Consider the following 57,671-nt stretch of genomic DNA (forward strand, 5'->3'; position numbering starts at 1 on the left):
GCTGTACCGCGGATTCGGCCTGCCCGAGGCCGCCCTGGTCATCGAGGCGGTCGGCGGCCGGGCGCCGGTGGGCGTGGCCAGCTCCGCGCTGGGCGCGACAAGGCCCGACGCGCGCAGCTGGGCCACCGTCTACACCGACGACGAGGCCGCCGCGGATGGCGTGCACGTCGTGCGCGAGCACCGGGACGGCAGCCGCACCACGGTCGTCGGCGCACCGGAGGCGACGATGCCCGCGGTGGTCGCCGCGCTGGTCCGGTCCGGTGTGGAGGTGGTCGAGATCTGCGGCGGCACGCCACTGACCACCGCCGCCCGCGTGGCCGCGGCGACCGGCGGCGACGCGGTGGTCGGCCTCGTCAGCTGGCCGTTCGAGTCGATCGAGGACGCGGCCGCGTTCAAGGCAGCGTTCGAGGCGCGCACCCGGTGAGGCACCTCGGGTGACGCGCGCGCCCGCGATCCCGGCGTGACCTTTCGGGGTCGGGGCGGGTGGGATCTCCGCGGCGTGAGCTTGGCGACCGCGGAGGGTGAGGCCGCGGGAGCAACGGTCCGGACCACGGCGGACATCGCGGTAGCCCGGATCTGCTTCGAACTAGTTGGCGGTGGCGGTGGCTAGGCCGCGGCGGCCGGGGTAGGGGATCAGGTTGTCGGGCTCGAGCGCGGACGACGTGCCGTACCGGTCGTCGGTCGCGGACAGCGACGGGCTGGACTCGCCGTGCAGGTAGCGGCCGTACGAGAGCATGCCCTCGACAAGCAGCCGCACGTCCTGCTGCGGGCGCACCACGAAGCGCAGAAACTGGCTGGTCATGCCGAGCTTGTTGCCGCACTCGCGGACGAACAGGCCGTGCCGGGACAGCAGGTAGTCGCGCAGGTCCACGCCGCTCCACCCGGGCGGGAGCTTGACCAGCAGGAAGTTGCCCTGCGAGGGGAAGACGGTCAGGCCGGGCACGCGGGCCAGCTCGTCGGCCATCGCGTACCTGTCGCGGGCGAGCAGGCGCAGGCTCTCCCGGTACTCGGTCTCGTAGTCCTGGATCATGTGGACGACCGTCTCGGCGAGGGAGTTCAGGTTCCACTTCGGGAGGATCTTTGCGATCTTGCCGGCGATCTGCGGGTTGGCCACCAGGTAGCCGAAGCGGATGCCGTGCAGGCCGAAGTTCTTGCCGAGGCTCTTGAGCACCACCACGTTCGGGCGGATGGCCGCGTCCGGCGCGATCGACGGCTGCCGCTCGGCCTCGACGAAGTCGATGAACGACTCGTCCACCACCACGAGGTCGAGGTCGGTGAGCGCGTCGACGAAGCGCAGCACCTCGCGGCGGGGCAGGAAGCCGCCGTCGGGGTTGTTGGGGTTGCAGATCACCGCCACGCGGGAGCCGCGGCTGCGGATGAACGCGACGTACTCCTCCAGGTCCAGCGCGTACCCGTCGGCCTCCTGCAGGGGAAACATGTCGACCCGCTTGCCGGTCTCCAGCGGCTGGTCGGTCCAGCGGCCGAACGTCGGGATCGGGATCGCGATGCTCTCCTTGACCATGAGGTGGTCGAGCCAGGTGATCAGCTCGGTGGAGCCGTTGGCCATCGCGACCGTCTTCTGGTGCAGGCCGAGCACGCTGCACAGCTTGTTCGTGATCTCGGCGGAGTCGCTCGGGTAGTACTTGAGGATCGACTCAAGGTTCTGCGCCAGCGCGGCGAACATGTCCGGCGTGGGGAAGTACGGGTTGCACGGGATGCAGAAGTCGACGATCGGTGTGCCATCTCCCATGCTGCGGCTGAGCGCGAAGACCGACGGGCTGTGAGCCCCGGTGCGCAGCAGACCAAGGTCGACGTTTCCGTGTCGCACGGTGCCTCCATGTGTGGGGTGTCGTGGGCGGTACGGCCCGCTCCACGACGAAGTTCGATCCCACAGAAAGGCTTAAGACGAAACTAACTACTCTCCGAGGCGGGGACGAACCGGACAACTGCCTCGCGCGGGCCTGTCGACAGCGTGCCGAGCGCGGCCCCGAAGACGGCGAACGGGAGTGCCAGCGCCGGCACCGCGGTGAGCATCCACCCGATGGCCTCGTGCAGCTGCACGCCGGCCGCGCCGTAGATGCCGTCGCCGTCGATGGGGTGCACGCCGGCCCGCCAGTAGCGGAACGTCTCGACCAGGTACACGCCGAAGCCCAGTAAGCACGTCGCCACCAACGCCCAGACCGCGGCCTGCAGCCCGGCCCAGAACGAGCGGTCGGCCAGCGTCACGAAGAACGCGGTCAGGAAGAGGGCGGTCACCGGGACGGTGAGCAGGTACAGGCCGATGATCTGGCCCGCGGCGATGTCGTTGAGATGCGCGTTGAGCGCGAGGCCGGCGGCGGTCGCCACGCCGACGGCCAGGCCCGCGCGGCGGGCGCGGCGGCTGGTGGTCAGCGCGCGTGGCGGGGCGAGTGACAGCCACAGGCCGGCGGCGAGGGCGACCGCGAGGGTGACCGCGGCGTGGCGGTCCAGCACGACGGTCGCCTCGGTGCGCAGGTAGTAGGCGGTCAGGGCCACGGCCGCGACCACGCCGGCCAGTCCGGCGGCCGCGATGGGCAGGCCCGGCGCGGGGCGGCGCGGCCGGCTCGCCCGCGAGACGGCCACCGTGGCCAGGACACCGACAAGCCCGGCGAACGTCACCGCGAACACCCGCAGCTCAGGCAGCGTGCGAGCGGTCGCCAGCCCGCTGCCGGCCGCGACCGCGACGGACAGCGCCGCGACGATGGCCACCAGGGCGCGGTGCCCGCGCGGCGGGAACACGGCGGCGCGGGTGCACCCGAGCGCGAACCGCCACCGCTCCCGGCGGCGCCGCACGTGGGCGAGCTCGGCGGTCATCGCCACGCCCCAGTCGCGGCGGTCGGCCGGCAGCGTCGCGACCGCGGTGGCCAGCAGCCGCGCCGGCAGGTCCAGGCCGGCGAACCGGACGGCGAGCCGCCACCGCCAGGCGACCCAGACCAGCGCACCGGCCAGCGCGGCCGGGGAGGCGAGGATGGCGCTTTCCACGAGGTACGGCCGGAGCGCCTCCTCCGGCGCTCGCGGACTGGACAGGCCGAGCAGCAGCACGTATCCCACGTCGACGGCGGCGAACACCAGCAGCGTGCCGACCCACAGCCCTCGGGACCCGGTCATGCGCTAACTCTATATAGCAAGAGTTAGTCCGGCAAGAGGTTGGTTTCCCGGGCCGCCACGCGGCGGGCGGACCGGAAACCCTTAACTGGAGAGCGCGAACGCGAGCGCGGCCGTCGCGGTGAAGTCGATCGCCGGCTCGGAGCTGGGCCAGGCGCGCACGTCGTCGAGGTAGCGGGCGTCCGGCCGGTCGTACGCGGCGAACCGGTTGACGCCGTCCGCCGGGCACGCGTTGGCGCCGTCCGGGATGCCGATGTACTCGAAGTTCTCCGCCCCGTTCGGACCGTTCACCACGGCGCCGCGGGGGAGCCCGGCCAGGTTGGCGACCTGGTGCTGCGGACACTGCGGGTACGTGGTGCCGGCGCCGATCATCAGCGACGTGCCCCACGCGTTGGCGCCGAGCGCGAAGTTGCGCTGCCGGGTGCCGAACGCGTCGTACTCGTGCGAGCCGGTCAGGCCGCGGTAGAGGTGTGCCGTGGCCGCGAAGCCGAAGCTGCGGGTCGCCGCGTCGAACTGGGTCACGTCGACCGCGTGGCCGAAGGGGTGCGCGGCCGCGGCCGAGACACCGCTGTCGAGCTGGCGGCGCAGGTCGGCGACGAGCTCGCCGGCGAGGGCGTCGCCGCGCAGCAGCGGTACGAGGTCGGCGTGGGCGAGCGCGCTCGTGTCGTACAGGTTGAGCGTGTCCCACGGCTGCGTGTCCAGGTACGCGCGGGCCCAGCCGGCCGCCTCGCGCACCCACCGGCCGCCGCGCGGGTCGCCGAGCGCGCGGGCGGCCAGCGCGAGCTGCGTCGCGCCGAGCTCCATGTCGTCCTGCCAGGAGTCCTCGGGGTAGTAGGCGTGCGGGAACGCGGTCACCAGCTCGCCGACGTCGGTGGTCTGCGCCTGGCCGTACAGGGACGCGCCCTCGGCCAGCCAGCGCCGCGCCGCCGCCTTGTCGCCCCGCTCGGCGGCCAGCTGTGCGGCCAGGGCGAACGCCGCCGACACCCGGCCGGCCAGGTTGGGGCTCACCTTCGCGCCGGGCTCGCCGGCCGGAAAGACGGGGCGGTACTTGATGAACTGGTATTCGTCGCCCGGACCGGTGTCGAGCGCGTCGTCGGCCTCGGGTAGCCGCCACACGTCGTGGTCGCCGAGGAAGCCGAACTCCTCGCTGCCGGTGCCGATGCCGACCTGCACGTACAGCGTGCGGCCGTCCCACATCTTGTCCAGCCAGCGCAGCCCGAACGCGGTCTCGCCGCGCAGCGTGGGTGGACCGCCCGTCTCCCGCTGGACGTAGAGCAGCTGGGCGAGCGCGTACGCCGAGGCGTGGGTGAACTTCACGAAGTCGCCGGCGTCGAACCAGCCGCCCTCCACGTCCACCGGCCCGGCGCCGGCCCGCGGCCGCAGCGGCGCCGCCGGCACGTCACCGCCGTCGCCGGAGAAGACCGGTGGCTCGTACACGGTGGCGCGGCGGTCGGTCAGGTGTGACGGCTTGCGGTCCAGCTCGCCGGGGATCACGTCGGCGCCGTCCCGCTGCACCTGGAAGAAGTTGACCGTGTCGGCGAGCAGCGGGGAGAAGAGCCGCTCCGGGCTGTCCACGCGGAACGCCGGCGACACTATGTCTGCCGCGCTCCGTCGCTCGTCGCTCGTCCGCCGTTGTGGTCCATGCCCGTAGCCTCGCGACTCCCGCTCTGCCCGCAGGACGCCGGAGACGCGCAGCCGGTAGGTGCCCGGGGTGCGGACCGGGGACAGGTCGATCGGGTGCACCGCGCCGTACGTCGCGCTCCAGCCGCCGGTGCTGGCCCCGATCTGTCCGCTGTGGACGGTGCGGCCGCGCTGGTCGACCACGGCGAAGCGGGCGCCGTCGGCGGGTGCGGCGGTCATCAGGTATGCCCGCTTGGCCTCGCCGCTCGCGTATCCGACCTGGTCGACCCGGACCAGCCCGGCGGCTCCGGCCGCGGCCAGCCCGGCGGCTCCGGCCGCGGCCAGCCCGGCGGCTCCGGCCGCGGCCGGCCCGGCGGTGACGGCCGCCGGGCCGGTGACGAGCGTGCCCGCGAGGAGGGCGATGCTGAGCAGAGACCGGCGCATGGCTCACTCCCGGCAGATAAAGGTAAGTTAGGTTACCTGTCTAATGTATGACGGGCACCTCCGTCAATGCCTTCAGCAGATCGGCGAGTACCGCGAGCCCGTCCTGGCTGAGCACCGACTCGGGGTGGAACTGCACGCCCGCGAACGCCGGCCCGCGCAGCGCGTGCACCGCGCCGTCGGCCGGGTCGCGGGCCAGTTCGACCGGACCATAGGGCGTGGTCAGCGCCCCGACCGCCGACACCGCCGTGAACGTGGAGTAGAAGCCGACCCGCCGCACCCGGCCGAAGAGGTCCACCTCGCGCTGCAGGCCCTGGTACGGCGCGTCCCGCCGGTGCAGGTCCAGCCCGAGCAGCCCGCACAGCAACTGGTGGCCGAGGCAGACCGCGAGCAGCGGCCGCCCGCCGCGCAGCCGCGCGGTGATCACCTGGCGCATCGCGCGCATCTTGGCGTCGTCGGGGGAGCCGGGATCGCCGGGACCGGGACCGGCCACGACGAGGTCGAACTCGTCCAGCGAGCCGGGCTCGGTCCACGGGCGCAGCGTGACGTCGTGTCCCAACCACCGCATCTGGTGGGCCAGCATGCCGGTGAACGTGTCCTCGGCGTCCACGATCAGCGCCCGCGGCGCCGTCGCCGGTATCGCCACCGGCCCCCGCTCGTCCAGCCAGAAGCGGGCCAGCCCGGCGTTTCGCGCGGCCAGCGCGGCGCGCACGTCGGGGTCGGCGGACAGCTGTACCACCGACTCGCCCGCGGGCCGGTGCGCCGCTGCCGGCCGCAGCCCCAGCGCGGCGAGCACCCCGGCGGCCTTGGTGTGCGTCTCGGCGACCTCGCCGGCGGCGGTCGAGTGGCGCACCAGCGTGGCGCCCACCGGCACCCGCAGCAGCCCGTCCGGGGTGATCTCCGCGGTCCGGATCAGGATGGGCGCGTCGAGCGTCTGCCGGCCCTCGGCGTCGTGGCCGAGCAGCGCGAGCACGCCCGCGTAGTACCGCCGCCCGCGCCCCTCGTGGCGGGCGATCACCCGGAACGCGTTCTCGATCGGGCTGCCGGTGACCGTCGGCGCGAACATCGTCTCGCGCAGCACCTCCCGCACGTCCCGCGAACCCCGCCCGGCCAGCAGGTACTCGGTGTGGGTCAGGTGCGCCATCTCCTTGAGGTACGGGCCGACGACCTGGCCGCCGTGGTCGGCGACGGTGGCCATCATCTTGAGCTCCTCGTCGAGCACCATGTACAGCTCGTCGACCTCTTTCGGGTCGGCCAGGAACTCGAGCACCGCCTCGCGCTCGGCCGGCCCGTCCGGGTGGCGGAACGTGCCGCTGATCGGGTTCATCATGACCAGGCCGTCCTCGACGCTCACGTGCCGCTCGGGGGTGGCGCCGACCAGCGTGCGGGTGCCGGTGTGCACGAGGAACGTCCAGTAGGCGCCCCGCTCCCGTTCCAGCAGCCGCCGGAACGCGGCCAGCGCGGCCCGCAGCGGGTCGTCGACCTGCGCGGTGAACGTGCGGTGGATGACGAAGTTGGCCCCCTCGCCGTGGCCGATCTCGTCGCGCAGCACGGCACCGACCGTCTCGGCGTACTCCTCGTCGGAGATGTCGAACCGCCCGTCGCGGGCCGCCTCCGGCGTGTCCGGCAGCAGCGCGAGCGCGGCGGCGAGCGGCACCTCACCGTACGAGCGGATCTCCAGGCACTCCAGGGGGGCGCCGTCGTCGACGCAGGCGAAGCCGCGTTCGGTGATCTGCCGGTACGGCACCAGCGCGAGCGTCGCGGGTCCGGTGCGCTCCCGCGGCATGGGGATGTCGGCGAGCCGGTCGGCGGTGGTCAGGTCGCCGGTGAAGACCTCGATATGCGCCGCGCCCTCGCGACGCAGGAGCGCGAAAGGGCGTTGTTGGGTGGGATCGAGCAGGGTCAGAAGATCCATCGGTACATTCCTTCGGGCCGGGGGCCACCTCGGGCGGACAACCGGTGCGTCGGAATGCTCAAGCTTTCTGACATCACGCCGTGGCCGCCTTGTCGGCGGCCGCGTGGGTGGTGAGCTACGCGCGGGTGGACGGGCCGCCAGGTTGGCGGCGCCACCAGGAATTGAGGCGCGCGAGCATGTGCCAGAGGTTATCCGACCGCGGCCGTTCGCTCAATGACCGCGGTCGAACGGCGCGGTTCAGCCGGAGCCGAGCAGCCAGGGGAAAAAGGTCTGTACCGCTGCGAGCAGGATCGGCAGCAGCACGAGGATCAGGAACGACGAGGACGCGGTGCGCAGCCGCAGCGGCCGGATGTTGGCGGTGCGGCACCGCTCGATCTCGGCGACGTACGGCGCGGTGGCCTCGACGTCCTCGAGGATGTCGATCTTTCGCCGCTCGATGGCGCGGACCAGGTCGTCGATCCGGTCCTCCTTCGCGGTCGCCTCGGCCTTACGGAACACGATCGGCGGCACCAGGATGAAGATCGGGACCACCACGATGTACAGCACGACGAGGAAGCCCACCCACGGGAAGTTGTCCAGGCCCAGCACCGCCAGGGTGATGGTGAGGGTGAGGCCGAGCAGCGTTGTCGCGAGCAGCACGGTGCGGAAGACGCGGCCCAGCGGGGTCCAGCCGTACCGGCCGTCGCGGTTGAGCCAGTCGGCGCTGGGCCGGCAGACGAAGCGCAGCCCGATGGTCAGGTAGATCGTGACCAGGCCGACGACGTGGTACTGGAGGATCACGAAGATCGCGAAGACCGCGTACATCCAGTAGAGGAAGTAGCCGGCGAGGTGGCTTTCACCGGCCCACCAGTTCCCGTACGCCTCGGCGAGCCACTGCTCGCGCTGCACCCCGCTGAGGTCGCGCGGGGCGACCGTGATGAACAGGCCGTGCTTCTCTCCCTGGATCAGCAGCCCGGACAGGAAGAACGCGAGCACCAGCTCGGTGAGGAAGATGACCGAGCGCACCGCGCGCATCCGCTCGTTGACGGTGCGCAGCAGGGTGGGCAGGGCGGTCTCGACGGTGCAGCCCCGGATGATCCGGTCGATGCCCATGACGCGGGACAGCCCGTTGAGGCCGAACGTGCGCCGGGGGTCGAGCTCCGGCGCGTCCTCCGGTCCGGTGTGTACCTCCTTCTTCGGCACGAGCACCCCGTTGCGGACCAGCTTGCCCAGGCAGACCGACATCAGCTGCCACTGCCGGTGCAGCAGGACCGTGCCGGAGATGACGGACAGCAGCAACAGCCAGCTCGCGACGTCGCGGACGAGCGGAAACTCCGGCGACGACGCGGGAGCGCCGCCCAGCCCGGTGATCCGCGCGACGTCGTCGGCCAGCTGGAAGTCGTTGGCGTCGCCGAGGGTGCGCTGCGCCAGGTTCACCGCGATGAGCGGCGCGACCGCGAGCAGGCCGACAAGCCACAGCTTGTAGGTCGGTGTATTTCTTCTTCGCTTGAACAGGTGATTGGCGTAGAACGGATCAAAGTCCTTGGCGATCTCCTGGCTCCTCATCTCTTCCCCAGATGCGGATAAGCGCGGTCAGCTCGGTCGGTTTTTCGATCATCGGCCAATGGCCGCAGTCGGCTATCTCGTGCTCCCGCACGACATTTGCCGTGCGGCGCATCTCGTCGATATCGGAGCGGGTGATCAGCCGGTCCTTGGCGCCCCAGATCAGGTCGACCGGCTGGGGGACGGACGACATGATGCGCGGATAGTCGATCATCCGTGCGTCAAGGAGGATGCGCAGCACCGCGCAGCTGCCGGCACCTTCGAGCGCGGCGTCGAGCTGGACCGGGTCGAGGCGTCCCGGGTGCGCCACGAACGGCCACAACGACAGCGTCCGCAGCATCGCGTTGTGCGCGACAAGCCGGCGCAGGGAGTCCGGCATCGGCACCATCCCGGTCAGGAACTGCGCCGTCACCGCCAGCCCCAGCCGCGGCGCCCGCACGCCGACGCCGGGGTGCTGGGCGATCCGCGCGGCCCGGAAGAGCGTGCCGCTGGTCAGGATCAGGCGCGTGAAGTGCGGCGCCGCGCGGGCGGCGAGCAGGCCCGCCACGGTGCTGCCGATCGAGTGGGACACGAGCACGCAGCGCTCCAGCTCGTACGCCTCGCAGAAGAATGCGAGCTCCTCCGAGGCGGCGTCGACGTGAAACCGGCGGCCCCTGCTCTCGCCGAATCCGACAATGTCGACCGCGATCGAATGCGACGTCGTGGCCAAGGCCCGCTGCACCTGCCCCCATTGCTGGCGTGAACCACCGAGCCCGTGCAACAGCAGAAAGGAAGTGCCGGCACCGCGATGCCGCGATCCTTCCTCCGAAAAGTGGATCGTGCCGCGGTGATATGTGTAGACGGTCACGGCTGTTTCCTTCGCCGCCCGGCGGTGGGCACAAATATAAATCGGAAGCGGTCATTTTTGTACCGCCGAACGGCCGCGTCATTCCGTCGCCGCCCCGTGGCCGGCCGAGGGCTGGGTTACGGTGGGCGGCGATGAGCATCCTGGCGCTGGACCTTGGCACCTCGTCGGTTCGCGGGCTCGTGCTGGACGACAAGGCGGCGCCCCTGCCGGGTGCCCTGGCCCGCCGGTCCGTTGAGGTGGCGGTCGACGACAGCGGCGCGGCGACCCTCGACGCGGGGGCGTACCTGGCGGCGCTCGTCGACTGCATAGACGAGCTGGACGCGGCCGGCCGGCTCGACGGGGTGCGGCTGGTGGCCGAGTCCGCCCAGTGGCACTCGGCGGTACCGCTGGACAAGGCCGGCGCTCCGCTCGGCCCGCTGGTCACCTGGCTCGACACCCGCCCCACGCCGCCGCCGGGCGCCACCGGACCGGCCGACCCGGACGCGTTCCACCACCGCACGGGCACGTGGTGGCACCGCTTCTACTGGACGGTGAAGCTGCCGTGGCTGCGGGCGGGCTGCGGGCCGGGGCTGTCCCGGTTCTGCGGGCTGCCCGAGTTCGTGCTCGGCGCGCTGCTGACCGAGGCGCCGATGTCGGTGTCGCAGGCGTCCGGTACCGGCATGCTCGACCTGGCCCGCCTCGACTGGGACGAGGAGGCGCTCGCGGTCGCCGGCGTGAGCCGGGCCGACCTGCCGCCGCTGGCGCCGGCCGGCTGGCACGGCCGCCTGCGCCCGGAGTACGCGCGCCGCTGGCCGGCCCTCGCAGACGCACCCTGGGCCGCGCCGACCGGCGACGGGGCCGCGTCGAACGTCGGCACCGGCTGTTTCGAGCCGAGCCGCGCGGCGGTCACCGTCGGCACATCGGCCGCGGTGCGGCTGGTACAGCCGGTGGCGCCGGGCGCGCCGCTGCCCCCGCTGCCGGGCAGCGTGTGGCGGTACCGCGTGGACCACGAGCGGATCGTGACCGGAGCCGCGTACTCGGCCGGCGGCAACCTCTTCGCGTGGGCCCGCAAGACGTTCCAGCTTCCCGAGGGTGACGCGCTGGACCGCGAGCTGGCCGCGATCACGCCCGGAAAGGGTGAGGTGCGGGCCGATCCTCGGCTGGGCGGCGACCGGCCGCCGGGCACCGCGCCGTCCGGGTCGGGTGCCCTGTCCGGGCTCGCCTTCTCCACCACACCGGTCGAGATCTTCGCCGGCCTGATGGACGGGGTGTGCGCGATGATCGCCCGTGACCTCGCCGTGCTGGAGTCCACTGTGGACGGTACCACCGAGGTGGTGCTCGGCGGCGGAGCGGTCGCCGCCCAACCCTGGTGGCGCCGTGCGTTCCAGGCGGCCCTGGCGCCGCGGACCACGCGGCACGTGGACAACCCCGAGGTGGGCGCGACCGGCGCCGCGCTGCTGGCTGCGGGTCTCGTCCCGACCGGCCCCGCCGCTCGCTGAGCCGGACGGCATCGTCCGGATGGAGGAGGGCCCCTCGGCGGTACCGGCAAGATCCGGTCCTCCGCTGTATTCTTCGTGAACTTGTCGCAGGTCGCGGCGTTGACACCGTCCGCGCGCCTGATTGGATGGACTCCGCTCCTCGGCAGGCCGGGTACGAGGTAAAGGGGGAGGCGTGGTCGCTGCTGCCCCGGAACCGTCGGACCGGACGGTTCCGCGCCATCGACGGCGACTCGATGTCCGGGTTATCCCACATCGACGGCGTTCACGCCTGCGTGTCCGGGACTGGCGCATGCGCACCAAGCTCGCGACGGTCCTCGTCATCCCTTCGCTGGCCTTCATGGTCGTCGCCGGTGTGCAGACCGGCGCGCTGATCGGCCAGGCGACGGTGCTCGACGAGTTCGCTGACCAGGTGGCGCTCGGTCAGCAGATCACCACGCTGGTGCACGACCTGCAGAGCGAGCGCGACCGCACCGCCGGCAATCTGGCCGCGCTGCAGGCCAAGAAGACCACCGCGGGCCAGGCCACAGCCGACATCCGGCAGTACTACGTGGCGGTCGACCGCTCCGTCGCCGACTTCCGCGACACCGCCGAGCCGCTCGCCGGTGGTGACGCGGCCTGGCGCGTGGCGTACAACCGGGCCCGCGACGCGGTCGACGACCTGCCCACCTTGCGCGGTGCGGCGGCCAGCGGAGCGGTCAGCACGGACACCGTGATCGGTAACTACACCCGCACGATCGACTCGCTGCTCACGTTGCTCGCCCAGCCCTCACCCGGCGTCGAGCGCCCCGAGCTGACCGAGATGGTCCTGCGGTACGTCGAGATCGCCCGGATCAAGGAGGTCGGCTCGCGCCTGCGCGCCCGCCTCTTCGCGGCAGCCAGCGCCGGGGCGTACGGCCCGACCGACCTTGTCGAGCTCACCGACCTGCGGGCCCAGCAGCTCACCGCGCTCGCCGACTTCCGGGTCGCGGCCACCAACGCGCAGATCCTGCGGTACGAGCGCGCGGCAGCCGACCCCAAGTTCGGCGCCGCGGTCGCGATGGAGCAGACCACGATCGCGACCGGCAGCGGCGAGGCGAAGGTGCTCGAGCCGTTCCGCTGGTGGTCGCTGAGCCAGGACCGGCACGACCTGCTCCGCCAGGTCGAGTCCGACGTGCTCGCCGACGCGGTCAACGAGGCCGGCGCGCGCAGCACCGACCAGCTGCAGCGCACGCTGCTGGTCGCCGGCTCGGTGCTGGCCGTGCTGCTGATCGCGTTGATCATTTCGGTGCTCATCGGCCGGTCCGTGGCCCGCTCGCTGCGCGACCTGCGCCGCCACGCGCTGCACGTCGCCCAGGACGAGCTGCCGGACGCGATCGAGCGGCTGCGCGCCGTCGGGCACGGCATGCCCAGGATCGAAGTGCCGCCCATGGTCGTGCGCTCGATGGACGAGGTGGGTGAGGTCGCCGAGGCGTTCGTCGCGGTGCACCGCAGCGCCGTCGACCTCGCCGTCGAGCAGGCGGTCATGCGGCGCAACGTCAACGCGATGTTCGTCAACCTCGCCCGCCGCAGCCAGGTGCTCGTCGAGCGGCAGCTGGAGCTGCTGGACGAGCTGGAGCGCGACGAGGGCGACCCGGACCAGCTGGCCAACCTGTTCAAGCTCGACCACCTCGCCGCGCGTATGCGGCGTAACGACGAGAGCCTGCTGGTGCTGGCCGGTACCGAGTCCAGCCGCCGCTGGAACGAGCCGGTGGCGCTCTCCGCCGTGGCCCTGGCGGCCGCCGCCGAGATCGAGCAGTACCCGCGGGTGCGGCACGAGTCCGTCGACAACCTGTACGTGATCGGCCACGCGGTCGCCGACGTCGTGCACCTGCTGGCCGAGCTGCTGGAAAACGCGACGAACTTCTCCGCCCCGTTCACCCAGGTCAAGATGGCCACCCGCTCGTCCAGCGGGCGCACCGCGACCATCGAGATCATCGATGAGGGTCTGGGCATGAGCGAGGCGGCGATGGACGAGGCCAACACGCTGCTCGCCGAGCCGCCCGCCGCCGACGTCGCGGCCTCGGAGCGGATGGGCCTGTTCGTGGTCAGCCACCTTGCGGCGCGGCACTCGATCCGGGTGCGGTTGGTCGCCGCCGAGCGGGGCGTCATCGCCACCGTGTGGCTGCCGCCGAGCCTGCTGGCACCCGCCCCGCCGGCCCGCGCGCTGCCCGAGCCCGCGGCTCGGCCGGTGCTGGCGTCGGTCGCGGCGGCCGTGCCCGACTCGGTCAGCCGCGAGCTGCGCCTGGCCGCCACGCCGGCGAGCCTGGCCGGGGCTTCGGTGTGGCAGCCGACGCAGGCACTTCCGGCGTTGCCGGCCGCCGAGGTGGGCGCTGTGAGCCGTGTGCGGCGCGCGCCGACCCGGGCCGAAGACGTGCTGAAGTCCGTGGGCGCCACGGCGACCGAGACCGGCAGCACGTGGTGGTCCCGGCAGGGCGGCGGCCGGCCCGGCGGGGTCAACGGCGGCCCCGCGAGCGTGCCGCCGGCGGCGACCGGGCCGGGTGGGCCCACCCCGCCGACCGTCCCGGTCACGGGTGGCACGATGGCTAACGGCCTCCCGTTGCGGGTACCCATGGCACAGCTTCCGGATGTCGGTGAGGCGCCGCGGCCGGCGGCGCACATACCGACCGCCCGGGTGGAGCCGGACCCCGAGGCAGTGGGCAGCATGCTTTCCAGGTACTACAGCGGTGTCCGCCGGGCCGAGGCGGAGGACAGTGGCGACGACAGGCGAACGATCAACCAGGAGGCGAAACAAACGTGAGTGAGCTCAGTCAAGATGCGCGTGATCTGAGCTGGCTGGTCAGTGCGTTCGCCGATCGCACTCCGGGCGTCGCCCACGCGATCGTCGTCTCTTCCGACGGGCTGCTCGTCGCGGTCTCCGACCACCTGCCCCGCGACCACGCCGACAAGCTGGCCGCCGTGACCTCCGGTCTGATGAGCATCACGACCGGCGCGGCCCAGATGTTCGACAACGACGTGGTCAAGCAGACCGTGGTGGAGCTGGGCCGGGGCTACTTCCTGGTGATGGCGATCCGGGACGGCTCGATCCTGGCCACGCTCGCCGCGGGCGACGCCGACATCGGCGTGGTGGGCTACGAGATGGCGCGGCTGGCCAAGCAGGCCGGGGAGATGCTGACCCCAGCGCTGCGCGCCGAGCTGCAGCAGGCGCTGCCCCGCTAGCACCGGGTCTCCACCCGCGCTCCATCGCCGCCCCTTACCCTCGGGTAGAGGTCTGAGAGGGGATGGTGTCGTGGCGCGTCGTCTGTTCACGTCCGAGTCGGTCACGGAGGGCCACCCGGACAAGATCGCTGACCAGATCAGCGACGGGGTCCTGGATGCCCTGCTCGCCCAGGACCCGCGCAGCCGGGTTGCGGTCGAGACGCTGATCACGACCGGTCAGGTGCACGTGGCCGGTGAGGTCACCACCAAGGCCTATGCGGACATCCCGACGATTGTGCGGGAGACGATCCTGGGGATCGGGTACGACTCGTCGAAGAAGGGTTTCGACGGTGCGTCCTGTGGTGTGAGCATCAGCATCGGTTCGCAGTCGCCGGACATCGCGCAGGGTGTGGACAACGCGTTCGAGCTGCGGGCCGAGGGCTCGGAGAGCGCGTTGGACGCGCAGGGTGCCGGTGACCAGGGCATGATGTTCGGCTTCGCGTGCTCGGAGACGCCGGAGCTGATGCCGTTGCCGATCGCTTTGGCGCACCGGCTGGCGCGGCGGCTGTCGGCGGCGCGCAAGGACGGCACGATTCCCTACCTGCGGCCGGACGGCAAGACCCAGGTGACGATCGAGTACGACGGGCTGCGCCCGGTCCGCCTCGACACCGTCGTCGTGTCGTCGCAGCACGCTACCGACATCTCGCTGGAGTCGCTGCTGACCCCGGACGTGCGCGACCACGTGATCGCCCCCGAGCTGCGGAGCCTGGGGCTGGAAACCTCCGGCTACCGCCTCCTCGTCAACCCGACCGGCCGGTTCGAGATCGGTGGTCCGATGGGTGACGCGGGTCTGACCGGCCGGAAGATCATCGTGGACACCTACGGCGGGTACGCGCGGCATGGTGGTGGCGCGTTCTCGGGTAAGGACCCGTCGAAGGTGGACCGGTCGGCGGCGTACGCGATGCGGTGGGTGGCCAAGAACGTGGTGGCGGCCGGTCTGGCGGAGCGGTGCGAGACCCAGGTGGCGTACGCGATCGGCAAGGCGCAGCCGGTGAGCCTGTTCGTGGAGACGTTCGGCACCGAGTCGGTCCCGGTGGAGCGGATCGAGAAGGCGATCGGCGAGGTGTTCGACCTGCGTCCGGCCGCGATCATCCGCGACCTTGACCTGCTGCGCCCGATCTACCGGCAGACCGCGGCGTACGGGCACTTCGGCCGCGAGCTGCCCGACCTGACCTGGGAGCGCACCGACCGCGCCGACGACCTCAAGGCCGCCGTCACCACCTGAGTCCCGGTCGGCTATACGGGCAGTTCGAGGCAGGTGCCGCAGAAGCCACCCGGCGGCGGTGGCGGCGGCTCGACCGACCAGTCGTCGAAGAAGACCGGCTTGTACACCAGCGGGTCGGTGGTCGGGATCGGCTCCATCGTGGCGTCCCCGTCCTGTGGAAACGTCACGCGTACACAGGCGACGCGTTCACTGACGGAGCGCATGGCGCAGACTCCCACCTCGCTGCCGCTCGGCATCGTCCGGAAGACGCCGGAAAACGGGGTGGATCCCGCGGCCTGGTAGGGCAGCAACGAATGGCGGTACGCCTGCGGGAAGCTGTCCCGCGGGTGGAAGGCGACCAGCGTGAAGACCGATTTGGGGTCGGCCGGCGCGCACTTCGTGATCTGGCCGTGCAGCGCGGTCTGCCCGTCGGCGCTCGTCTCGATCGCGGTGAACCGCCCGGTCGCACAGGGCGCCGTGACCCAGTAGGTGCGGGCCTGGGCCGGCGTGACCGTGGCGAGCGTGGGCGCCAGCGCTGCGGTGAGTGCCGCGGCGGCGCCGATCGCTCGTCGCGCGAGGCGGTATGACACGGGATCTCCTCAGGTGGTGGTAGCGCCGGGGGCGCCGTAACGCGGTGGTTGGGGTGCGGCACCGGCCGCGCCGAGCAGCAGCGCGAGCTGAAACCTGTTTTCGACGCCCAGGCGGTCCATCAGGTGGCGCATGGTGTACGCGACGGTGCGGACGCTCAGCCGCAGCTCCTGCGCCGCCGACTGGTCGGTGTATCCCATGGCGAGCAGGCGTACCAGCTCCTGCTCGCGGCTGCTCAGGTCGATGGGCGGCACCCCCTGCTCACGTGGGTCGACCCCGTCGGCCCAAAGCCGTTCGAACATGACCGCCAAGGCCCGCGTCACCTCGGCGTCGGCGACCTCGACGTAGCCCTGCTCCAGGTCCAGCGGGTCGCTCGGCACCAGCGCCACCCGCCGGTCGAAGATCATCACCTTGAGCGGGAGCGCGGACAGCTCGCGGTACATCCCGCCGGATCGACCGAGCGCGGTGGCGTAGGCACTCCACCGGTCGCCGTCGCTGGGTGGCAGGCCGAGCACCCGCAGCCGGATCCCCCGCGCCAGGATGCTGCGGTCCAGCGGCAGGGCGGCGGCCGTGGCCTCGGCGTCGAAGACCGGCTCGGTGTTGATGGCCAGGTGCTCGTGGCGTTCGGCGGCGATGAGGGTGGCAGCCCGCTGCCGGGCGGCGGACCGGGTCGGCCAGCGCCGCACCGAGGCACGCTCCAAAGCGGACAGGCCCACTCCGCTGACCGCCGTGACGTGCCGGCGCCACCGTTCGAGCGCCGAGTCGGGTGTACGCCGCCGGCGCACCGTCTCCAGCACCCGCTCCAGCGCGACCGCCTCCCACAGCAGAGCCTCCGCCGGCCGGTACCCGCCACCACCCGTGGCCGTGGGGCGTACCGCCTCCGCCGCCACGAGCTCGTCCAGCGCACGGCTCACCCGGCGCTGGGGCAGACCCAGCTCCCGAGCGAGCCGCGCGACGGTGCAGGGGCCCAGCATCGACAACGCGCGGTAGCCGAGATCGGCGTCGGGCGTCATTCCCCACCTGGTCAGCCTGGGCACAACCTCCGTCAACACCCGGACGGAACCCCCTGTCTCATACCCAGCACTGCCCCCTGGCGGAGATCAGCAGACCATCCCGGGCGGCGGCTGTGAAGATCGATCCCAAGGCTTGCGGAATTATGCAACGCACCAGGTGCGCCGCGCGTTCAGCTGTTGCGCAGCAGCGGGTCCAGCGCGAGCGTCAGGTCGAACCGGGCCTCCTGGGCCACCGACCGCTCGTTGAAGTCGTTGATCTGCTCCAGCAGGTCCGCGGCGGCGTCACGCAGGTCGTCCGGGTCGCCGCCGGCCAGGCTCTGCCGCAGGTCGTCGACGCCGTCGCGCAGGTCGTCCGCGGCGTTGTCGTCGATGCGGCCGTCGGCGATCGCGCGCTCCAGCGTCTGGTCGACCTGCGCGACAAGGTCGGCGGCGGAGGGGGTGGGCGGCGCGGTGGTCCGTGGCGGTGCGGCGGGTGCGGTGGTGCCGCGTGCCCCGCCGGCGGCGCCGGGGTCGCCGTCCGGCGCGAACGAGGCCAGCGCGGCCGCGGTCAGGCCGCCGGCCAGCAGCAGGCCCGTCATGATCATGAGGGTGGGGCGGACGCCGCGGCGCTGGCGCTCGACCCGGGCGCCGGAACCGCCGCGCGGTCCGGCCGGAAGCGGCCGCCCCACGGACGTGCGCGGGCCGGGCGGGGGAGCGGTGGGCATGGACGCGGCCGGCGCGACGCCACGCGTGTACCGGGTGGCCGGGCGGCGGGCGTCACTCGGGCGGGCGTCGGGCGGGCCGACCGGCGGGACGGCGGCGTCGAGCGTGTCGGCCACGTCCTGCGCGCGCGGGCGGCGGTCGGGGTCGCGGGACAGGCAGGCCAGCACCAGCGCGGCCACGCCCGAGGGCAGGCCGGGCACCGAGGGCGGCGCCACCGCGGGCGAACGCCGGTGCGCCTGCTCCGCCTCGTCCCAGGTCGCCACCGGCAGTGGCGGCCGGCCGGTGAGCGCCTCGTAGAGCAGCGCGCCCAGCGCGTACACGTCGTCGGCCGGGTCGGGCGGGCCGGCGTCGAGGCGTTCGGGCGCCGCGTACGCCGGGGTGCCGACAAGCCAGCCGCCGTCTCCCTCGGGACGGGCGCCGGCCAGCGCGGCGATGCCGAAGTCGAGCACCTTGGCGCCGGTCTGGGTGAGCATCACGTTGCCAGGCTTGACGTCGCGGTGCACCACGCCCATCCGGTGCGCGGCGGCCAGCCCGCTGGCCACCTGCGCGGCGGTGCGGGCCGCCTCGGGCCAGGGGAGGGGGCCGGCGGCGAGCCGGTCGGCGAGGTTGCGGCCGTCGAGCAGCTCCATGACGAGGTACGGCACCACGCTGCCGTCGCTGAGTCGTTGCTCTCCGTAGTCGTAGATCTGGGTGACGTGCGGGTGGGTGAGCTTCGCCGTCGCCCGCGCCTCGCGCCACGTCGCGGCGAACAGGTCGGGCTCGTCATCGAGCGTGGCGGTGAGCGCCTTGACCGCCACCGGGCGGTCGAGCACCTGGTCAACGGCGAGCCAGACCTCGGACATCCCGCCGACGCCGATCTGTTCGACGATGGCGTACCGGTCGTGCAGGAGCAGCCCCGGGGCGAACGTCATGGCGACCAGTGTGGTCGATCCTCAGAGCAACGCCAACTGTGCGTCGATACGTTCCGCTAGCCAGGACTCGAACCTGACGCGCTCCTCGTCGTACCATCCACGGGTCGCGCCCTCGATCGCCATGATGACGTAGAGGTACGTGCGGTACAGGTTGAGCCGCCGCAGCTCGCTCGCGCCGAGCTGCCTGCCGGCCAGTAGCTCCGGCTCCGGCTCGCGCAGCAGCGCCAACGAGACGAGCTCGGCCAGCGGGTCGCCGTAGAAGGCCCGCTCGCCGTCGATGAAGCCGGTGACCTCCCAGCCGTTGGGGCCCTGGGCGACGAAGACGTTTCCGTCCCACAGGTCGAAGTGGACCAACGCGGGGCGGGTCACCTCATCGAGTGAATCGGCGTGGCGGCGCATCAGCGTGCCGATCCGCTCGGGCGGCGCCGGCAGCGGCTTGTCCAGCCGTGCGGCGTCGGCGAGCAGGTCGTCGACCATCGCGCCGAACGCGCCGCGCCAGGTCGGCTGCCAGCTGCGGCTGTCGCGCAGCGGGTAGCCGTACCGGCTGCCGGTGATCGTGTGCAGGCGGGCGGTGAGCCCGGCGACCTGGCCGCGCAGCGCGGCGATCTCGGCCGGCGGCAGGCTGTCCACAAGGGAGTGCAGGTCGGTGCCGGGCACCAGGGTGAGGAAGGCGAAGTCGGTGCCGAGCAGGTCGCGCTCGAAGCCGGGGTACACCACCTCGGGCACCGGCACGCCCACCGCAGCCGCCCGCTGGTAGAAGTCGACCTCCGTGCGCATCAGGTCGACCTCGTGGGTGAGCAGCTTGAGGTGGGGCGGTGGGGCCACCTTGAGCACGAGCTCGCGCCCGCCGTCGAGGGTGACCGCGTAGACGGCGTTGTACGTACCGCCGTCCAGCTCGCGCCACCCGGTCACCCCGGCGTCCGCGCCGAAGGCGCGCGCCACGAGGCGGGCCAGCTCTTCTTCGCTGACCCGCCGCTTCGTCAGGCTGTCTCGCACTCAGACAGTGTTGTCCGCGATCACGCGCTTGTACCAGAGGGCGCTGCGCTTGAGGAAGCGGCGCTGGGTGGCGTAGTCGACGTACACCAGGCCCCACCGCTCGTCGTAGCCCTGGTCCCACTCGAAGTTGTCCAAAAGGGACCACACGTGGTAGCTCTCCAGCGGCACGCCGTCGGCGATCGCGCGGTGCGCGGCGGCGAAGTGGTCGCGCAGGAAGGCGACCCGCTCCACGTCGTCGATGTCGTCCTCGGGACCGAGCACGTCCGGGCAGGGCAGGCCGTTTTCGGTGACGGTGAGCGGCACCGGGCCGTAGTCCCGGGTGACCCGGGTCAGGATGTCGTACATCCCGTCGGGGTAGATCTGCTGCCAGAACGCCTTCGTCGTCGCGTGCCGCTGCTCGGTGCCGCCGTCGGCGGTGACGTAGATCGGCGTGTAGTACTGCACGGCGAGCAGGTCGACCGGCGAGGAGATGACGGCCAGGTCGCCGTCGCGGATCGAGCGGACCAGCGGGCTGTCCGGGCCCTGGTCGGCCAGCACGTCCTCGGGGTAGTGGCCGCGCAGCGCGGAGTCGAGGTAGAGCCGGTTTTCGTACCCGTCGAAGAGGCGGGTGGCGGCGGCCGCGGCGGCCGAGTCGTCGGCGGGGTAGCAGGGGTGCAGGTTGAAGGCCGGGCCGATCCGCGAGGCGCTCCCGGTGGCGCGCAGCGCCTGCACGGCCAGGCCGTGGCCCAGCTGGAGGTGGTGGGCGACCTGGTAGGCCAGCGGCTTGTCGCGCTTGCCCGGGGCGTGGTGGCCGGTGATGTACCCGTTCTGCACGACGGTCTTGGGCTCGTTGATGGTCAGCCACACCGGCACCGAGTCGCCGAGAGCGGCGTACACGTGCTCGGTGTAGTCGGCGAACCGGTAGGCGGTGTCGCGCGACTCCCAGCCACCCCGGTCCTGCAGCGCCTGCGGCGTGTCCCAGTGGTAAAGCGTGGCCATCGGCTCGATGCCCCGCTCCAGCAGCCCGTCGACGATGCGGCGGTAGAAGTCGAGGCCGCGCTGGTTGGGTGCGCCCGTGCCGTCGGCCTGCACGCGCGACCAGGAGATGGAGAAGCGGTACGACCGCAGCCCCAACCCGCGCATCAGGTCGAGGTCCTCGGGGTAGCGGTGGTAGTGGTCAACCGCGACGTCGCCGGTGTCGCCGTTCTTGGTGCAACCCGGCGTGTGGCTGAATGTGTCCCACACCGACTCACCGCGGCCGTCGTCCTTCGCCGCCCCTTCGATCTGGTACGCCGACGTCGCGGCACCCCAACCGAAGCCATCCGGAAACGCCAGGCCGAGCGGAGCGTCAACCGCTGGGTCCCGGGACAGATCGTCGGGCTCGACGCCGTTGAGCAGGGCCGATCTGGCCGAGTCAGCGGTCGGGGTAGCGCCAGCGGTGGTCCTGGTCGGTACGGACATGTTCGGGTCTCCTCGGTGGTGGCCCATCCCCCTTGGTCTGGGAGCGCTCCCAAGGCTAACCCGGATCGTGGCGGATGGAAATGGGGTGATCGGGTGGCGATGCGGCCGAGAGATCGTCCACATCACCCGGCCGGAGGCGATTGCGCCGGCTCGTGGGCCTGCGTCGGTCGCTTCGACCAGGTCCGTGCACGCGGACCGTCGTCGGATGCATGCAGCGTGTGTCGGCCTCCCGCTGGCGTGTCGGCGCCGAGCGCGTCGGGCGGAGGCGGGCAAAGGATGGAGCACAGGCGGGTCGGCGGAGCCGGTCCGCGCTGACCGGCCGGTGAGGTCGGTGCGACAGCCATCGGATTTGGTGCGCGACGGGCAGTGCGGTGAAGCGGTGGGTCCGTAGGGTCCGATGCCGTCGTCTGGGCTTCCAACTTGGCTGGCGCGCCCCGGGTGGGTCGCGCCAAAGCTGAAAGTTTCTCCTGAACCGGTCAACCGGTCGGGCGTGTGTTGCCTGACCCGACGACCGATTACCCCATTTGGCGGTGGGGTTTATCTTCTATCGGAGTGGGTGTGGGGACAGGGAGGGCAACCCCTGTCCCCACCATCAGTTACACACGCGCGAGAGGATCTTCCCTCCTCTTCGCGCATGTCGCGCGGGAGCCGGGCCACGCGAGTGGCTCTGGTTCCACCTCCTCTCGACCGGGGGGTGAGACGCTGACGGCGGAGTCCGGGCTGGCCCGCCGTCAGCTCTGCGGCTGAGCGGTTGTGGGTCCGCCGATGGTGCTGGCGGCTTCCCTGTAGTGTTGTCCCCCGCGTACTTGCATCGACATCAATGGAAGCGCTCCCATCGACGTTGGTTGGACTGTAGTACCCGTTACGGGTTTGTGAAAGACCCAAAACAAGATCGAAACCCGTAGCGAACATCGATGAAACCCCGTGGTCCCGCTAGATCGGCAGGTCAGCGCCTGTTTGACCACACTGGAGCGAAACCGAAAACGCTCCCACTTGCTGCGGGAGCGCTCCCATGCAAGACTGTCGACACATCGCGTGAGGGAGCCAAGACCGCGCGATCGCGGGCCGCCGAGGGCATCCGACTGTGGAAACCGGCGCCCAAATGTGAACGGGACGAGCCCTTGACTCGTCACCCGGTCCGGGACGGGCCCTGCCCACGACACCAAGCGCCTTCCGCCCTACGCGCCGCTTACCCCACCGCGTAGAAGGCGCCGCCGAGTTCACTCGGTCAGGTCCGCGAGGAGACACTCCACAATGAAGCTCACCGCAAGTAAACGCCGGGTGGCGATGATCGCCACCGGCGCATTGGTCGCGGGAGGGATGGTGGGCGTGCCGGTTGGCATGGCCTACGCCGCGACCGCCTGCGACGTGGTTTACACAACCAACGACTGGAACACCGGGTTCACCGCCAGCGTGCAGATCCGCAACCTCGGTGACCCCCTGACCAGCTGGAACCTCGGCTTCACCTTCCCCGGCAACCAGCGCGTCACGCAGGGTTGGTCGGCAAACTGGACGCAGTCCGGCGCCAACGTCACCGCTACCAACATGCCGTGGAACGGAAACCTGGCCACCGGCGCAACGCTCGCGATCGGCTTCAACGGCTCGTACTCGGGCACCAACGGCAAGCCGACCGCCTTCACGATCAACGGCACCAGGTGTGGTGGCGCGGTCAACCAGGCGCCCACCGTCGCGCTGACCAGCCCGGCCGCGAACGCTTCGTTCAACGCGCCGGCTACCGTCACGGTGTCCGCCAACGCCAGCGACGCCGACGGCTCGATCAGCAAGGTCGAGTTCTACCGCAACGGCTTGCTGATCAACGAGGACACCACCTCGCCGTACAGCTACCAGATGACCGGCCTGCCCGCCGGTGACTACACCGTCCAGGCGCGGGCGTACGACAACGGGAGCCCCACGCCGCTGACGGCGACCGCCGAGCGGTCCTTCACGGTCATCGGCACCGGCCAGGCGAGCATCGTCGTACCGGCCACGCTCAGCATCGCCGAGGGCAGCAGCTCGCAGTTGAACGTGCGCCTCAGCGCCGCGCCGACCGCGAGCGTGCCCGTCACGCTGGCCAAGACCGGTGACGCGGACGTGACGCTCGGTTCGAGCAGCGTCACGCTGACCACGTCGAACTGGAGCACCGGCGTCAACGTGCCGGTGAACGCGGCGCACGACACGGATGCCAACAACGACACCGCGACGATCACGGCCAGCGCGACGAACTACACCGCGGGCCAGACCGCCGTCACGGTGACCGACGACGAGAACACCACCAACCCGGGCCGGTACGGCGAGGAGTTCCTCGAGCTGTACAACAAGATCAAGGCTCCGGCGAGCGGGTACTTCAGCCAGGAGGGCATCCCCTACCACTCGGTGGAGACGCTGCTCGTCGAGGCGCCCGACCACGGTCACGAGACCACGTCCGAGGCGTTCAGCTACTGGCTCTCGCTCGAGGCGATGTACGGCCGGGCCACCGGCAACTGGGCGCCGTTCAACAACGCCTGGAACGTCATGGATCGGTACATGATCCCGACCGAGACGCAGGGTGGCTACAACGCGAACGACCCGGCCGACTACGCGCCCGAGGCCAACCGCCCCGACCTGTACCCGCAGCAGGGTGGCAAGCTCGACTCCTCGATCAGCGTCGGCCAGGACCCGCTGTACAGCGAGCTGACCCAGACGTACGGCAACAACCGCATGTACGTCATGCACTGGCTGCTCGACGTGGACAACGTGTACGGCTTCGGCAAGTGCGGCGACCGCACCACGCGGCCGGCGTACATCAACACCTACCAGCGCGGCCCGCAGGAGGGTGTCTTCGAGACCGTCCCGCACCCGTCGTGCGAGACGTTCAACTTCGGTGGCCCGAGCGGCTTCCTGCCGATCTTCATCGGTGACTCCAGCTACACCCGCCAGTGGCGCTACACCAGCGCCCCCGACGCCGACGCGCGCGCCATCCAGGCCGCGTACTGGGCGCTGAAGTGGGCCAAGGAGCAGGGCAAGCAGGCGGACATCTCGGCCACCATCACCAAGGCCGCGCAGATGGGTGACTACCTGCGGTACGCCATGTACGACAAGTACTTCAAGAACCCTGGCTGCGCCTCGCCGTCCTGCGCCGCGGGCTCCGGCAAGAGCAGCGCGGCGTACCTGCTCTCCTGGTACTCCGCCTGGGGTGGCCCGCAGGGCAGCAGTGACTGGGCGTGGCGGATCGGTTCGAGCCACAACCACGGCGGCTACCAGAACCCGTTCGCGGCCTGGGCGCTGTCCAACACCACCGAGCTGATCCCGCGGTCGTCGAGCGCGCGGACCGACTGGTCCACCAGCCTCACCCGGCAGATCCAGTTCTACACCTGGCTGCAGTCGGCTGAGGGTGCCATCGCCGGCGGCGCGACCAACAGCTGGAACGGCGACTACAGCGCCCGCCCCTCCGGCCGCCCGACGTTCTACGGCATGGTGTACGACGACAAGCCCGTGTACCACGACCCGCCGTCGAACCAGTGGTTCGGCTTCCAGGCGTGGAGCATGGAGCGCGTCGCGGAGTACTACTACGAGACCGGCAACGCGCAGGCCAAGGCGCTGCTGGACAAGTGGGTCACGTGGGCCCTGGCCAACACGACGGTCAGTGGCGCCACGTACCAGGTGCCGTCGACGCTGAGCTGGACCGGGCAGCCCGGTGGCAACTGGACCAGCAGCACCACGTCGGTCAACAACAGCGGTCTGCACGTGTCCGTCGTGGACCACACGACCGACGTCGGCGTGACCGGCGCATTCGCCCGCACGCTGGTTTACTACGGCGCGAAGGCGGGGCACACCCAGGCCCAGACCACGGCCAAGGGGCTGCTCGACGCGCTGCTGGGACACAAGGACACCAAGGGCATCGCGGTGACCGAGACCCGGGCGGACTACAACCGGTTCGACGACACCTACAACAGCTCGACGGGCCAGGGCCTGTACATCCCGCCGGGCTTCTCGGGCACCATGCCCAACGGTGACACGATCAACTCCAGCAGCAGCTTCATCAGCATCCGCTCGTTCCTGCGCAACGACCCGGAGTGGCCGAAGGTGGAGGCGTACCTCAACGGTGGGCCGGCTCCGACCTTCACGTACCACCGCTTCTGGGCGCAGGTCGATGTCGCGATGGCACTGTTCGACTACGACCGGCTGATCGGGGACTGACCAACCCGAACGGCACCGACCCGGGTGGATGGCCTCCCGTCCTGTTCCCCGATCGTGGGGGCACGAGAATCCATCCACCCGGGTCACCAAAGACGGCCCGATCCCCACAATCGGGCCGGAAAGACGGCCTGATTCCCCCACGGTCAGGCCAGCGGGCGGCCTGATTCCCACGGTCAGGCCAGCCAGTGGTGGGCCGGCCGGACTGGCCAACGCAGCGGTCCGGACCGGCCCACCACCCCCAAAGACTTCCGGGCGGGTGGCACAGGATGCCACTCGCCCGGCTCCATTTTTGGTGTCTAACGTGGACGGTTGTCTCCAGCGTGGACGATTACTGGCAACGGCGGCTGCGGCGCCCCGCGTGGGTCAGCGCCGGTAGCAGTGCCAGGAGAAAGCGTCGTTGCGATTGGAGAACTGCGCGAAGGCCGCGGCCCCGTACCTGCCGCGGCAGGCGGCGCTCATGTCGATGAGCGGGTCGTCGCCGCGCAGGCGGCACTCCCAGTTGTTTTCGGCCTGGCCGGTGCCGTACCGCAGCTGCGCCTCGTCCGTGCGGTAGGTGCGCTCGCAGTACTCCCGCAGCAGCTGCCACAGCCCGAACGCGCCGCCGTCCGGGCCCACCGCGACCGGCGCCTTCGCCGCGGCCGGTGGCGCCGTGGTGCGCCGGGCGGGCGCGGTGGTGCGGGCCGTCGTGCGGCGCGGTGTGTCGACCTTGGACGGCGTGGGGGAGGGCGAGGGCGTCGCGGACGGCGCGGCGCTGGTCGGTGGTCCAGCCGATCCATCCGGTACCGGCGATGACGTGCTGCCCGCCGGAGGCGCGAGCTTGGCCGGGGCGGCCAGCGGGTCGCCGGTGCTCCAGCTCATGCCCGCCCCGGTCACGAACGGCACCGAACACAGCAGCACAAGCGCGCCGAGGCCGACGGCGGCAAGCAGCCACCCGTACTCCCGGCTCAGGCGGCGCACAGCCGCGGCGGGCGCGGTCCCCTCGGACACGGTCGACCGGCCCTCCCGTCCGCCGTTGGTCGCCTTCGTAGCGTCTTTCGGCTGGTCACTCTAGCTACTGGGCGCGCGTCGCGGGATGCCCGACAGGCCAGCTCCCGATCCGTCTGTCGGGCAACCGACAACTGAGCGGTCACTCAACAAACCGGGGCCCCCACGAAGCCGGGAAGCGGGGTAACCTGTTACATGGAGAGGCCGCTTCCCCCGTGGCGGCCTCTCCTTCTTTTCTCTTGCGGCGCTGCTCCCAGGGCCCGCCTTGCTCGCCGAGCCGGGTCCGGACGGGTTCGCTAGAGTCGGGCGTTGTGTCCCGACTGCCCTCACTGACCGGTCTACGGTTCGCGGCCGCTTTCGGGGTTTTCGGGCTGCACGCCTACTCGTTCGTGAAGCTGGCCGACCCGGTCGCCGGCCGCGGCGCACAGCTGCTCTTCGACGCCGGCGACCTGGGCGTCTCGTTCTTCTTCGTACTGTCCGGCTTCGTGCTGACCTGGTCGGCCCGCCCCGACCGCGGCCCGCTGCGCTTCTGGCAGGGGCGGGTCGCCCGGATCTACCCGGCCTACCTGGTGGCGCTGGCCCTCGCGGTCGCCTCGCTGTACGTCACGCACCGGATACCGCCGATCTTCTGGGAGCCGCTGGGCGCCGCGGCGGTGCTGCTGCACGGCTGGTACACGCAGGACTTCGTCTACCTCGGCGTCAACCCGGTGGGCTGGTCGCTGTCCTGCGAGATGTTCTTCTACCTGTGCTTTCCGCTGCTGCACGCGCTGCTGCGCCGGCTGGGACCGGCCACTTTGTACCCACTCGCGGTCGCCCTGATCGCGCTGACCTGGGCGTGGCCGTGGATCGCCGAGGTCGCGGTGGTGCCCGAGCACGAGCGCTGGTTCGTGTACGTCTTCCCGGTGACAAGGATGACCGAGTTCACCCTCGGCATCGTGCTGGCCCGGCTGGTGATGCTGGACGCCTGGCGCGGTCCCGGCCTGCGCGTGGCGACCGCCGTCTTCGTCGTCAACTACCTGGCCGTGGGCTGGCTCCCGGCAGTCACCCGCGACACCGCGGCCGCCGTAGTCGGCACCGCCCTGCTGATCCCCGCCGCCGCGATGGCCGACCTGAGGGGCGAGCGCTCCCCGTGGCGTCACCCATTTGTCGTCCATTTGGGGGAGGTCTCGTACTGCTTCTTCCTCGTCCACCTGACGGTGATCGTGACCGCCGCCGAGCTGCTGGACCTGCGCGGCCCGTGGGCACTGTGGCCAGCGCTGGGCATAGCGGCCGTGCTGCTGCTCGTCTCCTACGCGCTCGCCTACGCACTGCACCGCTGCGTCGAGGTGCCCGGCATGCGCGCACTCAACCGCCGCATCCCCCGCCCCGCACGGTCCCTCTCAAACACCTAGCCTCCTAGGACGCCCTAGGCGGTGTGCCACCCGCCTCACCGACAAGGCCCCGCACCGATCCGGATAGCCGCGCCCAGGCTTCGTCTTTGCCGCCGCTGTTAGGGGGCCGGTGCCACGCGCACGCTCCGAAGCCTGATGCCACACGCCGCCTCGATGTCTGTGCCGCGCGAGTGGAGTGCCGGCTGCGGCGAGCCTCTGAAGCTGGGCGCAGCAATGCGCCCACCGGGTCGCTCGTGACCGTCGGCGCAGGCCCAGGCCCGTGAAGGGCGGGACGCCCACCACAAAGCCAACGCCGTTACTGGCCGGCGTGGGTTCGGTGGGGTGGTTCGCGGTGACAGCGCGGGCCGCCCAACCGCGGAGCCGGCATCGTTACCGTCCGGGGTGGAGCCGTCCGGTGGCCCGCTGTGACGTTGCGGGGCGCCCACCTACGGAGCCGACGCCGTTACCGTCCGGGCGACGGCCGTCCGGTGGCTCGCGGTGATGCTGCGGGACGCCCGCCCGCGGAGCCGGCGCCGTTACCGTCCGGGGTGACGGCCGTCAGGGGCTTGCGGTGATGCCCGCCGGTCCTCGATCGGTGCTCGTGCTCCGGGGTGCGGCCGCGGTCGTGGCGATGAGAGACAGGATGACGGGGCCCGCGTGAGCCGCTGGTCGGCAGCTGGTGTGTAGTGGGCCGCCGGCGTGGAGCGGGAGCTTGCCTTTGGGGTGAGCTGGCCGACCGCGGAGGGTGAGGCCGCGGGAGCAACGGTCCGGACCACGGCGGACATCGCGGTAGCACGCAGCTGTTTGAGCATTGGGTCTTTGAAGGCCGCTGGAAACGGCGTCGCGGTCAGGAGATGTCGGCGGCCAGCCTGGCCAGGCGGCGGTGGCGGTAGGCGGTGTCGTCGGCGCGCGTGGTGCTGCCGGCGGCGGCGTCGAGGGCGGCGGCGTGCTTGTCGAGGTCGGCCAGCAGCTGGCGGGCGGTGTCGAGCTCGCCGCGGTCAAGGGCGATGTCGACGGCGGTCTTGGTGGCGTAGTAGGGACGGTAGTGGCCGCCGACGCGGGCGGCGACCTCCAGGTGGTGGGTGGCGGTCTGCCAGGCGGTGTCGAGGTCCGCGCACTGCCGGTAGGCCTCCGCCGACACGTCCAGGGCGACGCACATCATGTCCTCGCCGAGGTGTTCGCCGAGGCTGACGGCGGTGGCGGCGTGCCGGCGCATCGCGGCGCGGTCGTCCGGGTGGTCGGTGTCCATCGCGCAGTAGGCCAGGCCGATGTGCGCGAGCGCCCGGGCGTGGGAGCTGCTGTCGGGGTCGTCGAGCACGGCCTGGTAGTACGGCACGGACTCGCTGCCCCGGCCGGCGTAGCGCAGGTAGTCAGCGAGCGAGATGCGGTGGCCGCTGACGCTGGTGCCGGGGATGCCGGGCCGGTAGGCGGCCAGGGACTCCTCGGCGGCGGCGATCGCGGCGGGCAGGTCGCCCAGGCGCCGGTAGACGAGGGCGCGGGTGTGCAGCACCGCGGCGCGCCAGTCGGTGTGGCCGGTGGCGACCAGCCACCGGTCGGCGGCGTCGAGGACGCCGAAGAGGTCGCGCCAGGGGATGCCGGTCAGGTTCAGGGCGGCATCGACCCAGTCGACGTATGCCTGGCCGACCGACTGGGCTGCGCGGCCGGTCAGCCGCGGGGCGATCGCGGCGTCCTCGGCCAGGGTCAGGATCCGGGTGCAGCGGGCCAGCGCGCCGGTGGAGTCGCCGAGCGCGAGCAGGCCGACCTCGGTGACCTCAAGCGCCCGTACCAGCAGGGCCGGGTCGTCGAGCTGCTCGGCGGCGCGCACCGCGCGTTCGCCGGCGGCCACCACCTGCGGGTAGCGGCCCTGCACGATGGCGTCCCACGCCTCGTCGATGAAGAGCGCGACCGCCCGGGCGCTCTTGGCGGTGGCTGCCACCGCCGCTCAGCTCCGTCCCGCGGGCAGGCTGGCGAGGGTCTCCTTCACGGCGTCGACGAGCCGGCGGGGCAGGCCGACCGCGTGAGCGACCGCCTGCGGGTCGGCGTCCAGGAAGCCCTGCCACGTCGGGTACCGGCGGGTGATCTCGCGGCTGACCTGCTCGTTCAGGCCGGCGTCGCGGATGAGCACGGCCTCGGAGAGGTACCGGTCGCGGCCGGTCAGCGCGCGCAGTGACTCCTGGCGGGCCAGCACCTCGCGCACCTCGGCGGGCAGGTCGGTGCCGGTGGCGCGCAGCTGCTCGTACAGCAGGCCGTGCAGGTCGGCCGGGAGTGGGGGAGCGGCGGCGTCGCGGAGCAGCAGCAGCGGCCGGCCGATCGCCTCCATCCGGCCGATCTCGATCATGACGTTGGGGTTGATGTCGCTGGTGAGGATCGCCATGAAGCAGTGGGCGCGCAGCATCTTGGTCTTGAGGTTGGCCCACAGCCCGGGCCGTTCGACGCTGTCGTCGGCGCGCACCACCCGCCAGAAGTAGGGCTTGTCCTCGAGGACGGCGCGCACCGCCTCGTAGATCTCGCGGGCACGGGCGTCGCTGAAGGGCATGGCGACGAAGCAGGACACGTACGGGTCGACGTCGTCGGCGGCGCTGCGCGCGGTGCGCAGCTCTTCCAGCTCCGTCTGGCGGGCGTTGGAGAGCCGCTCGTAGGTGGCCTGCTCCTCGGCCAGGGACAGCATCCGCTCGATGACCTGGTTGTACTGCTCGAACATGGTCTGCACGTCCTGCACCCGCAGCGCGGGGGCGAGCAGCATCAGCGCGTTGTTGTACAGCGAGACGAGCGCGTGGCGGCTGATCTCGTCGCGCAGGTTGCCGCGCGCGGCGAGCTTGCGGATGGTGGGGTTGTCGGCGTTGAGGTGCAGGGCGAGCGGTTCGCGCTCCTCGGCCAGGAAGCCTTTGACAAGGTCGCGGATGAAGCCGGGCAGCGCCACGTCGCCGGCGACGTTTTCCATCTCCCGCCGGCTGCGGCTGTCGCGGGTCTCGGTGAGCACGGCGGGCACCTCGGCCGGCCGAAACCTGCTGACCCGCGCCACGCAGCGCATGTCCGGGAAGACGAGCGCGTAGGCGGCCTGCAGCTCGGCGAAACGTTCGTGCTCGTCGCCGGCGAGCGGCTCGAAGATCGTCTCGGAGCTGGCCACGTCGAGGCGGCTCAGGTGGACCCGCTGCGGCCAGGTCCGGGCGTACCGGCGCAGGAAGCGCTCGGCGAACGGCTCTGCGCAGCTGAAGACGCGGATGTTGCGGGCGCTGGCCAGCAGGAAGTACTGGTTGGAGGAGCCGCGTTCGGTGATGTAGTAGACCAGCTGCGAGCCGTCGGTGCGCCGCGGCGCGGTCCGCAGGTACTCCGAGACCGTGATCGGTCCCTGGTCACTTTCCAGCGGCATGAGGTCGGCGACGGCGCGGAAGAAGTCTTCGTGCTCCTCCTGCACCGACATGGCCAGCACGTGGTACGAGTGCCAGCGCATGATCTCGATGAACCGCTGGTGCTGGCGCTGGGACAGCTCGGTCAGCTCCCGCACGATCAGCCAGCCGAGGGCCTGCTGTACGGCGGCGAGGGCGGCGTTGCGCACGACGTTGTCGCGGGCGGCGTTCGGGGTCAGCTCGTTGCACTCGACGACACCCTGCAGGAACCGCGCCCACGGCGGCAGCACCTCGCGGTTGGCGGCGCCGATGAACATCCGGTTGACGTACACGTCGACGGTGCCGCGCGCGTTGACGTCGGGCACGTGCCGGTCGGTGATGGCCAGTACCCCACGGACGCGGCCTCGGCCCTTGCCGTCGGGGCGGGAGATGTCGTCCCACTGCACGGCCTCGTCGACGGCGAAGACGTACAGCGAGGTTTCGGTGAGGAACTTGCGTTCCCAGAAGTCGTGGTAGGCGCGGTCGCGCTCCTCTGGCGAGGCGTACGTGCGGTGCCAGGGTGCGGTGATCGCGTTGGCCGGTTCGGCGTCCTGTCCCACGTACACCGGGATGCCGATGAAGTCGGCGTAGGTGCGGATGATCGAGCGCAGCCGCTCCGGGTCGAGGTAGCGGCTGTGCCCGGCCCGCAGGTGCAGGGTGACGGTGGTGCCGACCTGGGCGCGCTGTGCCGGCTCGACGGTGTAGCTGCCGCCGCCTTGGCTCTGCCAGCGCAGCGCGCCGGAGCCGGCGGCCCGGGTCAGGACGGTGACGCGTTCGGCGACGATGAACGCGCTGAGCAGGCCGATGCCGAACTGGCCGATCAGCTCGACGGTCCGGCTGCGGTCGGCTTCGACGATGCGCCGGCGCAGCTCGTCGGTGCCGGAGCGGCCGATCGTCGACAGGTAGCTGTCGATCTCCTGCTCGGTCAGGCCGGAGCCGTTGTCGTAGATGTCGATGGTCTGCGCGCTCTTGTCAACGGCGACCTGGATGCGCGGTGAGGGCAGGTCACTTTCGCCGCGCTCGGCGGCCAGCTCGGCGCGGCGCTGGATCGAGTCGTGCGCGTTCTGGATCATTTCGCGCAGGAACACGTCCGGGTCCGCGTACAGGTTTTGCGCCAACAGCTGGATGAGGCCCTCCAGCTGGATCTGGAACGTCCGCTCCGCCACCGCCGCCCCTTTCGGACAATGGTCTGCGCCCGGAAGCGTACTGGCGGGCCGCCAGCACGCGCTCAGCAGCGCTGGGTGCCGGTGATGTCCATGAGGTACCAGGAGTCGTCCACACTGGCCAGTTCGGCGGTGGAGGCACCCCGGACCGGCACCCAGGCCTGCACGTCCACAAGCCAGTTGATGTCGAGCCGGCTGAAGCGGCCGGTGCGGTCGCTGACCTGGATGTACGCCTGCTCGCAGCTGCCGGACCGCCGGGCGGAGCTGTTCCAGACCGTCTCCTGCACGGTCAGGTCGAAGCTGACCAGCACGGTGCCGTCCGCGAACGGGATGAGCTCCGGCGCCACCGCGCGCGCGGCCGGGCTGTAGCGCGTCGAGACGTACCCCGGTCGTTGGGGGCCGCGGGGAAATGCTCGGTCTGGGCGGCTTCCTTCAAGAACGACGTGCCGCCGGCGAGCGTGAGCAGCGGGTCGGTCACCACCCGGTTCGCGGTTTCGGAGCGGCGGAACCAGTCGGCGTAAAGGTCGGGCAGCCGGGCGGGGTCGGCGATCAGGTCGGTCAACGGCGGCGGGGTGGCCAGGTAGCCGTCGGGGTCGAGCGTGGGTGCGGCGACGGTGCGGTCGTCCCAGCTGCTCAGGCTCGTCATCAGCCACGGCTGGTCGGCGGCGGCGCGCACGAACCGGGCCACCAGGTGGGTGACGCGCTCGGGACCGGCGACGCGGGCGGTGGCGATGAAGTACGCCGGGTAGGAGCGCTGGCCGCGCGGCACGCCGACGGTGATCGCGGAGAGTTGGTGTTGCGGCGCCGGGAAGACCTGCGCGAACGTGTCGGTCACGAAGTCCCGCAGCGGCTCGTCGACGTGTACCAGCGAGCCGCTCCTGGCCTGGGCGACGGTCCGCACGAAGATCACCCGTGCCGCCTCCGGTGTGATCACGTCGGCGCTGGGCGGGGGTGCGGCGGTGGCGGCGCCGGAGAGCCCGACCGCGGCGACGGTGGCGATCGCGAGCACCGGCGTGACGATCGCGCCGATCTTGCCCAGCGGCGTGCCGGCCGCGCCGGCGGCGGTGTGTACCGCCTGGCCCATCCCGGTGGTCGCGATGGCCGCGCCGGCCGCGGCAGGTGTGGCGGCGCCGAAGCCCGCGGTGGCGGCTGCGCTGGTACCGCTGACCGCGAGCCCTGTCGCGCCGGCTGCTCCGGCCGCTGCGCCGGCGGCCAGCAACCCGCCGGGGAACACGACAGCGCCGGTCAGCGCGCCGATGGTCATCCAGTCCGGCCCGTACGCCTCCGCGGCCGCCTCCCGCAGGCCGGTGCGCATGTCCTCGGCGGTGGCCGGCCGCGCGTCCGGGTCGGTCGCCATGGCCTGTGCGATCAGGTCGGCGATGGGCGCGGCCAGGTCGTAGTCGCCGCCGGCCAGCAGAACGGGCGAGGCGTCGTCGGTGACCACGGGCACTGCGTCGGTGAGCAGCTCGGCCAGCACCGCGCCGGCCGACCACAGGTCCGCGCGGCCGTCGATCGGCTCGCCGCGCCGCTGCTGCGGGCCCGCGTACGGCGGGACGCCCTGAGCCACCTGCGCGTTTTCCTCGCCGGGCGCGGCGAGCTCGAAGCCGGCCAGCAGCACCCGCCCATCGGCGTCGAGGTAGATGTTTTCCGGCCGCACATCGCGGTGTACGAGGCCGGCGCTGTGCACCGCGGCCAGGCCCTCCAGCACTCCGGAGATCACCGTGCAGGCCTGCGGCCCGGTCAGCGGCATGCCGTCGGTCAGCACCTGGCGGGCGGTGACGCCGTCGACGTACTCGGTGACCAGCACCGGCGGACCGTCCGGTGTGGACAGCTCGGCGACCGGCCGCAGGCAGTGCGGATCGTCCAGCCGCCGCAGCACGCCGGCCTCGCGGACCAGCCGGGCGGCCGCGTCCGGGTCGGCGGCCAGCTCCGGCAGCACGGTCTTGAGCAGCACCCGCTCGCCGGTCTCGCGGTGGGTGCCGCGGTCGACCTGCGCCACCGCCGTGCGGGTGAACGGCCCGTCCGCCCGGTAGTCGCCCAGCGGCACGTGCGCGGGGGCTTGCCACGCGGGGTCGAGCGCGGTGTGCGCGGTCGCGACGGTCCGCGACGCGCGGCGGCGGGTCAGCGGCAGCAGCGCGGCCAGCAGCAGGCCGGCGAGCGGCACGAGCCACCCGACCAGGCTGAACGGGCTGATCACGCCGGACTCCTGCAACACCGCCGCCTCGCCCACCCCGGCCAGCAGCCCGAACGGCGCCGCCATCGCGAATCGCTGCGCCCAGCCGCCCCGCCGCCCGCGGGCGACGAGCACCAGCAGGATCCCGAACAGCGCACCGGCGGCCACGCCCGCCTGCCCGAGGCGGGTGGAGAACACGCTGCGGTCCGCCATCAGCACCAGGCTTCCGTCGCAGGCGTTGGAACCGGCGCGCACGCCGACCACCCGCACGGTCGGCCCGAAGTGCGGCATCTCGGTCGTGCTGACGTACCGGTCGCGGGCCGTGCCGGTGCCGGACTCGATCGGGAAGTCGAGCCCGAACAGGTACGCGCGGGCCGACCCGCTCGCGAGCGGCGTGGCCGAGTCGACGACCACGACCGGCCGGCCACCGTCCGGCACCACCCAGGTGTCGGCCCTCTCCAGCCGCGTGCCGCCCATGTTGCCGGCGGTCTGCGCGCGCAGCGTCGTGCGCAGGTCACGGGCGCCGTCCTCACCCTGCGGCGCGTACCCGCTGATCGCGCACACCTCGGCTGTCACGGACCCGCCCGCGGGCGGCGGTCCGCTGGGGGTGACCGGCGCGGGCGAGGCTACGGCCGCCGGGGCCAGCAGCGCGACGGCAGCGAGCGCTGCCGCGGCGGCGAGCGGGATGGCAGCGGTGAGCGGGATGGTGGCGGCGGCCGTGCGCGATCGAGGTGCCACAAGATCCTCCACAGAGGACTGAGCGGGCCCGGGCATCTGCGGGATTGTGCCACCGCCGCACAACTCCCGCGGCCCGCGTTGCGTCGCTAGGGTGCTTGAGCTGCGCGAACGCCGGTGCGGGCGGCGCGGCTCGGTCGCGTGGCGGTCAGACCGCATCGCCTCGACTTTTCGAGTTGGATTGCTGGCCAAGCGACAGCTTTCGGTGTCTTCCCAGCTCACGGTGCCCGCGCCGCAGTGGCTGGTTTTGCGGGTAGGCATTGACCAGGCGGGCGGAGTGCGCGAGTCTCCCCGCATTTCGGCACCGTCGCGGTCGGTGACTGTCGATCAGGTGCAGGTGGTGTGAGCTTCGAGATCTTGGTGAGTTAGCGCGATATTTCGACGCCAACTTGCCAAGATCGGCCGGAGCGGGCTCTTGGGCTGAGCTGGACGACCGCGGAAGGTGAGGCGGCAACCGCCGGCACAGTGGCAGCTCACCTCTAACGCCGGCCGCTTTGCGCCGGTGGGGCACTTGAGCTATGCGAACGCCGGTGCCGACGGTGCGAGCTCGAGGCCGCGAGGCGGTCAGACCTCATCGTCCTCCCACGGCCGGCTACGGCAGATCACGGCGCTTCGCGGAGCCAGGCCCAGCGCGACGTTTGGGGTGAGCTCGGCCGACCGCGGAGGGTGAGGCCGCGGGAGCAACGGTCCGGACCACCGCGGACGTCGCGGTAGCTCGCAGCTGTCTGGGTTGGATTTTGGCGGGCGCCCACGTGGCGCCGAGCGCGGGCAGGGGCCGCCGCTCTAGCGGACGCGAGGGCTGGCGTCGGTAATGCGGCTGGTGACTTCGGTGCTGGTCAGTTGCAGGCCGCTGGTCGTGGTGAAGCGGGTGACCGCGGCGTCCACCGTCTCGCGGACGCGGGTCATCTGGGTGTCCGCGGGCAGGTCGAGGCGGACGGCCAGGCGGGGCACGGTGGGCGTGCCGCCGATCTTCACCTTGGCCGCGTGGATGCCGTGCTGGCGGGCGAGGTCGCTGCGCAGTGCGCGCACCAGGGCGTCGGCCCGGACCGTGGTGCGGCCGCCCACCGCGTCGTCGGCGTCCGTGCCCAGGGGCTCGTCGGTGTGCAGGTCGGGCAGGGGGCGCTGTCCGGTGGTGCGCAGTTCGGCGCGCAGCAGGAGCAGGCCGAGCCAGGCCACGAGCAGGCCGGCGGCGATCACGATGATCGGGCCCCACGGGTCGATGTCGCGCCACCAGTCGACGAACGCGGGCCACAGCACCGCGGACGGCAGGGTGACGCCGAAGAAGCGGTTGTAGTAGGCGAGGATCCCGGCCACGCCGGCGGCGAGCAGCAGCACACCGATGATCGTCCACAGTGTACGGTTAGCGGCGTTTGTCACGTCACCCTCCTGATCCGGGTGAGGGACACGCCGAGGCGGACGGTGTCCGGCGCGGACATCCGTTCCAGTTCGGCGCGCACGGCCTGTTCCACGTCGGGTCTGGTTTCGCGGTCGCCGGCCGCCTTGACCGCGGCTCGCCACCGGCGCGGGCGGCCGCGGACCACCGCTTGGGCGTCGCGGACGCCGGGCACCCGTTCGGCCGCTGCGGCGAGGCGGTGTTCGACGGAGCGGCGCTGCAGGTACCAGCTGGGGTCCTGTGCCCCGTCCGCGCTGTCCGCGTGGGGGTAGGTGGCGATGCGGTCCGGCCGCCACGGGCGCAGCTGGGCGAGCAGGATGAGCAGGCCGAGCGCGCCGGCCACCACGGCGACGAAGAGCACGCTGCTGTCGCGCCATCCGGTGGTGGTCAGCCGCGCGTACCAGTCGTCGCGGGGGACCCACAGCGCCGGGCGGTCCAGGCCGACCAGCGCGGCTTCCACGACGGCGAGCAGGCCGGCCGCGAGCAGGGCGAGGCCGAGCAAGAGCGAGGCGATCCGGTTGACGATCGGCACGGCTCACCCCCGCCCGGATGGTGGCAGCGCCCCGGCGGCGATGGCGCGGGCCACGTCGCTGGCGCCGGCGGCGAGGGACACGTTGGTATCGGCGCCGGCGAACGCGTCGTCCGCCACGTCGACCACCACCACGGTGACCGGCCGCGGGTCGCCGTACCGGTCAAGCACGGCGCGGGCGGCGGCGCGGGCCTGGCCAACGACCGGCTGCAGCGGCAACCGGCCGACCACCACGTGCACCTCGACCGTCTCACCGGACACACGCACACCGGACACCTTGCCACCCGGGTACTGGGTGGCGACCTCGACGGCCGACCCGGCGCGCACCTGGCGCACGCCCGGTACGGCCGTGACCGCGTCCCGCACCGCCAGCGCGAGCTCCCGGGGTTGCGTGATCACTGGACCCGGGACTCTTTCTCCTCGTCCTGCTCACCCTCGACGTACACGTCGTCGACGGTGATGTTGACCTCGACGACCCGCAGGCCGGTCATGGTCTGCACCCGGTCCTTGACGTTGCGGCGCACCGCGTCGCAGACGTCGACGATGCTCTGGCCGTACCAGGTCACCACGTCCAGGTCGATCGCGGCTTCCTTCTCGCCGACCTCGACCGCCACGCCCTGGCGGGTCGCGTCGGCGGTGCCCGGCATCATCGAGCGCAGCTGACCCATGCGGCGGGACATGCTGGTGCCCATCGAGTGCACGCCGGGGATCTCGCGCGCCGCCAGGCCGGCGATCTTCGCGACCACGCCCTCGGCGATGCGGGTCTTGCCCTCCTCGGTCACCAGCTGCGAGCGCGCCGGCTCGAGGCCGCCGCCCGTGGTGCCGGTGCGTCCGGACGTGCCGGTTTGCGTCCGCGTGGCGGTCCCCGTGTTCGTCATCGCGTTGGTATCAGTCTCCGCCATGTCTTCGATCCCCCGTCGGTTGACCTTGCCGGTGTCGGCCGGTCTCAGCGCGGCGAACGGTGTGATCGGGCCCCGATCCGGTCCATCAGCTCCCCGACGTCCACCTGGCCGTCGAGCACCCGGGCGATCATGAAGCCGGCCACGCCTGCCAACACCGCGGCCACGGCGGCACCGAATCCCGCCGCGGCCCACACCGCCACCACGGCGAACCCGATGGCGAACGCGAACTGCTGACGTGACATCGCTACCTCCTCCGGCCCTCTTATCCGGGCCAGCGGCGCCAGCCCAGCACTTGCCCCCAAGCTAACCCTTTTGTGGCATTCGTACCGACACAACGGCCAAACCTCACGGAACCAGCACGGTGGCCGCGACCTCGTCGAGGACGGCCTCGTCACCGGCGTACCAGCCGTCCGCGCGCGGCCAGTGCGAGAGCACGTCGGTGAAGCCGCACTCGGCCGCCCGGCCCACCGCCTCGGCGTAGTAGGCGGCGCTTGTCAGCGAGTACCGCGGTGACGAGTCCAGCGACAGGTATCGGTCCACAGTGGACGGATCTCGGCCGGCGGCGGCCAGGACCTCCTCGAAGCGGGCGACCGCCTCGCGGGCCTTGCGCCACCACTCGTCCAGCGACTCAAGGCGGCCGACGGTGGTGACCCAGCCGGCGCCGTAGCGGGCGGCCAGCCGCATCGAGCGCGGGCCCAGGCCCGCCACCACCAGCGGGACGCGGGGCGACTGCAGCGAGCCAGGGGTACCGCGGGCGTCGACCGCCGTGTAGTAGTGGCCGCGGTAGGTGACGGCCTCCCCGCGCAGCAGCGGGTCGAGGATCGTCAGGAATTCGGTGAACCTGTCCACCCGCTCCCGCGGCGCCAGCGCCTCGCCACCCAGCACCGTGTTGTCGAAGCCGGCCACGCCACCCCCGCCCACCCGAGCGTCAGGCGACCCCCGCTGATGTCGTCCAGCGCGGTCACCTCGCGGGCGAAGTGCACAGGGTGGCGGAAGTTCGGCGAGGCCACCATCGTGCCCAGCCGGATGTGTGAGGTCACGCCGGCCGCGGCGGCCAGCGTGGGCACCGCGTCGAACCACGGGCCGTCGACGAGGTCCCGCCAGCCGATGTGGTCGTACGTCCAGGCGTGCGCGAAACCGTACTGCTCGGCCCGCCGCCACCGCCCGGCCGCCACCGCCCACCGCTGGTCGGGAAGGATGATGATCCCGGCGCGCACGGGTGTCACACCAGCCACCGCCCCTCCCGCATGATCTCGCGCCCGGCCAGCTCGTTCTCCTCCCGCCAGGCGCGGATGCGCTGGGGCGTGACGAGGAAGTAGCCGTACGGCGGGGTGCTCTCGCGCGCGTCCCAGTGCCGCCGTGCGAACTGCGCGGCGAAGTCGGCCGGCACCTGCTCGCGGCTGTACGCGGCGACCGTCCCCTCGATCAGCACCACGTCGCGGGTCTGGCCGAGCGCGAGGTGTGCCACGCCGGACCGGCGCAGGTTGCGGCCGGTGGCGCTGCTTTCCGGGGTGGCCAGCAGCAGGCCGCCGCCGATCCAGACGAACGAGAGCGGCAACAGGTAAGGCGCACCGTCCGGGGCCGCGGTCGCCACCCACACGTCGATGTCGTTTTCCAGCCGCGCGAGGGTGTCACGCTTGCGGTCCGGCCCGCCGCGCGGCGGCGCAACGTCAACAGTCATGGCCAACACTCTGCTACCCCGGGCGGCCACCGACGCGGGCGAGGCCCGGATTAACCTGAGCCGATGCGGCGGGGGCGGTGGGTGTGGCTGGCGCTGTGCGTGGTGCTGCTGGCGGCCGGCGGCGGTGCGCTGGCGGTACCGCTGGTGCGCGCCGCGACCTCCGGCGAGCCGGCGGTGACGCAGAGCAGGCAGCTGCTGGCCTGCGTGGAGCGGCCCGGCGACACGTACTGCCAGCGCCTGGCCGACGACCGCGCCGCCCGCGGCCCGCTGTCCAACATCGACCGCGACACCGCCATTCGGTTCGCCCAGCGGCTGCGCGCCGCCTTCGAGGACGAGCTCGGCGCCCAGTGCCGCACCGAGCTCGAGTCGTGTGTCTTCGCGGTGCCACCCACCGCCGAGACGTTGCGGGCCGCCCTGATCGAGGCGGGCTTCACCGGGCCGGTGGTGCGGCCGACCCGCCTGTACGACCCGGCGCCGTTCGGCACCATCGTGTACGGCGTCCGCGCGGGGGCGGGCTGTTTGGTCGGCTGGGTGGAGGGCGGTGTCGGCGCCGGCCCGCAGGCCACCGGCCGCCGCTCGGACGGCACCTGCTTGTCCGCGTAGCTCCCCGTCCCGCGGCGGACGAGTCCTCTTCGGTCGTCAGCCCATCTGGGACTTGACGTGGTCAATAACGTTCTTGAACTCGCTGGTGGGCGAGAAATCCACGTACTCGCAATCCTCAAGCGCCTCCGGAACATGCCCAGGAGGCCAGTAGAAGGCCTGCCCCTCCTCGTAGATCTCGTCTCCAAGCTTCGTCCGCATCTTCAGCCGGCCCTTGAACAGGTATCCCCAGTGAGGGCACTGGCACATGTCATCCGGCAGTCCCTTGACAGCCGGCGCCAGGTCCGTCCCCTTCGGAAGCCGCACGAACGCGACGGTCAAGTCGCCCCCGACTTCCTCCATGCGCAGTTCCACGCCGCCATCCTCGATCGCGACAGGCGCGTCGTTCCGCGTTATCGCAGCCATGGCTCCTCCACAACCCATCCGCGCTACAGCCTCGTTCACGCGGCTACTTCTCACGCTAGGGACGAACCCGCCTGGGTTTTCGCCGAAGAGAGGTACCTACCCCAAGACACCAGAGGTCACGGCCGCCCTCTTCGTAACCGATACGGCCACGTGCCCGTATCGGGCCACGTGGGCGACACCGCCGCCGCGGGCGACGCCTGGCGCGAGGCGCTCGCCCTGCTCGACAGCGTGCGCCACCAGGACGCCGAAAGGTACGGCCGCGGCGGTGAAGTCGCCCTGAAGCCGCCGGTCGGCATGATGCCTCACACGTCCTCGCAGCGAATGTGGACGGTGGCGTATGGGAAGAGGTTCACCTGCGGTTGGTGTTCGGGCCGGGTTGACCGCCGCGGCGGTGAATGACGGAGTTGAAGCCAGCCAGCCGTATCCGGCCGGGCCGATCCATAGATCCTACTTATGAGTTACCAAGGAAGTCGGCATTGGACTTATCGATTGGCGGGCGGCATCGTTGTTTCCGGTACACGACAAAGGGGAGACGGCGATGATGACGCTCGCGATTCGCGGCGCTGCTGCTGATCATGCTGCCCGGCCCTGGCCACCGCCGACCACTGAGCCGCGACGAAGGAGAACGATGATGCAGCCGAACGAGCTGGCCGAGATTTTGAACCGCCCGACCAGCCAGGAACTACTGGCCCGCGACATAACTCGCCTGGCTTACGTCGCCAAGGACGGCACGCCCCGGAACATTCCGATCGGGTTCACCTGGAACGGCACGCAGATCGTCATGTGCACCCCACCCAACGCCCCGAAACTGCCCGCCCTGAAGGCGAACCCGGCCGTCGCGCTGACGATCGACACCGAGGTACACCCACCCAAGATCTTGCTTTTGCGCGGTCAGGTCGACCTGGACCCCGTCGATGGCATCCCGGACGAGTACATGAAGGTGGCCACCAGCTACGAGATGTCGCCCGAGCAACGGGTCGAGTGGGAGGTGGGGGTGCGTTCGCTCTACCGCGACGGCATGGTCCGGATCGTCGTGACCCCGACCTGGGCCAAGCTGATCGACTTCGAAACAACGCTGCCGAGCGCGGTCGAAGAACTCCTCCAACAACAGGACGAACGCCAGCGCGCCTGATACCAGACCGTGAACCAGCCGGAACGTCCGCGGCACGGCACCCCCTCAATGGCCTCGCGGCCATCCGACGAGCCGACGGGCCGCGGACCCGGGCGCTAGGCGAGCGTGCCGGCGCCCTCCGGTACCTGGTCCGCACCGGTGATGACCTTGTCGATGAAGCCGTACCGGCGGGCCTCCTCGGCGGTGAACCAGCGGTCCCGGTCGGCGTCCTGCACGACCTGCTCGTAGGTCTGGCCGGTGTGGTGCGCGATCATCTCCAGCAGCGACCGCTTGGTGAACACCATCTGCTCTGCCTGGATCGCGATGTCGGCCGCGGTGCCGCCCATGCCGCCGGAGGGCTGGTGCATGATGATGCGCGCGTGCGGCAGCGAGTACCGCTTGCCAGGAGTGCCGGCGCAGAGCAGGAACTGGCCCATCGAGCCGGCCAGCCCCATGGCCACAGTGGACACGTCGTTGTCGATGAACTGCATCGTGTCGTAGATGGCGAGCCCGGCGTACACCGAGCCGCCGGGTGAGTTGATCCACAGGTTGATGTCGCGCTGCGGGTCCTCCGCGGCCAGCAGCAGCAACTGCGCGCAGATGCGGTTGGCCACCACGTCGTTGACCTCGCTGCCCAGGAAGATGATGCGCTCCTTGAGCAGGCGGTTGTACACAGCGTCGTCGAGGGTCTGATCGCTCATGCGACAACAGTAGGGTCGCCCCGCCGGCCGGTGATCGATCTTTCGCTGTCAGCGCAGGTCTTCTGCCCTTGGCAGAACGGCGGCCTCGCGCACCAGCAGCGCCGCCTGTACCCGGTTGGCGCAGTCGAGTTTGGTCAGCACCCGGCTCACGTACGTCTTGACGCTCGGCTCGCTCATGCCCAGGCGGCGGCCGATGTCCGCGTTCGACAACCCCTCGCCGACCAGGCGGGCCACATCCGCCTCGCGCGGGGCGAGCGCCGCCAGCCGGGCCGCGGCCTGCCGCTGGCGGGCGGCCCGCTCGGGCGCGACGAGGCCGAGGACGAGGCGGGTGACGGCGGGGGACAGGTACGCCTCGCCGTCGCGCGCGGCCCGCACGGCGCGCACCAGCTCGTCCGGCGCGCAGTTCTTGAGCAGGAAGCCGCACGCGCCGCCCTGGATCGCGCGGAGCACGTTGGGCTCGGCGCCGTACGAGGTGAGCACCACAGCGCGCACGTCCGGAGCGCGGCGGCGCAGCTCCTCGGCCGCGGCAAGACCGTCCAGCAGCGGCATGCGGATGTCCAGCAGCGCCACGTCGACCTCGTGACGGATCGCCTCCTCGACCGCGGCGCGGCCGTTGCCGGCCTCGGCGACCACCTCGATGTCGCCGGCCGACTCCAGCACCGTGCGGATGCCCGCGGCGATCAGCGGCTCGTCGTCGGCCACCAGCACGCGGATCATGCCACGCCCAGCATCATCGTGGCCGGCAGCAGCAGGAACAGCAGCACCGCCGCGACCGTGCCGACAAGCACCGGCCGGCGCAGTGCGGCCGGCGCCGGCGGCGGGTGCAGTGGCAGCGTCGCGCCGAGCCGGAAGGCCCCGTCGGTGGTGCCGTACCCGAGGCGGCCGCCCACCAGCCGTACCCTCTCGGTCAGCCCTTGCAGCCCGCGACCCGCACCCGCCGCGGCGGCCGCGCCCGGCGGACCCGGGTTGGTGAGCGTGACCCGCAGCGCGCGCCGCTCCCAGGCCAGCTCGACCGCGACCGGGCGGTCCGGCGCATGCTTGGCGGCGTTGGTCAGGCCCTCCTCGACCACCCGGTAGGCGGCCTCGCCGGCCGCCGCCGGCAGCGCGCGGGCGCTGCCCCGCTGCGACAGCCGCACCGGCACGCCCGCCGCGCGAAACTCGGCCACCAGCGCATCCACCGCCGCCACGTCGGGGGTGTCGCGCAGCGCGCCGACCACCCCGTACACCTCGTCCATCGCCTCCCGCGCCGCGGCGGCGAGCCGGCGCACGGCCTGCGCCTGCGGCGGCGGCAGGTCCGCGACCTCCAGTGCGGCCGCCTGGATCGAGACGAGGCTGAGCCGCCGGCCGACCGAGTCGTGCATGTCCCGCGCGATCCGCAGCCGCTCGCCGAGGCGCGCCTGGTCGGCCAGCGCCGCGGTCAGCCGCTCCTGCTGGGCCAGGTAGGCGCCGACCAGCAGCGGCAGCGCCACGAAGACAAGGTGCGCCACCACCAGCTGGGGGATCGCGCCCGCGTCCGCCGGCCGCAGCGACAGCAGGAACGCCAGGCCGCCGGCGGCGACCCCCAGCGCGGCCACCGCGTCACGCCGGCCACCGACCGCGCGTCCGGCGCGGAAGGCGGTCCAGAGCAGCATCAGGTACGCAAGTCCGGTGACCGCGCTCAGCACCAGTCCCGCCGCGAAACCGAAAAGCGGCATCCGGTACGACAGCAGCGCGGCCACCGCCAGCAACAGGCCCACCCAGGCCAGCCCGGGACGCCCGGCGGCCAGGATGGCGGTGTCCGCGGCGACGACGCCGGCGGCGAGGAGGTGTCGGCCCACGCCCGAAGGGTACGTCCGTCAACCTTCGTCGCGGCCACCGTGCGACTTTCGCCGACTGCCGGCCGCCGCGCGCCTGCCTAGCGTGGCCACCGTGATCGAGGTGCGTGACCTGGAGAAACGGTACGGGCGGACGGTAGCGGTCGACCGGCTGTCGTTCACCGTGCGGCCCGGCGTGGTGACCGGCTTCCTCGGCCCGAACGGCGCCGGCAAGTCCACCACCATGCGGATGATGCTCGATCTGGACCACCCCACCGGCGGGCACGTACGCATCGACGGCGCCCGCTACCGCGACCTGCGGCGGCCGCTGACGAAGGTGGGCGCGCTGCTGGAGGCGAAGTCGACGCATGGCGGGCGGCGGGCGTACCACCATCTTTTGTGGTTGGCGCAGAGCAACCGGCTGCCGGCCGCGCGGGTCGCCGCGGTCCTGGAGCTGGTCGGGCTGGCCGGCGTGGGCGGCAAGCGGGCCAAGGCGCTGTCACTGGGGATGGCGCAGCGGCTCGGCATCGCGGCCGCGCTGCTGGGTGACCCGCCGGTGCTGCTGCTCGACGAGCCGGTCAACGGCCTGGACCCCGAGGGCGTGTACTGGATCCGCGGCCTGCTGCGCGAGCTCGCCGCGCAGGGCCGCACGGTGTTCGTATCCAGCCACCTGATGAGCGAGATGGAGCAGACTGCCGACCACCTGGTGGTGATCCATCAGGGGCGGCTGCTGGCCGACACGCCACTGCCGCAGTTCGTGGCCGCGCACGGCTCGCTGGAGGCCGGGTTCCTGGCGCTGACCGGTGGTGCGCGGTGATCTCCGAGCTGACGAAGCTGCGCACGGTGCGGTCCACGCCCTGGACGCTGGCCGCGTTCCTGGTGGTGAGCGCCGGCCTGGCCTACCTGCTGGAGCTGAGCCTGCGCGACGCGGAGTGGCGGGAGGGGTACGACCCGCTGTTCGCCACGTTCCTGCCGCTGACCATCGGGCAGATGGCGCTTGTCGTGTTCGGCGCGCTGGCCGTGACCAGCGAGTACTCCTCCGGCACCATCCGCGCCTCGCTGGCCGCCGTGCCGCACCGCGGCCGCTTCTACCTGGCCAAGCTGGGCGCCGTCACCACTGTCGCGGCCGCGGCGTCCGCGCTGACGGTGCCGGTCACGTTCCTGGCCGGGCGGGCTGCGCTGACCGGCGAGGCGGTGCGGGCGTGCGTGGGCGCCGGGATCTACCTGACGCTGATGTGCGTGTTCGCGTTCGGCCTGGCCACGATGGTGCGGCACACCGCGGCCGCGCTGGGCGGCCTGCTGCCGGTGCTCTTCCTGGGCTCTCAGGGCCTGGGCAACATCCCGGCGATCCGCAAGGTCACCCAGTTTCTGCCCGACCAGACCGGCTGGGTCGCCATGCACCTGGCCGGCCCGCAGGACGACCCGCGCTGGGCCCGCGACTACGGCGCGTGGACCGGTCTGGGCCTGCTGGCACTGTGGGCACTCGCCGCGGTCCTGGGCGGCTACTGGGTGCTGCGCCGCCGCGACGCGTGAAATACGCATGGACGTCGATGTTGCGTGTGAGCGTTAACCAGGACAGGATCGCCTGGGACGCTTCCGGCTGGTCGCCCGCGCCTCGGGGCCGAGCGCCGGCCGGCCGGTCGGCGACGGCAGGAGACCGCTCATGACCCTCGTATTTGGACACTCGCGGCGGCGGGTGGCCGTCCTGGCCGCCTCGACCGCGGTGGTGCTGGCCGCCGCGTTGGTCGGGCCGCCGCCCGCGTCTGCCGCGCCCGCTCCGCCGGCCACCTTGGCGGCGCCACGCGGCGGCCTGCCCGAGCTGCGCCTGGACGACCCGTCGATCGACTGGCGGGAGCTCGTCGTCGACGGCGGCGACGTCGAGCGCCGAGCCGACGGCGCGGCGCACAACGTATTCGGCGGCTTCGGCTCGGTCTCCTGCAACAACACCTCCAACCTGCTGCTGGACTACAAGGAGGAAAACCCGCGCGCCTACTGGAAGATCATGCGGATGCTCTTCGACCCGGACGAGGGCGCGGGACTCAGACACATCAAGGTCGAGCTGGGCTCGGACAGCAACAGCTCGTCCGGCGCCGAGCCGGCGACCAAACGCGACGCCGGCGAGCCGGCCAACGTGTTGCGCGGCGCAGGCTTCCACTTCATCGCCGACGCCCAGCGGATCAACCCCGACGTGGAGGTCGAGGCGCTGCGCTGGGGCGAGCCCTCGTGGACCGGCAACGACTGGACCAAGCGGTACCAGTGGTACAAGGAGACGATCGACGCCGCCCACGACACGTTCGGTGTCGAGTTCGACTGGATGAGCCCGGCGCAAAACGAGGTCCGGCACGCCAACTACCAGGCCGCAGAGCTCAACTGGACGGTCCAGTTCGCCAAGTGGCTCGAGCGGGACGCGGCCGCACCGGACGCGCGCTACGACTACTCGCAAATCAAGATCGTGGCGCTCGACTCCTACCGCGACGGCAACAACGTCGCCGGGCGGATCCTGGCCGACCCGGAGGCGCTGGCCTACGTCGACGCGCTCGGCTTCCACTACGACATCGAAGGCGGGCCGAACGTCACCCGGCTCAACAAGGAGTACGGGCTGCCGATCCTCTACTCCGAGGGTGTCGCCCCGATGATCGACCCGCAGTACCGCCTCGCCGCCGACCCGAGCCGCGGCGGCGTCGGCGGCACCGTCTCCGCCGCCGACATCGCGGACCGGTTCATCAACGCGTACCGGTGGAGCGGGGCCGGCAGCAACCCGGCGCACATGACGACCTTCCTATTCCAGCCGGCCGTCAGCGCCATGTACGAAGGCACGCAGTATTCCCCCAAGCACCTCATCCGCGCCTCCGACCCGTGGTCCGGTTACTGGGAGGGCGACGTCGGGATCGTCACCGTGCGCCACTTCCACCAGTTCGTCGGCAGCGGATGGGAGTACATCGAAGGTGCCACCGGCGGCGACGGCACCAAGGGCGACGGCGGCACCAACGTCGACACCTCCACCCGCACCGTCCTGACCGCCCGCACACCCGCCGGCGCCACCGGCACTCCACAGTGGACGCAGGTGCACGCCAACAACACACGCACCGACCGGTACTTCGAGGTCAAGGTGGCGGACCTCGGCGAGCGCGGCCGCCCGCTGTACGCGTGGCAGACGCGCGGCCCGGACGCGGCGCAGCGGTACGACGCCAACTACTTCCAGAACGTCGGCTACTACGCCCCCGTGCGCGGCGAGGTGATCGACGGCGTCGAGCACGACGTGTACCGCGTGCGGGTGCCGGCGTACTCGATCCTCACCCTCTCCACGCTCGCGCGCGGCGTCCACGGCAGCACGGATCGGTACCGGCCGGGGGAGTTCGCACCGCGGGCGCGGGACGAGATCCTCGCTCTGCCCTACCGGGACAACTTCGAGTACGACGACTACCCGGCCACCGTGGTCGGCGGCCGCAAGATGACCTACCTGCAGCGCCGCGGCGGCACACCGCGGTACACGGCCGACCAGGACGGCGCGTTCGAGGTGGTCGCGACCGGCGACCGGCGCCACCGCCACGTGCTGCGGCAGCAGAACCACGCCCACAACCGCGGCTACGTGTGGAACGTGTGGGGCGACGGCCGGCAGAACGTGCCGTCGACCGCCGCACCGTCAACGGTGCTCGGCGACCACCGCTGGGCCGACTACACCGCGACCGTCGACTTCCGGCTCGACCAGGTCGACCGTGACGCGACGCTGGCCAACTTCGCCGGCCTGGGCGTGCGGCAGGTCGTGGCCCGCGGCGGCGACCAGGCCACGTACGCCGCCCGCGTACACGAGGACGGCCGGTGGGAGCTGCGCAAGCTCGACACCGTGGTCGCGTCCGGCACGGTGGCAGGATTCGACGCCGCCGCGTGGCACAAGCTGTCCGTGGCGGCCAGCGGCAACGTCATCACCGCCACGCTCGACGGCGACCCACTCACCTCGTGGGCCGACACGTCCGTCAACCCGGTGCTGGCCGGGCGCGTCGCCCTGGTCAGCGGCTACTACAACACCGAGTTTGACAACCTCGCCGTTACGCCGATCAAGGGCCAGCCCTGGAAGTCTGTGAAGACCGACGACTCCGACCCCAGCGTCACCTATCCCGACGGCTTCACGTTCGCCCAGGTCGGCTTCGCCCACTTCAACCGCACGCACCACGTGCTGGCGGCCGGCCAGTCGCTGGCGCTAGCCTTCACTGGCACCGGCCTGAACCTGTTCGGAGCGACGGGGGCGGCGACGCTGGAGGTAACCATCGACGACCAAGCGCCGTACACGGTGCAGGTCGGGCCCACCGGCACGAGGCAGACCTCGCACTGGCTGCGCGACCTGCCGCAACGCCACCACAACCTGACGGTGCGCGTAGTCAGCGGCCCCTTCACCCTGGACGGCATCGACGTCTTAACCGGCGGCCACCCCTGAACCCCGACCAGCAGCTTGTCTTCCGCGAGCAGCACCTGCACGAGGCCGATTTGTCCGGCCGGCGGCTGGTCCAGCTGGCCGCAGTCGGCTCGGTGTTCACCCGATGCCGCTTCGAACGCCTGCGGGTGGAGTCCGCGAGCCTCGGCGCCGGTGTCATGGTTTCCGAGTACATCGACTGCTCGTTCGACGGCTCCCGGATAGCGCGGATGGGCAGCGGGTTCACCAGGTTCGTACGCTGTTCCTTCCGAGACGTCGACCTGCGCGGGTGGGAAAGCCACTACCTCGAGCTGGTCGACTGCGTGTTCACCGGGCAAATCCGGTCCAGCCAGTTCTGGGGACGCCCCGAGCCACTCGGCGCCCGCAACCGGTTCGCCGCGTACGTCCGGCGGTGTGAGCAGGATGGCATCGAGCCGTCCGCCGAACAGCTGTATCTGCGGGAGCGCAACGAATTTCGCGACAACGACTTCTCCGGCGCCGACCTGGTGGACGTCTACTTCCGTTACGGCATCGACCTGAGCCAGCAACGACTGCCCACCGGCGAGGACTACCTCTACCTCCCAGACGGACAGGCAGCGATCGACCGCGCCCTGGCTCTGCTGACCGACCACCCGCCAGCGGACGATGTCCGGGCGAAGGCCGACCGCTTCCTGCGCAGCGTATTGGGCCGCGAGATCGACGCCGGGCAGCGACAGCTCCTGCTGCGTGCCAAAGACTTCCAGCGGCGCGGCGCCATCCCGCCCTACGTAGAGGTGGCCATGGACCTGCTCCACCAAGCCGTCGCGGCGTAACGACGCGGCGGTGCGGGCCGCGCGGGAGCAGCCCGACCGCGGAGGGTGAGGCCGCGGGAGCAACGGTCCGGACCACCGCGGACGTCGCGGTAGCTCAATGTGTTTAGGGCAGTTGAACGTCGATTTTGACGGCCGGGCTGCCGCTGCCCGTGTCGTCCCGGACGATGATTTCGGCGGCGGGGTTTGCCTTCCAGCCGAGTGCCTCCAGCGCTTTTCGGTCCACATTGGTCGGTAGGACCGCGGTGACCGACGTGGGTGCCCATTCGCGGACGGGCAGTGGGCGGCCGTCGAGCAGGACCTGGTTGAACGTCGTGGCCGCCCGTCCCTGTGCGTGGAAGCCCTCGCCGGTGATGAGGATTTCGCGGTCGGTGCCCAGCCGCACGCGCATCGGCGTCACCGAGGTGACGACCGGTGCCAGGCCGGTCTCCAGTTGCTTTTTGGCGAGGTAGGCGAGCGTCGATACGCCGGCGAGGCTGAGCAGGGTCGCGGGGATGGTGGGCAGGCCCTTGCTCGGCTCGATCGCGCTCGTGGTGGCGAAAATGATGAAGAAGTACATCAGGGTCACGAGGTTGAACGCGGCGTACTGGAAGTCGAGCAGGTCGGCTTGGCCTTTGTCACCGCTGACCAGTTCGGCCAGGCCGCGGCCTACGCCGGGTTCGCTGGTGTCGGGGGTTTTGACTATCTGTTCGTTTGCCACCTTGCCGGAGATGATGCCTTTCGCCGCCACCGCGCCGGCGATGGGGAGTCCGAGGAGGGCGATGTACTCGGGCCGGAAGCCGGCGTCGAGGAACTCTTTCATCGCGTCGCCGTAGCGGCGGACGCCGGGCGTGTCTAGACCGCCGAAAAGTCGCCGGCCGAGCACGCTCATATACACGAGGGTGAACAGCACCGCGTAGGTCCACAGCACCGCTTGGACCTTGCTGGTGGATGCGCGGCCGTCGCTGCCGATCACGAGCGACTTCATGCCGGCGCGGCGGGCGCGTACCTGGGCGGCTGCCTGCTCGGCGGTCGCGCTGACCGCGACCTTGCTCGCTGCCTGCGCGTCGGCATCCGTGGCTGCGGCGCCGCCGCCGGCCCGCGCGGCGTCGGCGATGTCGCCGGCGGCGTTGCGGGCCGCCTCCACCTGCGGCGCGGCCGCCCGCACGGTCTTCTCGACCGACTCGTCGGCCTGCAGGCGCACCAGCATGTCGAGCACCAGAGTGATGGTCAGCAGGGCCCACGCCGCGAATACCGCAGACCAGCGTGGAGTGAAGGCGAAGCCGTCGACGTCGCGAGCGAGCAATGCGATGACGAAGACCACGGGAATGAGCACCGCGACCAGGACGCCGAGTCGTTGCCACACCCGCCCGCGGATTATGTTTCCACCCATCGTCGCCCCCAGCATTTTGCGCTTTTAAACGAATCACTTTTACCACGGTCCGCATAGCGGGCTGGTCGTGACGCGCATATAGAGGGGACTGGAGCGATCACACCGATTTAAAGAATAAAAGGTCCGGGACGGGCGAATCGCGCCCGTCCCGGACTGAAAGGGTGCTCTCAGGAGGCGGTGCACACCGGGCTCAGGCCGGTGGCCGTCCCGGTGCCTTGGAAACCGAACTCGGTGGACTGGCCGGCGTTAACCCGGCCGTTGTAGCTGACGTTGGTGAACTGCACGGCGCCCGTATTGCCGCTGCGGTTGGCGTTCCACGCGTTGGTCACCGTGGCGCCGGACGGCAGGGTGAGCCGCACATTCCACCCGTTGATCGGCGCGCTGCCGGCGGTGACCCGCACCGTGGCGACGAAGCCGCCGGTCCAGGCGTTCAGCGAGACCGAGGCCGAGCAGCCGGGGTTCGGGTTCGGTGAGACCGACGGCGACACGGACGGCGAGACCGACGGAGACACCGAGGGCGACACGGACGGGGAGACCGACGGAGAAACCGACGGAGAGACCGACGGCGACACGGTCGGGCTCGAGGTGGGGCCGCCGCGGCCGCGGTTCAGCTCCTCCAGGACCGCGGTGTACGCGGCCTTCTTCTGGTAGTTGCCGCTGCTGCCGGTGAACAGCAGACCCCGCTCCGAGGAGCGCCACGACTCGCTGTCGGCGATGCCCCACACGGTGATGCCGGTGCACCGCGAGACGTTCAGGCAGGCGCGCACGACCTTGCGGTAGTTTTCCGCCTGGCCGGTGCCGATGTCGTTGTTGCTCAGGTCGTCGTCGATGTCCAGCTCGGTGATGTGCACCTCGACGCCGAGGTCGGCGAAGCGCTGGATGTTGGCCTGCAGGTCATCGGAGATGATGCTGTTCGGGTTGTCGTTGAAGTGCGCCTGGAACCCGACGCAGTCGATGTACTGCCGGTAGGTGCGGACGATGTCGTACAGCGCGTTGGCCTTGCGGTTAGGGGTGCCGCCCCGGACCGTCAGGCCTTCGACGTCGTAGTCGTTGATGCACAGCTTGGTGCTGAACCCACCGGCCTGCACGACCTGCTTGGCCCGGATGAACGAGTCGCGGATGACGTCGGTGTCGCCGCTGTCGAAGAAGTCACCGTCGCCGTTCGCGTCCCGGTTCAGCGTGTGCGGCCACTGGGTGCGGCGGTTGCCGGTGTTGTTGTCGTCGAGCGCCTCGTTGACGACGTCCCAGTACGCGATCCGGTTGCCCCAGCGGTTGATGGCGTTGCCGATGAAGGTGTTCAGCGTCGCCTGGTTGGCACCCTGCAGTGAGCCGGCCTGCGAGTGCCACACGAGCGTGTGGCCGCGTACCAGCATGTTGTTGGTCTGGGCGTAGTTGACCAGCGTGTCGGCGTTGCCCGTGTTCTGCAGCCCACCGGACGACGTGGCGATCGTGGCCGGCTTCATGTCGTTCTCAGGGGTCAGCTGGTTGAACTCCTGGGCGACGATCGAGCTGAGCCGGCCGGGTGAGGCAGCGACCCCGAAGAACAGCCCGGCATTGGCGGCCGCGGCCCGCAGCGTCGTCTCGGCCGCGGCGGCCGGGCCGACGGACTGGATCGCCGCGGCGCCGCCGACCACCAGCAGGACCGCGGTCGGCAAAGCTATGCTCGTGAACCTTTTGCGCTGTCTCAGGGTGCTGCTCACGGGACCTTCCTCAATGCTAGGTGTCATGTGATCGGTATTCATGTATGTCTTTGAAGGGCAGTATCGATACCAGTCGGTCACACTGTCAACAACTTCCGGAAGTGTTCCGGAAATGTTCGGACGGCGGGAAAGCTTGCGGCGGCGGGTTGACGCAGGTAGAGGGAGTGGGTGAACGCGGCGCCTGACTCAGGGCGGCGATGATGACGCTCGGTGGCCGCCCTCGCAGAGGTGGTAGGTACCGGAACGTCCAAAGTGTGGCTTCCGGGGTGTGGCACAGTCCTGGGTGTGCCGTTGGACGAGGTGCCGGACTGGTTGCCGGCTTGGTGTCTGGACCATCTGGGCGGCCAGCCCGCCGACGTGCTGTTCCACTCGCGGCAGGTCTCGATGGTGTTCGGGCTGCGGTTGGCCGATGGCCGGGACGTCGTGGTCAAGGCGCGCTCCGACGACGGCCGGGCCGCGTCGTGTGTCGCGGCGCAGGCCGAGCTGGCTGGGCGCGGGTTTGCGTGTGCCCGTCCGCTCACGCCGGTGGTCGGTGTCGGTGCGCTGGCCGTGCACGCCGAGGAGTACCGGCCGGGAGGCGAGGTGTTGCAGGGGGACTCGCCGGACATTGCTGTGTGGTGCGCGGAGGTCTTCGCCCCGCTGATGGCCGAGCTCGCCGGCGTGCGCGTGGCGCCGCCGCTGCCGAATCCGCCGTGGGTGCGGTGGGACCACACCGAATCCGGGCTGTGGCCGGCGATCGACTTTCTCGACGGCCGGGACCAGAGCGTCGTGTCCGAGCACATCGTGGCGACGGCTGAGCGGGCCCGGAAGCGGCTGCTGGCCGCCGGCTTGCCGTGCGTGCTCGGCCACGCCGACTTCGAGGCGCAAAACCTGCGCTGGCGGGGACGCCAGGTGTGGGCGGTGCACGACTGGGACAGCCTGGCGTGGCAGCCGGAGGCGGCGCTGGTGGGGGCGGCGAGCGGGTCGTTCGCCAGTTCCGGGCCGCCCACGCTGGCGCCGATCGAAAGCTCCGAGGCGTTCCTGATGGCTTATCAAGATTTTCGAGGGCGCTTGTTCACGGCTGCGGAGCTGGAGGTCGCGTGGGCGGCCAGCTTGTGGATGGCTGCCTACAACGCCCGGGAGATGGCACTGTGCGGTGGCAGCCCCGCGGGCGGCGAGGCGCTGCGGGCGCAGGCAGCCGACCGCCTCCGCCGGGCCAATGCGTAGCGCCAGCCTGGACGCCGGCGGCAACGAGGTCATCGCGGCCAACGTCCCCGAGCATTCGCACGCCGGCATCCAGTGCTGGTGGGCCGGTGACTCCATCGCGCGGTACTTCGTGTCGGACGCGAGACGGATGCTGGACTACCGGGCCGCGCGCCCGGAAGTCGACCCGGCGCGGATAGGTGCCGCCGGCAACAGCGGCGGCGGTACCCTCACCTGCTGGCTCACGCTCGTCGAGCCGCGCCTCGCCGCGGCCGTGCCAAGCTGCTTCATCACCGCGCGGGAGCACTACCAGCGGTCCGGGCAGGCGCAGGACCCGGAGCAGATCATCCCGGGCGGCGCGCTGCACGGCCTGGACCACGAGGACTTCCTCATCGCCATGGCGCTGCTGGACGGGGACACCGCGCAGGGCGACGACCGGGCAACAGCGCGGGACGGGCTCTTGGACCTGCTGTTCGTCTACCTGTTGCGGACCTGGTTCGCCGAGTACCACGACGCCGCGGGCTGGGGCCGCGCTTTGTTGACCCCACACCGACCGACCGTTCATTGATTGACGTAGCCCAATGTATTTGGGTATGTTATCGCTCACATGTGCCGGGCATCCTGCGAGGTATGGCGTTGTCGGAGCCGACCTGCCGGCCGGAAGCGGGGCCACGCCGGTCCGCTGGGCCACGAACACGGAGCCGACCTCGGGTTGCCGCTCACGACAGCGCGAGGAGTCTAGGCAATGGCTGGTGCGTTTCAGCAGTGGTGGCGGACACGCGGCGCCGATGTACGCCGCTGCCTGGCAGTGCTCGGCACCCTCGTCCTAGGAGCGACGGTCGTGCTGACCGGAGCCCAGCCGGCGGCGGCGGCGACCCCGTGGCTCAGCGTGTCCGACGGTTTCGTGTCGTTCCGGATTCCGGCCGCCGACCTCGAAAGCGCGTTGGGTACGGTGTCGAGCGTCGTCGTCGAAGCGGACTTCGGTCCGTCCTTCGCCATCGCGGACCTGGGCCTTGGACGTTCCGGGGACGCCTGGACCTCGGTGATCGGCCCGCTGCGGCCAGGGCTGTACCAGTACCGGATTCGGGCCGACGGCACCAAGCTCCTCAAGGACCCGACCAACGCCACCACGGTCACCTCCGACCCGACCTGGAGCACGTTCCTCGTCGAGGGTGACTCCGCCAGCCTGCTGGCGGACGTGCCCGCCGGTCAGGGCGGTGCCCTCGGCACCGTCAGCTATCCGGCCGGGCCGCAGCAGACGCGGTCCGCCACCGTGTGGACTCCACCCGGCTACGACGCGCACCGCAGCCGCCCCTACCCCGTGCTTCACCTCCAGCAGGGCGCGGACCGCAGCCGTACCGACTGGCTCGACCTCGGGCGCGCCAAGCAGATTCTCGACAACCTCGCCGTGCGGCGGCAGATCGAACCCATGGTGGTCGTGCTGGGTGACGGCAACGCCCCCGATTTCCGGCAGGAGTTGCGCGCCATCGCGCGGGCGGTCCGGCGCGAGTACAACATCGCCGATGACCCCGCGCGCCGGGCACTCGCGGGCGCCTCGGCCGGCGGGACCCAGGTGCTGCGCTCCGCCCTCACCCATCCCGGGGAGTTCGCTTACGTGGGCTCGTTTGCCGGCCCGCTGACCAGCGAACACCTCCGGATCGACGGCCACGCCGTCAACGCTGGAACCCGGCTGCTGCGCCTCTACACCGGGAACATGACCGACCCCGCGTACAACCCGACGTACAGGACCCTGCGCACGCTCGACCGGTCCGGGGTCCGGCACGACTTCGACGGAGTGAACCCGGATGACGGCCACACCTGGAACACCTGGCGGGAGAATCTTGCCGACTTCCTGCCGCGCTTGTTCCGGCCGGTCCACGACCACCGTCCGAGTGCCGGCCACCTGCCGTTGATCAGGGAGTTCGCGACGCCGGCTCCGGGCACCACGCCGACGCCGTGGCTCACCCAGGACGCCAACGGAGACACCTTCGTCACCGTCGAGACGGGCAGCGAGTACGCGAGCGCGGGCCGGGTGACCCTCTGGGGCAACTGGGCGCCGGGCGGAAGCTGGGTCAATGTTCCGCTCACCCGTACCGGTGACCGGTGGCGGGGGACCGTGGGTCCGCTCAAGCCCTGGTTCTACTACTACAAGTTCATCGTCGACCTGGTGTCGAAGAAGGACACCGCGAACCCGACGCGCATCACCACGGAACCGACCTGGAGCACATTCCTCGCCCCCGGACGGGCCGCCCGACCGCTGACCGATGTGCGGGCCGGTCGGGGCGGCACGCTTGCGACCCTGACCTACACCAGCACCGTGGTCGCGGCCGAACGCACCGCCTACGTGTGGACACCGCCCGGCTACGACCCCGCTCGGGCGGAGCCGTATCCGGTGCTGTACCTCCAACACGGCGGCGGCCAGAACTACACCGACTGGGTGGAGATGGGCCGCGCCAAGCAGATCCTCGACAACGGCTTCCGCGACGGGAAGCTCGTGCCGATGGTGGTGGTGATGGGCAACGGCAACGTGCCGGACTTCGGGAAGGAGTTGCTGGACAACATCGTCCCAGCGGCCCGGGCGGCGTACCACATCTCGCACGACCCGGCGCGGCAGGCGCTTGCCGGCCTGTCGATGGGTGGGTTCCAGGCTCTCGACGTGCTCAAGACGCATCCCGGCGAGTTCGCGTACATCGGCACGTTCTCCGCGGGGGTGTTCAACTCGACGGGCTTCGACGTCGCGGCGGTCAACGACGGCACAAAGCTGCTGCGGATGTACACCGGCAATGTGACGGACTTCGTCTACCCGCTTGTGTTGTCCACGATGGCGACCTTCGACACCCTCGGAATCCGGTACGAGTTCGCCGGGGTGACGCCAGGTCCGCACGGCTGGGACGCGTGGCAGAAGAACCTCATCGACTTCGCGCCGCGGCTGTTCCGGCCCGACAGCACCTGACAGGCAGCAACAGGTCGACAGCATCGAAGCCTCGACGGGAGTACTCGTACACGCCGCCGGTGAGTACCCGTGCTCAATGAACCGGCGGCGCCGGCCGCGACCATCGATGCATGACCACCTCGGTTCCGCGCAAGACCACTACGGCGTTCTTCGTGCAGGCGGTGCTGTCGTTCGCCATCTCGCTGTTCGCGGCCTGCGTCGCGATCGTCTACCTGCCGGTCGGGATCTGGATCCGCGCGTTTCTGGCCCTCGCGCTGCTCTACGTCGTCACGTCCGCGTTCACGCTGGCCAAGTGCATCCGTGACTACCAGGAGAGCTCCGAAGTGGTCAGTCGCGTGGACCAGGCCCGCCTGGACAAGCTGCTCACCGAACACGACCCCTTCAAAGTGCACTCGACCGGCTAGCGCGGGGGCCGCACCAACCCTGCCGGCGGAGCCGGCCACGGTGGATGGCCGCCGCGCGAGCGCCAACCCTACTTGTCCCTGCCCAGCGACTCCGCCGCCCCGCGCAGCAGCTGGCTGACCCGAACCAGCTCATCCGACACAAGCATGAGCAGGCGGCCCGAGTAGCTCCTGGCCATGCGCAGGAGCCTCGCCGCGACCGGGTCGACCTCGTCGAGCTCGCGCAAAGCCCGCCGCACCGTGGTCTTGTCCATCTTGCGCATGGCGGATGCGGCGCGGTGGGGATGCTCGCGCAGCAGCTTGTGCAGCCACAGCTGGGTCTCCGGGCCGTAGAGCGGGCTGGTCAGCAGGTCCGGTATCCACTTCCTGAGCGCGTCTTCGAGCTCAGCGGCGGCGGGGGACGGCAGGGTCTTCGGGCGGGCGGCGCTGTGCAGTGCGTACCGGCGGGCCAGCTCAGCCGTCAACAGCCCGCCGCCGACCAGAGCGAGCGCGTCGGCGCCGGCCAGCGCGGTCGCGGCCGTGGGCGCGTTTGTCGCGAAGGTGGCCACGGTCGGCGCCGCCACAAACGATGTCGCCGCCACGAACACGCCGATCGTCGCGAGCCTCTTCAACGCGGGCGAGGCGGCCTCTTTGGACTGCGACGACGGGCTGGCGCCTTGACTCTGCTGGACCTGGTGGACGACCGAATAC

General features: G+C 71.4%; 47 protein-coding genes and 2 pseudogenes (2 of these 49 only partly in view). 19 read left to right on the forward strand and 30 right to left on the reverse strand.

Going from position 1 to position 57,671, the window contains the following annotated elements; genetic code table 11:
* A protein-coding gene (locus tag Phou_RS50030) for a DUF6506 family protein (protein WP_173071985.1) crosses the window boundary here: on the forward strand, positions 1-424 show its 3' portion. Its footprint begins 176 nt before the window's first position; the window shows 424 of its 600 coding nt (coding positions 177-600); its start codon lies off the left edge, out of view; it ends in the stop codon at positions 422-424.
* Positions 425-586: 162 nt separating this feature from the next.
* Here Phou_RS50030 and Phou_RS50035 read toward each other — a convergent pair whose 3' ends face one another.
* The 6 genes from Phou_RS50035 to Phou_RS50060 all read right to left on the reverse strand — a co-directional run bounded on the left by Phou_RS50035 (position 587) and on the right by Phou_RS50060 (position 9,488).
* Positions 587-1,828, reverse strand: coding sequence for a pyridoxal phosphate-dependent aminotransferase (locus Phou_RS50035; protein WP_246274882.1), 1,242 nt, complete (start codon positions 1,826-1,828; stop codon positions 587-589).
* 83 nt (positions 1,829-1,911) lie between these two features.
* On the reverse strand, positions 1,912-3,126 hold the full coding sequence (locus tag Phou_RS50040) for a hypothetical protein (protein WP_173071987.1): 1,215 nt from the start codon (positions 3,124-3,126) through the stop codon (positions 1,912-1,914).
* Between the two features lie 81 nt (positions 3,127-3,207).
* Positions 3,208-5,187, reverse strand: coding sequence for a glycoside hydrolase family 9 protein (locus Phou_RS50045; RefSeq protein WP_173071989.1), 1,980 nt, complete (start codon positions 5,185-5,187; stop codon positions 3,208-3,210).
* 40 nt (positions 5,188-5,227) lie between these two features.
* Positions 5,228-7,099, reverse strand: a complete 1,872-nt coding sequence (locus Phou_RS50050; RefSeq protein WP_173071991.1) for a chorismate-binding protein — start codon at positions 7,097-7,099, stop codon at positions 5,228-5,230.
* A 237-nt stretch (positions 7,100-7,336) separates the two neighbouring features.
* Positions 7,337-8,644, reverse strand: coding sequence for a hypothetical protein (locus tag Phou_RS50055; RefSeq protein ID WP_173071993.1), 1,308 nt, complete (start codon positions 8,642-8,644; stop codon positions 7,337-7,339).
* A complete protein-coding gene (locus tag Phou_RS50060) occupies positions 8,613-9,488 on the reverse strand; it encodes an alpha/beta fold hydrolase (protein ID WP_173071995.1) in 876 nt (291 codons plus the stop codon). The genes Phou_RS50055 and Phou_RS50060 overlap by 32 nt, the downstream gene beginning before the upstream one ends.
* 131 nt (positions 9,489-9,619) lie before the next feature.
* Here Phou_RS50060 and Phou_RS50065 point away from each other — a divergent pair, with 131 nt between their 5' ends.
* The 4 genes from Phou_RS50065 to metK all read left to right on the forward strand — a co-directional run bounded on the left by Phou_RS50065 (position 9,620) and on the right by metK (position 15,425).
* Positions 9,620-10,966: an FGGY family carbohydrate kinase gene (locus Phou_RS50065; RefSeq protein ID WP_173071997.1), complete on the forward strand. Its 1,347-nt coding sequence runs from the start codon at positions 9,620-9,622 to the stop codon at positions 10,964-10,966.
* A gap of 289 nt (positions 10,967-11,255) precedes the next feature.
* Positions 11,256-13,742: a sensor histidine kinase gene (locus tag Phou_RS50070; RefSeq protein WP_246274883.1), complete on the forward strand. Its 2,487-nt coding sequence runs from the start codon at positions 11,256-11,258 to the stop codon at positions 13,740-13,742.
* Positions 13,739-14,161 carry a roadblock/LC7 domain-containing protein gene (locus Phou_RS50075; protein WP_173072002.1) on the forward strand — a complete coding sequence of 141 codons (423 nt, stop codon included), beginning with the start codon at positions 13,739-13,741 and terminating at the stop codon, positions 14,159-14,161. The genes Phou_RS50070 and Phou_RS50075 overlap by 4 nt, the downstream gene beginning before the upstream one ends.
* Before the next feature lie 70 nt (positions 14,162-14,231).
* Positions 14,232-15,425, forward strand: coding sequence for a methionine adenosyltransferase (gene metK / locus Phou_RS50080; RefSeq protein ID WP_173072004.1), 1,194 nt, complete (start codon positions 14,232-14,234; stop codon positions 15,423-15,425).
* 11 nt (positions 15,426-15,436) lie between these two features.
* On the opposite strand, the gene Phou_RS50085 is transcribed toward metK, so the two are convergent.
* The 5 genes from Phou_RS50085 to Phou_RS50105 all read right to left on the reverse strand — a co-directional run bounded on the left by Phou_RS50085 (position 15,437) and on the right by Phou_RS50105 (position 21,054).
* Positions 15,437-15,994: a hypothetical protein gene (locus Phou_RS50085; protein WP_173072006.1), complete on the reverse strand. Its 558-nt coding sequence runs from the start codon at positions 15,992-15,994 to the stop codon at positions 15,437-15,439.
* A gap of 9 nt (positions 15,995-16,003) precedes the next feature.
* Positions 16,004-17,005, reverse strand: a complete 1,002-nt coding sequence (locus tag Phou_RS50090) for a helix-turn-helix transcriptional regulator (protein ID WP_173072008.1) — start codon at positions 17,003-17,005, stop codon at positions 16,004-16,006.
* Positions 17,006-17,175: 170 nt separating this feature from the next.
* On the reverse strand, positions 17,176-18,618 hold the full coding sequence (locus Phou_RS50095) for a serine/threonine-protein kinase (protein WP_173072010.1): 1,443 nt from the start codon (positions 18,616-18,618) through the stop codon (positions 17,176-17,178).
* 21 nt (positions 18,619-18,639) lie between these two features.
* Complete coding sequence (locus Phou_RS50100) at positions 18,640-19,614, reverse strand: phosphotransferase family protein (RefSeq protein ID WP_173072012.1); 975 nt, start codon at positions 19,612-19,614, stop codon at positions 18,640-18,642.
* On the reverse strand, positions 19,615-21,054 hold the full coding sequence (locus tag Phou_RS50105) for a GH1 family beta-glucosidase (protein ID WP_173072014.1): 1,440 nt from the start codon (positions 21,052-21,054) through the stop codon (positions 19,615-19,617).
* 1,254 nt (positions 21,055-22,308) lie between these two features.
* On the opposite strand from Phou_RS50105, the gene Phou_RS50110 reads away from it, so the two are divergent.
* Entirely contained in the window at positions 22,309-25,230 is a 2,922-nt protein-coding gene (locus Phou_RS50110; protein ID WP_173072016.1) for a glycoside hydrolase family 48 protein, read from the forward strand.
* Between the two features lie 363 nt (positions 25,231-25,593).
* Here Phou_RS50110 and Phou_RS50115 read toward each other — a convergent pair whose 3' ends face one another.
* The gene (locus Phou_RS50115; protein WP_173072018.1) at positions 25,594-26,217 is read right to left on the reverse strand and encodes a hypothetical protein; all 624 of its coding nucleotides are present in this window, start codon (positions 26,215-26,217) and stop codon (positions 25,594-25,596) included.
* Positions 26,218-26,525: 308 nt separating this feature from the next.
* Here Phou_RS50115 and Phou_RS50120 point away from each other — a divergent pair, with 308 nt between their 5' ends.
* A complete protein-coding gene (locus Phou_RS50120) occupies positions 26,526-27,605 on the forward strand; it encodes an acyltransferase family protein (RefSeq protein ID WP_173072020.1) in 1,080 nt (359 codons plus the stop codon).
* An 826-nt stretch (positions 27,606-28,431) separates the two neighbouring features.
* Here the strand turns inward: Phou_RS50120 and Phou_RS50125 are convergent.
* The 4 genes from Phou_RS50125 to Phou_RS50140 all read right to left on the reverse strand — a co-directional run bounded on the left by Phou_RS50125 (position 28,432) and on the right by Phou_RS50140 (position 35,080).
* On the reverse strand, positions 28,432-29,520 hold the full coding sequence (locus Phou_RS50125; RefSeq protein WP_173072023.1) for a tetratricopeptide repeat protein: 1,089 nt from the start codon (positions 29,518-29,520) through the stop codon (positions 28,432-28,434).
* A gap of 6 nt (positions 29,521-29,526) precedes the next feature.
* The gene (locus Phou_RS50130; RefSeq protein ID WP_173072024.1) at positions 29,527-32,136 is read right to left on the reverse strand and encodes an ATP-binding protein; all 2,610 of its coding nucleotides are present in this window, start codon (positions 32,134-32,136) and stop codon (positions 29,527-29,529) included.
* A gap of 62 nt (positions 32,137-32,198) precedes the next feature.
* Positions 32,199-32,480, reverse strand: coding sequence for a hypothetical protein (locus tag Phou_RS50135; protein ID WP_173072027.1), 282 nt, complete (start codon positions 32,478-32,480; stop codon positions 32,199-32,201).
* Entirely contained in the window at positions 32,423-35,080 is a 2,658-nt protein-coding gene (locus Phou_RS50140) for a serine/threonine-protein kinase (protein WP_173072029.1), read from the reverse strand. The genes Phou_RS50135 and Phou_RS50140 overlap by 58 nt, the downstream gene beginning before the upstream one ends.
* A 55-nt stretch (positions 35,081-35,135) precedes the next feature.
* Between Phou_RS50140 and Phou_RS50145 the strand changes: the two genes are divergently transcribed.
* A complete protein-coding gene (locus Phou_RS50145) occupies positions 35,136-35,387 on the forward strand; it encodes a hypothetical protein (protein ID WP_173072031.1) in 252 nt (83 codons plus the stop codon).
* A gap of 437 nt (positions 35,388-35,824) precedes the next feature.
* On the opposite strand, the gene Phou_RS50150 is transcribed toward Phou_RS50145, so the two are convergent.
* The 7 genes and pseudogenes from Phou_RS50150 to Phou_RS50180 all read right to left on the reverse strand — a co-directional run bounded on the left by Phou_RS50150 (position 35,825) and on the right by Phou_RS50180 (position 39,546).
* Positions 35,825-36,418 carry a hypothetical protein gene (locus Phou_RS50150; protein ID WP_173072033.1) on the reverse strand — a complete coding sequence of 198 codons (594 nt, stop codon included), beginning with the start codon at positions 36,416-36,418 and terminating at the stop codon, positions 35,825-35,827.
* Complete coding sequence (locus Phou_RS50155; RefSeq protein WP_173072035.1) at positions 36,415-36,966, reverse strand: DUF6286 domain-containing protein; 552 nt, start codon at positions 36,964-36,966, stop codon at positions 36,415-36,417. Before Phou_RS50155 ends, Phou_RS50150 begins: the two co-directional genes overlap by 4 nt.
* 3 nt (positions 36,967-36,969) lie before the next feature.
* Complete coding sequence (locus Phou_RS50160; protein ID WP_173072037.1) at positions 36,970-37,362, reverse strand: hypothetical protein; 393 nt, start codon at positions 37,360-37,362, stop codon at positions 36,970-36,972.
* Positions 37,359-37,865, reverse strand: coding sequence for an Asp23/Gls24 family envelope stress response protein (locus Phou_RS50165; protein ID WP_218579675.1), 507 nt, complete (start codon positions 37,863-37,865; stop codon positions 37,359-37,361). The genes Phou_RS50160 and Phou_RS50165 overlap by 4 nt, the downstream gene beginning before the upstream one ends.
* Positions 37,866-37,909: 44 nt before the next feature.
* Positions 37,910-38,107, reverse strand: coding sequence for a hypothetical protein (locus Phou_RS50170; protein ID WP_173072039.1), 198 nt, complete (start codon positions 38,105-38,107; stop codon positions 37,910-37,912).
* A gap of 103 nt (positions 38,108-38,210) precedes the next feature.
* Positions 38,211-39,082: pseudogene (locus tag Phou_RS50175) on the reverse strand (LLM class flavin-dependent oxidoreductase).
* Positions 39,083-39,087: 5 nt separating this feature from the next.
* A complete protein-coding gene (locus tag Phou_RS50180) occupies positions 39,088-39,546 on the reverse strand; it encodes a pyridoxamine 5'-phosphate oxidase family protein (protein WP_173072041.1) in 459 nt (152 codons plus the stop codon).
* A 63-nt stretch (positions 39,547-39,609) separates the two neighbouring features.
* On the opposite strand from Phou_RS50180, the gene Phou_RS50185 reads away from it, so the two are divergent.
* Positions 39,610-40,149 (forward strand): hypothetical protein, encoded by a 540-nt coding sequence (locus tag Phou_RS50185; RefSeq protein WP_173072043.1) that lies wholly within the window; start codon positions 39,610-39,612, stop codon positions 40,147-40,149.
* Between the two features lie 36 nt (positions 40,150-40,185).
* Here Phou_RS50185 and Phou_RS50190 read toward each other — a convergent pair whose 3' ends face one another.
* The gene (locus Phou_RS50190) at positions 40,186-40,590 is read right to left on the reverse strand and encodes a cupin domain-containing protein (RefSeq protein WP_218579676.1); all 405 of its coding nucleotides are present in this window, start codon (positions 40,588-40,590) and stop codon (positions 40,186-40,188) included.
* A gap of 129 nt (positions 40,591-40,719) precedes the next feature.
* On the opposite strand from Phou_RS50190, the gene Phou_RS50195 reads away from it, so the two are divergent.
* Together Phou_RS50195 and Phou_RS50200 are read left to right on the forward strand one after the other, a co-directional pair.
* Complete coding sequence (locus Phou_RS50195) at positions 40,720-40,950, forward strand: hypothetical protein (protein WP_173072045.1); 231 nt, start codon at positions 40,720-40,722, stop codon at positions 40,948-40,950.
* Positions 40,951-41,089: 139 nt separating this feature from the next.
* Positions 41,090-41,683, forward strand: a complete 594-nt coding sequence (locus Phou_RS50200) for a pyridoxamine 5'-phosphate oxidase family protein (protein WP_218579677.1) — start codon at positions 41,090-41,092, stop codon at positions 41,681-41,683.
* Between the two features lie 95 nt (positions 41,684-41,778).
* Here Phou_RS50200 and Phou_RS50205 read toward each other — a convergent pair whose 3' ends face one another.
* From Phou_RS50205 to Phou_RS50215, 3 genes are read right to left on the reverse strand one after another with little or no spacing between them, the layout of a single operon-like run.
* On the reverse strand, positions 41,779-42,363 hold the full coding sequence (locus Phou_RS50205; protein ID WP_173072047.1) for an ATP-dependent Clp protease proteolytic subunit: 585 nt from the start codon (positions 42,361-42,363) through the stop codon (positions 41,779-41,781).
* 48 nt (positions 42,364-42,411) lie between these two features.
* Positions 42,412-43,080, reverse strand: coding sequence for a response regulator transcription factor (locus Phou_RS50210; protein ID WP_173072048.1), 669 nt, complete (start codon positions 43,078-43,080; stop codon positions 42,412-42,414).
* Positions 43,077-44,180, reverse strand: coding sequence for a sensor histidine kinase (locus tag Phou_RS50215; protein ID WP_173072050.1), 1,104 nt, complete (start codon positions 44,178-44,180; stop codon positions 43,077-43,079). Before Phou_RS50215 ends, Phou_RS50210 begins: the two co-directional genes overlap by 4 nt.
* A 91-nt stretch (positions 44,181-44,271) precedes the next feature.
* Here Phou_RS50215 and Phou_RS50220 point away from each other — a divergent pair.
* The 4 genes and pseudogenes from Phou_RS50220 to Phou_RS50235 all read left to right on the forward strand — a co-directional run.
* A pseudogene (locus Phou_RS50220) lies at positions 44,272-44,916 on the forward strand (ABC transporter ATP-binding protein); the annotation flags it as partial.
* A gap of 53 nt (positions 44,917-44,969) precedes the next feature.
* Entirely contained in the window at positions 44,970-45,689 is a 720-nt protein-coding gene (locus Phou_RS50225; RefSeq protein WP_173072054.1) for an ABC transporter permease subunit, read from the forward strand.
* Between the two features lie 130 nt (positions 45,690-45,819).
* Positions 45,820-48,588: a glycoside hydrolase family 30 protein gene (locus tag Phou_RS50230; RefSeq protein ID WP_173072056.1), complete on the forward strand. Its 2,769-nt coding sequence runs from the start codon at positions 45,820-45,822 to the stop codon at positions 48,586-48,588.
* 50 nt (positions 48,589-48,638) lie between these two features.
* Positions 48,639-49,376, forward strand: a complete 738-nt coding sequence (locus tag Phou_RS50235; RefSeq protein ID WP_173072057.1) for a hypothetical protein — start codon at positions 48,639-48,641, stop codon at positions 49,374-49,376.
* Between the two features lie 103 nt (positions 49,377-49,479).
* Here the strand turns inward: Phou_RS50235 and Phou_RS50240 are convergent, their stop codons facing one another.
* The gene (locus Phou_RS50240) at positions 49,480-50,745 is read right to left on the reverse strand and encodes an IPT/TIG domain-containing protein (protein WP_173072059.1); all 1,266 of its coding nucleotides are present in this window, start codon (positions 50,743-50,745) and stop codon (positions 49,480-49,482) included.
* A gap of 167 nt (positions 50,746-50,912) precedes the next feature.
* Complete coding sequence (locus Phou_RS50245) at positions 50,913-52,472, reverse strand: endo-1,4-beta-xylanase (RefSeq protein WP_173072061.1); 1,560 nt, start codon at positions 52,470-52,472, stop codon at positions 50,913-50,915.
* A gap of 258 nt (positions 52,473-52,730) precedes the next feature.
* Between Phou_RS50245 and Phou_RS50250 the strand changes: the two genes are divergently transcribed.
* The 4 genes from Phou_RS50250 to Phou_RS50265 all read left to right on the forward strand — a co-directional run bounded on the left by Phou_RS50250 (position 52,731) and on the right by Phou_RS50265 (position 56,984).
* Positions 52,731-53,651 (forward strand): aminoglycoside phosphotransferase/kinase family protein, encoded by a 921-nt coding sequence (locus tag Phou_RS50250; RefSeq protein WP_173072063.1) that lies wholly within the window; start codon positions 52,731-52,733, stop codon positions 53,649-53,651.
* Positions 53,644-54,195, forward strand: coding sequence for an alpha/beta hydrolase family protein (locus Phou_RS54875; protein ID WP_173072065.1), 552 nt, complete (start codon positions 53,644-53,646; stop codon positions 54,193-54,195). The genes Phou_RS50250 and Phou_RS54875 overlap by 8 nt, the downstream gene beginning before the upstream one ends.
* A gap of 177 nt (positions 54,196-54,372) precedes the next feature.
* Complete coding sequence (locus Phou_RS50260; protein ID WP_173072067.1) at positions 54,373-56,580, forward strand: alpha/beta hydrolase; 2,208 nt, start codon at positions 54,373-54,375, stop codon at positions 56,578-56,580.
* A gap of 110 nt (positions 56,581-56,690) precedes the next feature.
* Positions 56,691-56,984 carry a YiaA/YiaB family inner membrane protein gene (locus tag Phou_RS50265; protein WP_173072069.1) on the forward strand — a complete coding sequence of 98 codons (294 nt, stop codon included), beginning with the start codon at positions 56,691-56,693 and terminating at the stop codon, positions 56,982-56,984.
* Between the two features lie 68 nt (positions 56,985-57,052).
* Here Phou_RS50265 and Phou_RS50270 read toward each other — a convergent pair whose 3' ends face one another.
* A protein-coding gene (locus Phou_RS50270; protein ID WP_173072071.1) for a hypothetical protein crosses the window boundary here: on the reverse strand, positions 57,053-57,671 show its 3' portion. Its footprint extends 29 nt past the window's final position; the window shows 619 of its 648 coding nt (coding positions 30-648); the start codon falls outside the window, past its right edge; its stop codon occupies positions 57,053-57,055.

Origin of the sequence: Phytohabitans houttuyneae (genome assembly GCF_011764425.1) — a bacterium.
In the GTDB taxonomy this organism is placed as follows: Bacteria; Actinomycetota; Actinomycetes; order Mycobacteriales; family Micromonosporaceae; genus Phytohabitans; species Phytohabitans houttuyneae.

Bases quoted from the DNA above. Each gene is read 5' to 3' on its own strand.
- Phou_RS50170 (WP_173072039.1), bottom strand. From the start codon at position 38,107: ATGTCACGTCAGCAGTTCGCGTTCGCCATCGGGTTCGCCGTGGTGGCG.
- Phou_RS50045 (WP_173071989.1), bottom strand. From the start codon at position 5,187: ATGCGCCGGTCTCTGCTCAGCATCGCCCTCCTCGCGGGCACGCTCGTC.
- Phou_RS50260 (WP_173072067.1), top strand. From the start codon at position 54,373: ATGGCTGGTGCGTTTCAGCAGTGGTGGCGGACACGCGGCGCCGATGTA.
- Phou_RS50205 (WP_173072047.1), bottom strand. From the start codon at position 42,363: ATGAGCGATCAGACCCTCGACGACGCTGTGTACAACCGCCTGCTCAAG.
- Phou_RS50095 (WP_173072010.1), bottom strand. From the start codon at position 18,618: ATGACGTTCGCCCCGGGGCTGCTCCTGCACGACCGGTACGCCATCGTC.
- Phou_RS50200 (WP_218579677.1), top strand. From the start codon at position 41,090: ATGATGACGCTCGCGATTCGCGGCGCTGCTGCTGATCATGCTGCCCGG.
- Phou_RS50090 (WP_173072008.1), bottom strand. From the start codon at position 17,005: ATGACGCCCGACGCCGATCTCGGCTACCGCGCGTTGTCGATGCTGGGC.
- Phou_RS54875 (WP_173072065.1), top strand. From the start codon at position 53,644: ATGCGTAGCGCCAGCCTGGACGCCGGCGGCAACGAGGTCATCGCGGCC.
- Phou_RS50165 (WP_218579675.1), bottom strand. From the start codon at position 37,865: ATGGCGGAGACTGATACCAACGCGATGACGAACACGGGGACCGCCACG.
- Phou_RS50050 (WP_173071991.1), bottom strand. From the start codon at position 7,099: ATGGATCTTCTGACCCTGCTCGATCCCACCCAACAACGCCCTTTCGCG.
- Phou_RS50210 (WP_173072048.1), bottom strand. From the start codon at position 43,080: ATGATCCGCGTGCTGGTGGCCGACGACGAGCCGCTGATCGCCGCGGGC.
- Phou_RS50040 (WP_173071987.1), bottom strand. From the start codon at position 3,126: ATGACCGGGTCCCGAGGGCTGTGGGTCGGCACGCTGCTGGTGTTCGCC.
- Phou_RS50065 (WP_173071997.1), top strand. From the start codon at position 9,620: ATGAGCATCCTGGCGCTGGACCTTGGCACCTCGTCGGTTCGCGGGCTC.
- Phou_RS50070 (WP_246274883.1), top strand. From the start codon at position 11,256: ATGCGCACCAAGCTCGCGACGGTCCTCGTCATCCCTTCGCTGGCCTTC.
- Phou_RS50245 (WP_173072061.1), bottom strand. From the start codon at position 52,472: ATGACACCTAGCATTGAGGAAGGTCCCGTGAGCAGCACCCTGAGACAG.
- Phou_RS50230 (WP_173072056.1), top strand. From the start codon at position 45,820: ATGACCCTCGTATTTGGACACTCGCGGCGGCGGGTGGCCGTCCTGGCC.
- Phou_RS50180 (WP_173072041.1), bottom strand. From the start codon at position 39,546: ATGACTGTTGACGTTGCGCCGCCGCGCGGCGGGCCGGACCGCAAGCGT.
- Phou_RS50265 (WP_173072069.1), top strand. From the start codon at position 56,691: ATGACCACCTCGGTTCCGCGCAAGACCACTACGGCGTTCTTCGTGCAG.
- Phou_RS50185 (WP_173072043.1), top strand. From the start codon at position 39,610: ATGCGGCGGGGGCGGTGGGTGTGGCTGGCGCTGTGCGTGGTGCTGCTG.
- Phou_RS50240 (WP_173072059.1), bottom strand. From the start codon at position 50,745: ATGGGTGGAAACATAATCCGCGGGCGGGTGTGGCAACGACTCGGCGTC.
- Phou_RS50105 (WP_173072014.1), bottom strand. From the start codon at position 21,054: ATGTCCGTACCGACCAGGACCACCGCTGGCGCTACCCCGACCGCTGAC.
- Phou_RS50055 (WP_173071993.1), bottom strand. From the start codon at position 8,644: ATGAGGAGCCAGGAGATCGCCAAGGACTTTGATCCGTTCTACGCCAAT.
- Phou_RS50140 (WP_173072029.1), bottom strand. From the start codon at position 35,080: ATGCCCGGGCCCGCTCAGTCCTCTGTGGAGGATCTTGTGGCACCTCGA.
- Phou_RS50110 (WP_173072016.1), top strand. From the start codon at position 22,309: ATGAAGCTCACCGCAAGTAAACGCCGGGTGGCGATGATCGCCACCGGC.